Genomic DNA, 57,369 nt, shown 5'->3' on the forward strand with positions numbered 1-57,369 from the left:
ACTATATCCATTACTATAACAACGAGCGGATCAGTCTGAAATTAAAAGGCCTGAGTCCGGTAGAATACCGAACCCAGACCCCGATAGCCGCTTAACATGAACTGTCCAACTTTATGGGGTCAGTCCACTAGCCGGGCGTTTTGGGAGGAATTAATGCTGCTTTTTAGGCTGGTCTTTATGACCGATGTTCGAAAAGACGTTGAACACTTCACCTAAGCCGTAGATGGCGCCGAGGATGATGGCCATCACTACGGGTACCATGATCACGGCGAATACCAGACTTTTCAACAACTCTAACATGGTGTTCTCCTGACTCTGTGAAGGACGTATTCTAACCTGAAAAGTCAGAAAAACATCCCCTTTTGTGCGGTAGGCTTTGCGCTGTCAGGCAATTGGGTCACAATACGCTTTTTGCCAGGACACCGTCTTATGCAGGCCGAAATTCTCCTTACCCTTCGACTTCAGCAGAAGCTTTTCGCCGATCCGCGTCGTATCGCCCTGCTTAAACAGATAGAACAAACGGGCTCAATTAGCCAGGGCGCGAAGAATGCAGGCATCAGCTATAAGAGTGCCTGGGACGCCATCAACGAGATGAACACCCTGAGCGAGCAGACGCTGGTCGACCGCGCCACGGGTGGCAAGGGCGGCGGCGGCGCGATTCTCACGCGCTACGGCCAGCGCCTGATTCAGCTCTACGATCTGCTGGCGCAAATTCAGCAAAAAGCCTTTGATGTGCTGAGCGATGACGACGCCCTCCCCCTCGACAGCCTGCTGGCGGCCATCTCCCGCTTCTCATTGCAAACCAGCGCCCGCAACCAGTGGTTTGGCACGGTGACGGCGCGCGATCACGATCAGGTGCAGCAGCATGTCGATATTTTACTGGCCGACGGCACCACGCGCCTCAAAGTGGCGATTACCGCCCAGAGCGGCGAGCGACTGGGGCTGGACGAAGGCAAAGAGGTGCTGGTGCTGCTCAAAGCGCCGTGGGTGAATATCACGCTCGACGCGAATCAGGCCAAAGAGGCCGACAACCAGTTGCAGGGGGCGATCAGCCACATCGCGCGCGGCGAGGAGCAGTGCGAAGTGCTGATGACGCTGCCCGACGGGCAAGTGTTGTGCGCCACGGTTCCGTTGGCCGATGCAGAAGATTTAACGCAAGGCGCGCAAGTCACCGCATATTTCAACGCCGACCGGGTGATTATCGCCACGTTGTGCTAAGTGCGTTGACAAACAGAACGACAGTGGGTATCCCTGATGCATATCGCTGCAAAAAATGGGATAACTCATGTCATCATTGCAAATTTCGCAAGGCACGTTTCGTCTTAGCGACACCCGAACCCTCTCACTGCCCGACTTAACTTTACGCGCTGGCGAAAGCTGGGCGTTTGTCGGCACCAACGGCAGCGGCAAGTCTGCGCTGGCCCGCGCCCTGGCGGGCGAACTCACTCAGCTAAAGGGTGAACGTCAGTGCAGTTTTCAGCGCGTGACGCGCCTCTCCTTCGAACAGCTGCAAAAGCTGGTCAGCGACGAGTGGCAGCGCAATAACACCGACCTGCTCAGCCCTGGTGAAGAGGATACGGGCCGCACCACCGCGGAGATCATTCAGGACGAGAGAAAAGACGACGCCCGCTGTCGGGATCTGGCGGAGCTGTTCGGGATCACCGGCCTGCTGGACCGACGCTTCAAATACCTCTCCACCGGCGAAACGCGCAAAACCCTGCTGTGCCAGGCGCTGATGAACGAGCCGGACCTGCTGATCCTTGACGAGCCCTTCGACGGCCTGGACGTGCTCTCCCGCGCGCAGCTGGCCACCCTACTCGCCACGCTGAATCAGCAAGGTTATACCCTGGTGCTGGTGCTTAACCGCTTTGATGAAATCCCGGATTTTGTGCAGTACGCGGGCGTACTCGCGGACTGCTCACTGACCGAAACCGGCGAGAAAGACGCGCTGCTCCAGCAGGCGCTGATTGCCCAGCTGGCGCACAGCGAAAAGCTCGACGGGATTGCGCTTCCGGAACCCGATGCCCCTTCGGCGCGGCATTTGCTGGAGAGCCACCAGCCGCGCATCGAGCTGAAAAACGGTACCGTCTCCTATAACGACCGCCCGATCCTCAACCAGTTAAGCTGGACGGTAAATCCGGGCGAGCACTGGCAGATCACTGGCCCCAACGGCGCGGGGAAATCGACCCTGCTAAGCCTGATTACCGGCGATCATCCCCAGGGCTACAGCAACGATCTGACCCTGTTTGGCCGTCGTCGCGGCAGCGGGGAGACCATATGGGATATCAAAAAGCATATCGGCTACGTCAGCAGCAGCCTGCACCTCGATTACCGCGTCAGCACGACGGTGCGGAACGTCATTCTCTCGGGGTATTTTGATTCGATTGGCATTTATCAGGCGGTGTCCGACAAGCAACACAAACTGGCGCAGCAGTGGCTGGATATTCTGGGGATGGATAAACGCGTGGCGGATGCGCCGTTCCACAGCTTGTCGTGGGGGCAGCAGCGTCTGGCGCTGATCGTGCGCGCGCTGGTGAAACACCCAACTTTATTGATTCTGGACGAACCGCTGCAGGGGCTCGATCCCCTCAACCGCCAGCTGATTCGCCGCTTTGTCGACGTCTTAATTAGCGAAGGCGAAACCCAGCTGCTGTTCGTTTCACACCACGCAGAAGACGCCCCCACCTGCATCACCCACCGTCTGGAGTTTGTGCATGATGGCGAAGGTTATCGCTATGCGTTAAGCCGCATTGACTGAGCATCCTCTTAAAGGGGGCTGCGGTCCCCTTTTTCAGATAACTGGCAGCAATACATTGCTATCTCTTTGATTTACAATGCGCTGATTCGTTGTGAAATTGCCTGTGTGATTCAGTGTAACCGATTCCACTATTTTATCCCATGTCACACTTTTCGCGTCTCTGTTATGCTATGGTTATTACATACCATAAGCCTAATGGAGCGAAATATGCGAGTTCTGGTAACGGGTGGTAGCGGTTACATTGGAAGTCATACCTGTGTGCAACTACTGCAAAATGGCCACGATGTCATCATCCTCGACAACCTGTGCAACAGTAAGCGCAGCGTGCTGCCCGTCATTGAGCGTCTGGCCGGAAAACAGCCCACCTTTGTGGAAGGCGATATCCGCAACGAAGCGCTGATGACCGAAATCCTTCACGATCACGCCATCGATACGGTGATCCACTTCGCGGGCCTGAAAGCGGTCGGTGAATCTGTCGCGAAGCCTCTCGAATACTACGATAACAACGTTAACGGGACGCTGCGTCTGATCTCCGCGATGCGCGCCGCCAACGTGAAAAACTTCATCTTTAGCTCTTCCGCCACCGTGTACGGCGACCAGCCGAAAATCCCTTACGTCGAAAGCTTCCCGACCGGCACGCCGCAAAGCCCGTACGGCAAAAGCAAGCTGATGGTGGAGCAGATTCTGGCCGACCTGCAAAAAGCGCAGCCGGACTGGAGCATCGCCCTGCTGCGTTATTTCAACCCGGTGGGCGCGCATCCGTCAGGCGATATGGGTGAAGATCCGCAGGGCATTCCGAATAACCTGATGCCGTATATCGCGCAGGTGGCCGTGGGCCGTCGCGATTCGCTGGCGATTTTCGGCAACGACTACCCGACCGAAGATGGCACCGGCGTGCGCGACTACATCCACGTGATGGATCTGGCCGACGGTCACGTAGCCGCGATGCAGCAGTTGGCGAATAAACCCGGCGTGCATATCTATAACCTCGGCGCAGGCGTCGGCAGCAGCGTGCTGGACGTGGTCAACGCCTTCAGCAAAGCCTGTGGCAAACCGGTGGCGTACCACTTCGCCCCGCGCCGCGACGGCGATCTCCCCGCTTACTGGGCAGATGCCTCCAAAGCCGATAAAGAGCTGAACTGGCGTGTGACTCGCACGCTGGATGAAATGGCACAGGATACCTGGCACTGGCAGTCACGCCATCCCCAGGGCTATCCGGATTAAGGACCCGACATGACGCAATTCAACCCCGTCGATCATCCGCATCGGCGTTATAACCCGTTAACCGGGCAATGGATTTTGGTCTCTCCGCATCGCGCCAAACGCCCGTGGCAGGGCGCGCAAGAGACGCCAGCGAAACAGACGCTGCCTCAGCATGACCCGGACTGCTTCCTCTGTCCGGGCAACACCCGCGTCACCGGCGATAAAAACCCGGACTACAAAAGCACTTATGTGTTTACCAACGATTTCGCCGCGCTGATGACCGACACACCGGATGCCCCGGAAAGTGCCGATCCGCTGATGCGCTGCGAAAGCGCGCGCGGCACCAGCCGGGTGATCTGCTTCTCGCCGGATCACAGCAAAACGCTGCCGGAGCTGAGCCTGAGCGCGCTCACCGACGTGATCACCACCTGGCAAGCGCAGACCGCCGAGCTGGGTCAGGATTATCCGTGGGTACAAGTGTTCGAAAACAAAGGCGCGGCGATGGGGTGCTCCAACCCGCACCCGCACGGCCAGGTATGGGCGAACAGCTTCCTGCCGAATGAAGTCGAGCGCGAAGATCGTCTGCAAAAGGCCTATTACGACGAAAACCAGTCATCCCTGCTGGCGGATTACGTGCAGCGCGAGCTGGCAGACGGCAGTCGTACGGTCGTCGAAACTGAGCACTGGCTGGCCGTGGTACCGTACTGGGCGGCGTGGCCGTTCGAGACGCTGCTCCTGCCGAAAGCTCACGTTCTGCGTATCACCGATTTGAGCGATGCCCAGCGTGACGATCTGGCCCTGGCGCTGAAAAAACTGACCAGCCGCTATGACAATCTGTTCCAGTGCTCTTTCCCCTATTCCATGGGCTGGCACGGCGCGCCGTTCAACGGCGAAGAGAATCAGCACTGGCAGTTACATGCCCATTTTTATCCGCCGCTACTGCGTTCGGCGACGGTGCGTAAATTTATGGTGGGCTACGAGATGCTGGCAGAAACCCAGCGCGATCTGACGGCAGAACAGGCGGCAGAACGTCTGCGCGCCGTCAGCGATGTCCATTACCGCGAATCAGGAGTCTAATAAATGAGTCTGAAAGATAAAACACAATCCCTGTTTGCTGAAAAATTCGGCTACCCTGCCACCCACGCGATTCAGGCTCCAGGCCGCGTCAATCTGATTGGTGAGCACACCGATTACAACGACGGTTTCGTCCTGCCTTGCGCGATCGACTATCAGACCGTGATCAGCTGCGCCAAACGCGATGACCGTAAGGTGCGCGTGATCGCCGCCGATTACGATAATCAGATTGACGAGTTTTCCCTCGATGCGCCGATTGTCGCCCACGACACTCAGCAGTGGTCGAACTATGTGCGCGGGGTGGTCAAACATCTGCAGAAGCGCAACAAAAACTTCGGCGGCGCGGATCTGGTGATCACCGGCAACGTTCCGCAGGGCGCGGGCCTGAGCTCTTCCGCCTCGCTGGAAGTGGCGGTCGGCACCGTGTTCCAGCAGCTTTATCATCTGCCGCTGGACGGCGCGCAAATCGCGCTGAACGGCCAGGAAGCGGAGAACCAGTTCGTCGGCTGTAACTGCGGGATTATGGATCAGCTGATTTCTGCGCTCGGCAAAAAAGAGCACGCCCTGCTGATCGACTGCCGCACGCTCGGCACCAAAGCCGTTTCCCTGCCGAAAGGCGCGGCGGTGGTCATTATCAACAGTAATTTCAAACGCACCCTGGTCGGCAGCGAGTACAACACCCGCCGCGAACAGTGCGAAACCGGTGCGCGCTTCTTCCAGCAGCCTAAGCTGCGCGACGTCACCCTGAATGAATTCAATAAAGTGGCGCACGAGCTGGACCCGATTGTCGCGAAACGCGTCCGTCACGTTCTGACCGAAAACGCCCGCACCGTCGAAGCGGCCTCTGCGCTGGAGAAAGGCGATCTGAAACGCATGGGCGAGCTGATGGCTGAGTCCCACGCCTCCATGCGCGATGATTTCGAGATCACCGTGCCGCAGATCGATACCCTGGTGGAAATCGTGAAAGCGACCATCGGTGAGAAAGGCGGCGTGCGCATGACCGGCGGCGGCTTCGGTGGCTGCATCGTGGCGCTGATCCCGGAAGAGCTGGTCCCCGCCGTTCAGGATGCCGTTGCCAAAGAGTACGAAGCCAAAACGGGCATCAAAGAAACCTTCTATGTCTGCAAAGCAACCCAAGGAGCCGGACAGTGCTAAACGAAACGCCAACCCTCGCCCCTGATGGTCTGTCGTATCGCCTGCTGACCCTGCGCAACAGCGCGGGCATGGTGGTCACGCTGATGGACTGGGGCGCAACTCTGCTTTCCGCCCGCGTGCCAATGCCGGACGGCAGCGTGCGCGAAACCCTGCTCGGCTGCGCATCGCCGGAACAGTATGTTAATCAGGCGGCTTATCTGGGCGCCTCCGTCGGGCGCTATGCGAACCGTATCGCCAAAAGTCGCTTCACGGTTGATGGCAAAGAGTATGCCCTCGCTCCAAGCCAGGGCGAAAACCAGCTGCACGGCGGCCCGGACGGGTTCGACAAACGTCGCTGGCGCATCGTGCAGCAGAACGACTGCGAAGTGCTGTTCGCGCTGGAATCCGCCGACGGCGATCAGGGCTTCCCTGGCAATCTGTCCGCGACCGCCCTCTTCCGTCTGACGGACGATAACCGTATCAGCATCGAATATCGTGCGACGGTCGACCAGCCGTGCCCGGTCAATATGACCAACCATGCCTACTTCAACCTCGACGGCGATCAGTCGGACGTGCGCAACCATAAGCTGCAAATTCTCGCCGACGCCTATCTGCCGGTCGATGAGATGGGTATTCCGTTTGAAGGGCTGAAGGCCGTGGCGGGTACCAGCTTTGACTTCCGCAGTGCGAAAACCGTCGCCCAGGATTTCCTCAGCGACGATCATCAGCGCAGGGTGAAAGGCTACGATCACGCGTTTCTGCTGCAGGCCAAAGGCGATGTGGCTCAGCCCGCCGCGCAGGTATGGTCCGCCGACGAAAAGCTGCAGATGACGGTGTACACCACCGCGCCTGCGCTGCAGTTCTACTCCGGGAACTATCTCGGTGGAACACCAGCTCGTGAGGAAGGTGATTACAGCGACTGGCAGGGAATGGCGCTGGAGAGCGAGTTTCTGCCGGACAGTCCGAACCATGCCGAGTGGCCACAGCCGGACTGCGTGCTGCGTCCGGGGCAGGAGTATGTGAGCGTGACGGAATATCAGTTTACTGCGCGCTGACACCATGTCGGGTGGCGCTTCGCTTACCCGACCTACGGATCCTCCGGAAAACTACATCACGGCCCTCGTCCTGAGGGCTTTTTTTTGTCCGCATCGCTGAAAATAGCGCCAATCGCAGACAAAATCATAACCCGCAATTCACAAGCATCTTACACTGAGACACTATTTTCGCTATGGTTAGGGTTAAGCGTTGCCGCCTGAGCGATCACGGCAATATAATGAGAATTGTTATCATTCAAAATGCTTAAGGAGTGCAATATGGCTGTAACTAAGCTGGTTCTGGTGCGCCATGGCGAAAGCCAGTGGAACAACGAAAACCGCTTCACCGGTTGGTATGATGTTGATCTGTCTGAGAAAGGCGTGAGCGAAGCTAAAGCGGCAGGTAAACTGCTGAAAGATGAAGGCTTCAGCTTCGATTTTGCTTATACCTCTGTGCTGAAACGTGCCATCCACACCCTGTGGAACGTGCTGGATGAACTGGACCAGGCCTGGCTGCCGGTTGAGAAATCCTGGAAACTGAACGAGCGTCACTACGGTGCGCTGCAGGGTCTGAACAAAGCCGAAACCGCTGAAAAATACGGTGACGAGCAGGTTAAGCAGTGGCGTCGTGGTTTTGCGGTGACTCCACCAGAGCTGACCAAAGATGATGAGCGCTACCCGGGCCACGACCCGCGTTACGCGAAACTGACTGATGCTGAGCTGCCACAGACTGAAAGCCTGGCGCTGACCATCGATCGCGTTGTGCCTTACTGGAACGACACCATTCTGCCACGCATCAAAAGCGGTGAGCGCGTGATCGTTGCGGCTCACGGTAACTCCCTGCGTGCGCTGGTGAAATACCTGGATAAGATGGGCGAAGACGAAATCCTCGAACTGAACATCCCAACCGGCGTGCCGCTGGTGTATGAGTTCGACGAAAACTTCAACCCAATCAAACGTTACTATCTGGGTAACGCTGACGAAATCGCAGCGAAAGCGGCAGCGGTAGCGAACCAGGGTAAAGCGAAGTAATTTTTCGCCTGATATAAAAAAAGCGTGGAGCCTTCCACGCTTTTTTATTGGGTCGGAAAGGGTCAGGCGCGACGCGCTTTCACCGCCTTCGCCAGCTGACGCAGGATCGCGTCGGTATCTTCCCAGCCGATACAGGCATCGGTAACGCTCTTACCGTAGACCAGCGGCTCGCCGCTCTCCAGACTCTGGTTACCTTCCACCAGATGGCTTTCAATCATCACGCCGATCACCGCTTTTTCGCCGTTTGCCAGCTGCTGACACACGTCCGCGCCCACTTCCATCTGCTTTTTGAACTGCTTGCTGGAGTTGGCATGGCTGAAATCGATCATCACGTTCGGTGACAGACCCGCTTTTTCGAGGCCCGATTTCACTTCCGCGACGTGTTTTGCGCTGTAGTTCGGCTCTTTGCCGCCACGCAGGATGATATGGCAGTCGCCATTTCCGCTGGTATTCACGATGGCCGAGTGCCCCCACTTGGTGACCGACAGGAAACAGTGCGGCGCACCGGCAGCGTTAATTGCATCGATCGCCACTTTCATGGTGCCGTCGGTCCCGTTTTTGAACCCGACCGGACATGAGAGGCCCGACGCCAGCTCGCGGTGAACCTGAGATTCCGTAGTACGTGCGCCAATCGCGCCCCAGCTCATCAGATCGGCCAGGTACTGCGGAGTGATCATATCGAGAAACTCGCCCGCCGCCGGTAATCCGCTGTCGTTAATTTCCAGCAGCAGCTTGCGCGCAATACGCAGGCCGTCGTTGATCTGGAAGCTGTTATCCATATGTGGATCGTTTATCAGCCCTTTCCAGCCCACGGTGGTGCGCGGTTTTTCGAAATAGACGCGCATCACAATCTCCAGCTCGCCCTGCAGCTCTTCGCGCAGAGTCAGCAGGCGCGCCGCGTACTCTTTCGCCGCGGCAGGGTCATGAATGGAGCAAGGGCCAATCACCACCAGCAGACGATCGTCGTTGCCTTTCAGGATCTTGTGGATCGCTTTGCGGGCATGAGAAACCGTGTTAGCGGCGTTTTCAGTGGCGGGGAATTTTTCAAGGAGCGCTACAGGAGGTAATAACTCATTGATCTCTTTGATGCGTAAATCGTCGTTCTGATAATTCATCTTCGTTCCGGCTCTGACATATTTTTAGTAAGGAATGCAATCCTTTCAATCTAACTTGTCAGCCTGGAAGTGTAAACGGGCTTTTACACTTCGCACGGATAATTCCTGGAATTAGGCTAAAAAACGCGACAAAGTAGCGAATAACGAGATCTGCCCTAAACTTTTTAAATGTAACCACTCTGTTTGTGCATTTAAACGTGATTCCATCCTGACATAAGTTCGGATTCTGGAATCTTTGACCACTGAGCGAATACTTTCGCGCATGCACTGTTGGAAGAAGTTATCCAGCATATAACGACCAGAACAGGAGCAGCATGATGAAAATGACTAAACTGGCAACCCTTTTCCTGACCGCAACCCTCACCATGGCAAGCGGGGCCGCGCTGGCTGCGGACTCAGCAAGTTCCGACAATAATGGCCAGGCTAACGCCGCCGCGGCAGCAGGCCAGGTAGCACCGGATGCGAAACAGAACGTCGCTCCGAATAATGTGGATAACAGCAACATCAATACCGGCAGCGGGACCAGCGGCGGAACCATGCTGCACCCGAACGGGACGGATTCCGGTACCATGAATCATGATGGTATGACCAAGGATGAGATCCACAAAAACTCGATGTGTAAAGACGGCAAATGCCCGGATATCAACAAGAAAGTTGAAACCGGTGACGGTATGAATAACGACGTCAATACCAAAACCGACGGCACGACCCAGTAATTCGAGCCCGATCGGATAAATGAAGGAGAGCGAAAGCTCTCCTTTCTTTTTTGTGCAAAATACTAAAAAATCTACACTTAGTATGATTACTCATCAGGATAGAGTTCATGGCGCACACGCATTCTCATTCGCAGGCTTCAGGGGACGAAAACGCTAAACGTTTGATGCTGGCTTTCGGCGTCACCGCCACGTTTATGGTTATCGAGGTTATTGGCGGACTGGTTTCCGGCTCGCTGGCGTTGCTGGCGGATGCGGGGCATATGCTCACTGACGCCGCCGCGCTGCTGTTTGCGCTGATCGCGGTACAGTTTTCCCGTCGCCCACCTAACGCGCGCCACACCTTTGGCTGGCTGCGTCTCACTACCCTCGCCGCTTTCGTCAACGCGATCGCCCTGGTGGTGATCACCATATTGATTGTCTGGGAAGCCATCCAGCGTTTCCGCGATCCGCAGCCGGTTGCTGGGATGACAATGATGGTGATTGCGGTGGCCGGGCTGCTGGCCAACGTCCTCGCATTCTGGATTTTGCATCGCGGCAGTTCGGAGAAAAACCTCAACGTCCGCGCAGCAGCTCTGCATGTGCTGGGCGATCTGCTGGGCTCTGTGGGTGCTATCGTGGCAGCGCTGGTGATTATCTCTACCGGCTGGACGCCGATCGACCCGATTCTGTCGGTGCTGGTCTCGTGCCTGGTGCTGCGCAGCGCGTGGGGATTGTTACGGGAGAGCGTGAACGAATTGCTGGAGGGTGCGCCCGTGTCGCTGGATATTCCGGCGCTGAAACGCAAGATGTGCCGGGATATTCCGGAAGTGCGCGACGTGCACCATGTTCATGTCTGGCTGGTCGGTGAGAAACCGGTGATGACCCTGCATGTGCAGGTGGTCCCTCCGCACGATCACGACGCGTTGCTGGGACGTATCCAGCACTTCCTGGAGCATCAGTACGAGATTTCGCACGTCACGATCCAGATGGAGTATCAGGCCTGTAGCGGGCCGGACTGCCATCTCAACGAGACGCAGCCCGACCATTCACACCATCACCACCATTAACTGGACAGCGCGTGGGAGCCACGCTGACGCGCGCTGTTAATCCACATCCGGCTGCCGTTCAGGGCAATAAAGGTGAGCAGCAGGTATTCGAGCGACATGGCGTAAACGCCCTGCAGCGCGAAGATCACCACGCTTATCACGTTGATGATGACCCACAGCAGCCAGTTCTCGACGTATTTACGCGTCATCAGGATCATCGCTGCGATCGACAGCACCATCATGCAGGAATCCCAGAACGGGAAAGCATCGGGCTGAAGCTCGGGCATCGTGACGTTCAGGCCGAGGCTCGACATCACTGACACCGCGACGCGGGTCAGGAAACCAAACACCGGGTTGATGTAGACCGTCATCAGGCCGATGGCGACCACGCAGGCGGCGAGCCAGGCGATGGCTTTCGGTAGCGGCAGCCAGCGGATTTGGAGCTCCGCTTCCTGCGCGCTGTTTTGCCTCGACCAGGCGTACCAGCCGTAGATGTTCGCGGCGAAGAAAAACAGCTGCAGCAACAGGCTGGCGTAGAGCTGGATCTGGAAAAAAATAATCGCGAACAGCGTGACGTTAATCAGGCCAAATGCGTAGTTACTGATCTTCTCCAGACTCGCCAGCCAGATGCAGAGCAGTCCAGCGAGCGTGCCGATAGCTTCAATCCATGACAGGTCGTAGCCGCCCGCCCCGATCGGTATGTGAACCAGGATGTTCTGCGTGCTAAAAAAATCCATCTTTTCCCCAGAGCGTAGTGATACGCGTTATCTCATCTCAGGAGCGTAGTGTAGCCGCAAAATCGAGCATGCGGTTAAGCGGAATTAACGCGCCGTCACGCAACGCAGCGTCGACGTGGATCTCATGGGCCGCTCCGCCTGTCTCCAGCCCCTCAGCAATCGCCTTGAGGCCATTCATCGCCATCCACGGACAGTGGGCGCAGCTGCGGCACGTCGCGCCTTCCCCGGCGGTCGGTGCTTCGAACAACTCTTTGTCCGGCACCGCCTGCTGCATTTTGTAGAAGATGCCACGGTCGGTGGCGACAATCAGCTTCTGATTCGGCAGCGTTTTCGCGGCATTGATGAGCTGGCTGGTGGAGCCGACGGCATCGGCCATGTCCACCACCGACTGGGGTGATTCCGGATGTACCAGAATGGCAGCGTCAGGGTATAAGGCCTTCATGCGCGCCAGCGCCTGGGTTTTGAATTCGTCGTGCACGATGCACGCGCCCTGCCAGCACAAGACATCCGCGCCGGTTTGCTTCTGCACGTAGTTGCCGAGGTGTTTATCCGGTGCCCAGATAATTTTCTGTCCGAGGCTATCCAGATGCTCAATGAGTTCGACGGCGATACTGGAGGTGACCACCCAGTCCGCACGCGCTTTGACCGCGGCGGAGGTGTTGGCATACACCACAACCGTGCGGTCTGGATGGGCATCGCAAAACGCGCTGAATTCGTCGATCGGACAGCCTAAATCCAGAGAGCATTCCGCATTGAGCGTAGGCATTAGAATGGTTTTTTCCGGGCTGAGGATTTTGGCCGTCTCGCCCATGAAGCGTACGCCCGCGACGAGCAGCGTCGAGGCAGGATGCTTCGCCCCGAAGCGGGCCATCTCCAGGGAGTCCGAGATACAACCGCCCGTCTCTTCCGCCAGCTGCTGGATTTCAGGATCGGTGTAGTAATGCGCGACCATCACCGCATCTCGCTCCTTCAACAGGCGCTTGATTTTTTCACGGTAGAACTGTTTTTCGTCCAGATCTAATGGCACGGGCTTAGGCGGGAAAGGATAGATTGCGGCTTCAGGATCAAACATCACGCTCATCATAGCTTCTCGTTTTACTGGCTTAACAATAATGTCTCTCTTTTGCGTTCTGAACGAAAGATACGACAATTGTGTTTTGTATACTAAACAAGATAGCGCGTTGGGCGGAAAAAGTCACAATATTTGGATAGCAAAAAGGCGCCTTTAGGGCGCCTTTTTACACTGAGATTTAACATCAAGTCACAATGCTAAAATTGGTGGGTCGTGCAGGATTCGAACCTGCGACCAATTGATTAAAAGTCAACTGCTCTACCAACTGAGCTAACGACCCCTTTCGGGACGGGCAAATTGTATTCAGGCTGGTGGGTCGTGCAGGATTCGAACCTGCGACCAATTGATTAAAAGTCAACTGCTCTACCAACTGAGCTAACGACCCGCTCGGATGCTGCCTGAATTCTGTAGTATTGGTGGGGCGTGCAGGATTCGAACCTGCGACCAATTGATTAAAAGTCAACTGCTCTACCAACTGAGCTAACGCCCCGAATGGTGGGTGATGACGGGCTCGAACCGCCGACCCCCTCCGTGTAAAGGAGGTGCTCTACCAACTGAGCTAATCACCCAACGCATACTACCGGGTACTACAGGAAAATCTTAAGTGGTGGGTCGTGCAGGATGACTCGGCTTCGCCTCGCCCTTCGGGCCGTTGCTGAAGCAACGTTATCCTTCACGTCTACCATCTTACTGCTTTGTTAATTGGTGGGTCGTGCAGGATTCGAACCTGCGACCAATTGATTAAAAGTCAACTGCTCTACCAACTGAGCTAACGACCCACTTTTTTCGCGGCTTTCGGGCTGTTCGATATCCCTTGGCAACGGCGGCATATATTACTGATTTAAGAATTCAGCGCAACAAAAATTTCGACGAAGATCACTTAACTGCTTACGAATCAGGCGGCACGACCAGAAATAACGCGATTTCTGGTCATGCGACACTCAACCCATCGATCCAAGACGTTTTTGCGCTTGTTTCGCACCTTCGGTGCCTGGGTACTTGGTGACCACCTGCTGATAAACGGCCTTCGCTTTCGCGCTGTCGCCTTTATCCTGCATGATGACGCCGACCTTAAACATGGCATCAGGGGCTTTAGGTGATTTTGGGTAGTTTTTTACCACTGAGGCAAAATAAAACGCCGCATCATCCTTTTTACCCTTGTTGTAATTCAACTGACCGAGCCAATAGTTCGCATTTGGCTGATACGTTGAATCAGGATACTTTTTCACGAAGTTCTGAAACGCCGCGATAGCATCGTCCTGACGCGATTTATCCTGCACCAGGGCAATCGCTGCGTTGTAGTCAGTATTCGCGTCACCGCTCTGTACAGGCGCGCCTGTGGAGGCTGACGCATCAGCTGCAGGAGCCGGAGTGGCTGTCGCCGCCCCACTCTGATCGCCCGCCGCGGGTTGCGCCGCTGCGCCACCGTTGCTCATGCCGTCGATCTGCAACAGGATCTGCTTCTGACGCTCGACAACCTGGTTCAACTGATACTGACTTTCCTGGATCTGACCACGGAGAGAATCAATATCGTTTTGGTTATCGGAGAGCTGCTGCTGGAGTTGGGTTAAAAGCTGACTGTGAGCATTAGAAATACGCTCGAGTTGAGTGACGCGGTCTTCGACCGAGCCGGAGCCGACACTACTGATTGGTGCCTGAGCAAAAGCGGCCCAGGGGGCCGCTATTCCAACCAGTAACGACAGACTCAATAGTTGATGTCTGAAGTTACTGCTCATGCAATTCTCTTAGTAAACCAGTACGGCACGACGGTTTTTGGAGTAAGCCGCTTCGTCATGACCCAGTACTGCAGGTTTTTCTTTACCGTAAGAAACGATGGAGATCTGGTCAGCAGAAACGCCTTTACCCTGCAGGTACATCTTAACGGCGTTCGCACGACGCTCACCCAGGGAGATGTTGTACTCAGGAGTACCACGTTCGTCCGCATGACCTTCTACGGTGACTTTGTAAGATGGGTTGCTACGCAGGAAGTTTGCGTGCGCATCCAGCATCGCAGCGAAGTCAGAACGGATGTCATACTTGTCCAGATCGAAGTAAACAATGTTGTTCTGCTGCAGCTGCTGCATCTGAAGACGCGCTTGCTCTTCAGAAGACATATTGCCGTTACCGTTAGCGTCCATACCAGTGCCGGCACCCATCATGCCTTCGCCGCTCTGGTCGTTGCTTGCATTCTTGTTGGAAGAACACGCCGCGATTGCCATTACAGGCAGAGCGATCATCAGCCCCTTCAGCACTTTGTTCAGTTGCATTTCTAAGATTCCTTTAGTAATCAATTAATTATTATTTACAGATACGGCGACCAGGCAGGTGATTTTACCTGTCCATCAGTTGCCGGAATACGCGCTTTGAAACGCCCATCTGTAGAAACCAGATTCAGCACAGATCCCATCCCCTGAGAAGAGCTGTAGATTACCATCGTGCCGTTAGGTGCCAGACTTGGCGTTTCATCCAGGAACGTTGACGATAAAACTTGCACGCCACCCGTTACCAGATCTTGTTTGGCAATGTGCTGCTGCCCACCGTTGGAGCTGACCATTACCATTAATTTACCGTCGCTGCTCACGTCCGCATCCTGGTTCTGAGAGCCTTCCCAGGTAATACGCTGTGGAGCACCGCCGTTTACATTCACTTTATACACCTGAGGACGACCCGCCTGGTCAGACGTGAACGCGAGGTTCTGGCTGTCCGGGAACCAGGTTGGCTCAGTGTTGTTGCTACGACCATCCGTCACCTGGCGGATCTGGCCTGAGCCGATATCCATCACGTAGAGGTTCAGGCTGCCGGTTTTAGACAGAGCAAATGCCAGTTTAGAACCATCCGGTGAGAACGCTGGTGCACCGTTGTGACGCGGGAACGAAGCCACCTGACGCACAGCGCCGTTAGCAAGCGTCTGGATAACCAGGGCTGAACGACCGCTTTCGAAGGTCACGTAAGCCAGTTTAGAACCATCCGGAGACCAGGCCGGAGACATCAGCGGCTGTGGTGAACGGTGAACGGTGAACTGGTTGTAACCGTCGTAGTCAGAGACGCGCAGTTCATACGGGAACTGGCCGCCGTTGGTCTGCACCACATACGCGATACGGGTACGGAAAGCGCCTTTAATACCGGTCAGCTTCTCGAACACTTCATCACTTGCAGTGTGACCTGCGTAGCGAAGCCACTGCTTGTTCACTTTATACGAGTTCTGCGCCAGAACCGTACCCGGAGCGCCGCCAGTATCCACCAGCTGGTACGCCACTGTGTAGCCACCGTCCGGATTCGGAGTCACCTGGCCCACGACCACGGCATCAATACCCAGTGCGGACCAGGCAGCAGGTTGAACTTCCTGAGCGGTACCCGGCTGCTGTGGCAGACGAGAACGATCTAATGGATTGAATTTGCCGCTGTTACGCAAGTCAGCCGCAACAATGCCGCCAACGTCTTCAGGTGCAGCGCCAGGGCCTGCCCACTGGAACGGAACAACGCCAATCGGACGCGCGGAGTCCACCCCTTGGGTGATCTCAATGCGTACCTCTGCGTGCAGCAAAGCTGCCCACAGCATAAAGAAACCTACTGCAACACGTAATGCCTGCTTCATCATATCTCCCTTACCCGGGTAACCTTACCCGCGATAATTTAGCAGAATGTTAACAAACTCAAATAGACAAAACTACCAGAACCCTGTGACTAAACCTGGTCTATTTTTCCCCGTTTGCACGGAGAAATTGTGACTTAAGGTTTAAAGTCCAGCGGCGCATTTTTAAAGACTTCATAGACGGCTTGCGAAGGTGGTTTTGGCATCTTCGCCTGACGCGCCGCTGCCAGCGCAGCAGTACACAGGGCCGGATCGCCACCTTCGGACTGAATATCAAGTAACATGCCATCCGGTGCCAGTTTTATCCGCAGCGTACACGTTTTACCGGCATAAGATGAAGCATCATAAAATCGACTTTCAATCGCCGATTTAATCTGCGAGGCATAGCCATTGATTTCAGCGCCTGAAGCGCCGTTATTCTTAGTGTTACCACTTCCTGCTGGCGATGCATTGCTTCCTTTCGCCCCACCGCCCGATTTCGGCGCATTCTTACCTGAACTCAGGTCACCGAAAAGATCGTCAACATCGGATGCCGAAGCTTTCTCCGCTGCAGCTTTTTTCGCTGCGGCAGCTTTGGCGGCTGCGGCTTTATCGGCAGCAGCTTTCTTATCTGCAGCAGCCTTTTCAGCGGCAGCGGCTTTTTTGTCCGCTGCGGCCTTCTCAGCAGCAGCGGCTTTTTCAGCGGCAGCCTTCTCTGCTGCAGCCGCTTTCTTCGCAGCATCGGCAGCGGCTTTCTTCTCCGCTTCCTGAGCGGCTTTCTTCGCGGCCTCAGCTTCTGCTTTTTTCTGTGCGTCAGCAGCTGCTTTCTTCGCTGCTTCTGCTTGTGCTTTTTTCTCTGCGTCGGCGGCGGCTTTCTTCGCCGCATCGGCGGCTTGTTTCGCCTGAGCATCTGCTTTTGCCTTGGCATCGGCTGCAGCTTTAGCGGCCGCCTCTTCTGCCTGCTTCTGCTGCTCTTGCGCTTTTTGCGCGGCGGCTTCAGCCTGTTTCTGTTCGGCAGCCTGCTCTTTCGCCGCTTCTTGCGCCTGCAAACGTTCTTTCTCGAGCTGCTTCAAACGCTCTTGCTCCGCGGCCTGCTTTTCACGCAGTTCCTCGGCTTGCTGTTGCGCCTGTTTATCACGCTGCTCTTCTGCACGTTTTGCACTCGCCTGCTGCTGTTGCTGACGATTATAGTTTTGCACTACCGCGCCTGGGTCCACCATGACGGCGTCGATGGAAGAGCCCCCACCACCGCCGGCTGACGCGTCAATATGCTCATCGAACGAACTCCAGATCAGCACTGCAAAAAGAATCACATGCAGCACCGCGGAGATAATGATCGCTCGCTTAAGCTTGTCGTTTTGTTCGGTTGCCTTTGACACTATCGGTTCCCAAAAACTGTGCAGATGATTAGATCGGTTGCGTCATCAAGCCTACCGACTTAACACCCGCGCTATGTAGCAAGTTCAGCGCTTTAATAATTTCATCGTAAGGCACATCTTTGGCGCCACCGATTAAGAAGACCGTTTTCGGATTTGACTCCAGGCGGCGCTGCGCTTCGGCAATAACCTGCTCTGGCGGCAGCTGATCCATACGATCTTTCTCGACCACAACGCTGTATTGCCCCACGCCGGAAACCTCAATAATGACCGGTGGATCATCATTGCTGCTCACCGCCTGTGATTCTGTCGCATCCGGCAGATCAACTTCCACGCTCTGGGTGATAATCGGTGCTGTCGCCATAAAGATCAGCAGCAGCACCAGCAATACGTCCAGCAGCGGTACGATATTGATTTCGGACTTAAGTTCGCGACGATTTCGTCCACGCGCTCTGGCCATGGTTTACCCCTTGTTACTCTCGGTGCTGGTAAACGCCTGACGGTGCAGAATCGCCGTGAACTCTTCCATGAAGTTGTCGTAGTTCAGTTCCAGTTTGTTCACGCGCTGGTTCAGTCGGTTATAGGCCATAACCGCCGGAATAGCAGCGAACAGACCGATTGCGGTCGCGATCAGTGCTTCTGCGATACCCGGAGCAACCATTTGCAGCGTAGCCTGTTTCACCGCACCCAGTGCGATAAAGGCATGCATGATCCCCCACACGGTACCAAACAGACCGATATACGGGCTGATAGAACCTACCGTGCCAAGGAACGGAATGTGCGTTTCAAGGGATTCCAGTTCACGGTTCATCGAGATGCGCATGGCACGCGATGCCCCTTCAACGACCGCCTCAGGTGCATGATTATTAGCACGATGCAAGCGAGCGAACTCTTTGAAACCGCTATAGAAAATTTGTTCGGAGCCTGAGAGGTTGTCACGACGCCCCTGGCTTTCCTGATACAAACGAGAAAGCTCAATACCAGACCAGAACTTGTCTTCAAAGGCTTCGGCTTCACGACCAGCAGCGTTAAGAATACGGGTTCTCTGGATGATGATGGCCCAGGATGCGATTGAAAAACCAATCAAAATCAACATGATAAGTTTAACCAGAAGGCTAGCCTTCAGGAACAAATCAAGGATATTCATGTCAGTCACTGCTTAAACTCCGCGACAATAGACTTAGGAAGCGCACGAGGCTTCATGATGAGTGGATCAACACAAACAATCAGAACTTCTGCTTCGTTCAGTACTGTGTTCTCTGCGTTGACGATCCGCTGCGTGAAGACCAGTGAGGTTCCACGCATTGATGTTATTTCCGTTTGGACTTCGAGCATATCGTCGAGTCTGGCGGGCGCAAAATACTCCAGCGTCATCTTGCGTACCACGAAGGCAACTCGTTCAGCCAACAAAACCTGCTGACTGAAGTGATGATGGCGCAGCATCTCAGTGCGTGCCCGTTCATAAAAAGCAACGTAGCTGGCGTGGTAGACCACACCCCCGGCATCGGTATCTTCGTAATAGACCCTGACCGGCCATCGAAACAGCGTTGTATTCACTTTACATCCCGGTAATGCAACAAAAGTTTAGAGCTTTTAAACTTCGCTACTATACGCGCGGGAATGATGGTTTGGAATGGGGGAAAGTAAACGGAGAGTAAATTTTTATGGGCTCGGGTAAGCCCATAAGATTAACGGACAGTTCTTATTCAGCTAAAGAAAAAAACAAGTCCTGCGAGAAGCACTAAATCAGCGACCAGCGGGCAGAAAATACCTTGCCAGTGAACGGCTTTCGGGCGAAAGCCCACACCGTGAATGACGCCCGCGCAAACTGCCCACATGATCAAGAAACCATGCCAGATTTCCAGTTCGCTGGTCTTCGCCGCAAAGCGCGACGGGTCCCAGAAAATGCAGCCTGCCAGCAAGAGTGCCATCACTAAGGAAAGCGCCCGTAACGGGCGCTTGTCCATTACCGCATAGATATACTTAATCATTCAGGCTGCCTCTTCGTTGGCTGCGTCTGCTCACCCCAGTCACTGACTAATGTCAGCTCCTGGGGATTCTCAGACTTGCCGCCTCGATGCAGCCCGAATGCTGTCGTATATCGCTTTACGATAACATTCATCATCAGTGCTTTTCTTCACCGGTTTTGGTCGCTTCGATATGTTCGAGCGCCAGCGCGGTAATGACACCAAATGCACAGGCAAGAAGCGTCCCTAAAATCCATGCGAAATACCACATATTCAGCTCCTTACTTAGTACAGGGAATGAGTGTTGCTTTCGATGTCTTCTTTCGTGATACGACCGAACATCTTCCAGTAACACCAGGTGGTGTAGAGCAGGATGATCGGTACGAACACGCAAGCAACATACGTCATCAGGTTAAGCGTCAACTGGCTCGACGTCGCATCCCACATGGTCAGGCTGGCATTCATCATGGTGCTGGAAGGCATCACGAACGGGAACATTGCAATGCCCGCGGTCAGAATGATGCATGCCAGAGTCAGTGAGGAGAAGACGAATGCCCACGCCCCTTTTTCCAGACGAGATGTCAACACGGTCAGCAGCGGCAGCAACACACCCAGAGCCGGGATAGCCCACAGCGCAGGGGTATTGTTGAAGTTCACCAGCCATGCACCTGCCTGACGCGCGACTTCTTTAGTCAGCGGGTTAGAGGGCGCAGTGTGGTTGATAGCCGACGTCACGACATAGCCGTCAATACCGTAAACCACCCACACACCGGCCAGCGCGAAGCAGACCAGCGTCACCAGCGCGGCAACCTGAGCGGTCGCGCGGGAACGCAGGTGCAGTTCACCCACCGTACGCATCTGCAGATAGGTTGCCCCCTGAGTGATGATCATCGCGACGCTCACCACACCTGCCAGAAGACCAAACGGGTTCAGCAGCTGGAAGAAGTTACCGGTGTAGTACAGACGCATGTATTCATCGAGGTGGAACGGAACGCCCTGCAACAGATTGCCGAACGCCACGCCGATCACCAGCGGTGGCACAAAGCTACCGATGAAGATGCCCCAGTCCCACATGTTGCGCCAGCGGGTGTCTTCGATTTTGGAGCGGTAATCAAAACCGACCGGACGGAAGAACAAAGATGCCAGCACCAGAATCATCGCCACATAGAAGCCGGAGAACGCAGCCGCGTAGACCATCGGCCAGGCGGCAAACAGTGCGCCGCCCGCGGTGATCAGCCACACCTGGTTACCGTCCCAGTGCGGGGCGATGGAGTTGATCATGATTCGACGCTCGGTGTCATTACGACCGAGGAAACGGGTGAGCATGCCCACCCCCATGTCGAAACCGTCAGTGACCGCAAAACCAATCAGTAAGATACCGACCAGCAGCCACCAGATAAAACGCAATACTTCATAATCGATCATTTGACGACTCCTGTCTTAGCGTGCCGGCTGAGTAGTCACAGTGGACTGCTCGTAGTGATAGCGACCGGTTTTCAGGCTGCTCGGGCCGAGGCGTGCGAACTTGAACATCAGGAACAGTTCAGCCACCAGGAACAGGGTGTACAGACCGCAAATCAGCAGCATGGAGAAAATCAGATCCCCTGCAGTCAGCGACGAGTTAGCCACTGCCGTTGGCAGCACCTCACCGATCGCCCATGGCTGACGGCCATACTCCGCTACAAACCAGCCGGATTCGATCGCAATCCATGGCAATGGAATACCGTACATCGCGGTACGCAGCAGCCATTTTTTCTGGCCGATACGGTTACGAATCACGGACCAGAAGGACGCCGCGATAATCAGCAGCATCAGGATGCCGCAACCGACCATGATACGGAACGCGAAGTACAGCGGAGCCACGCGAGGAATAGAGTCTTTGGTCGCCATCTGAATCTGTGCTTCAGTCGCGTCAGAGACGTTCGGCGTGTAGCGTTTAAGCAGCAAACCGTAACCCAGGTCTTTCTTCACGTCATTGAACTGATCGCGAACAGCCTGATCGGTTGAGCCTGAACGCAGCTGTTCCAGCAGCGCATAAGCTTTCATACCGTTACGGATACGCCCTTCGTGCTGCACCATCAGATCTTTCAGGCCAGTGACCTGCTTATCAACAGAACGGGTGGCGATGATACCCAGCGCGTAAGGGATTTGAATGGCGAAGCGGTTTTCCTGCGCATCCTGGTCAGGAATACCAAACAGAGTAAACGCTGCCGGAGCCGGCTGAGTTTCCCATTCCGCTTCGATAGCCGCCAGTTTGGTTTTCTGCACGTCGCCCATTTCGTAACCGGATTCATCACCCAGAACAATAACAGACAGGATGGCTGCCATACCGAAGCTTGCTGCGATAGCAAAGGAGCGTTTGGCGAAAGCGAAGTCGCGACCGCGCAGCATATAGTAGGAGCTGATGCCCAGCACGAACATCGCGCCGCAGACATAACCCGAGGCCACGGTGTGAACGAATTTCACCTGAGCAACCGGGTTCAGGACCAGCTCGGCAAAGCTGACCATCTCCATACGCATGGTTTCGAAGTTGAAATCAGACGCGATAGGGTTCTGCATCCAGCCGTTAGCGACCAGGATCCACAGTGCGGACAGGTTGGAGCCTAAGGCCACCAGCCAGGTCACGGCCATGTGCTGAACTTTACCCAGACGGTCCCAACCGAAGAAGAACAGACCTACAAAGGTGGATTCGAGGAAGAAGGCCATCAGACCTTCAATGGCCAGCGGCGCACCGAAGATATCCCCAACGTAGTGAGAATAGTAAGACCAGTTAGTCCCAAACTGGAACTCCATGGTCAGGCCGGTCGCCACGCCCAGTGCAAAGTTGATACCAAACAACTTGCCCCAGAACTTGGTCATATCTTTATAAATCTGTTTGCCGGAAAGGACGTAGACCGTTTCCATGATGGCCAGCAGGAACGCCATACCGAGCGTTAGTGGCACAAATAGGAAGTGGTACATCGCGGTCAAGGCAAACTGTAAGCGCGACAGTTCGACTATATCTAACATCATGACTCCTTGCTCATCGCATGAAGACTCCGAGAGTGAATCCCTTCGAAAGGGTTCACACACATGCCCCAATACAAAGTTATCTGTTTCCCTTCTTCGTGACTTATTCTTCAAAAGAGGAAAAAGCCATGACGAAAGGTTACAAATACGTTAAGAAAAAACTCTAATTGATCCCGCAAATATAATACGCTGCAAAGCCCTTACAATAAACAGGTTTTTATTGAAGGAGATTTACGTTTTACGACGGTGATCAATATATAGCGAATTTACCACTTTTCAGCCAGTTTGATCGCCGACAATTTAGCGCCTTTTAGGGTGCATTTCCAAGCATTAAACATTGATTTAAATCAAAAACGCCTGAATCTGTTAAAGGTGTTTAAATGCATTAGCCATAGTAAATGCAATGTTAATGAGATGTAGATTTGATCGAAGCAATGGTTAGCAAATGCGGAATGGGATATAAACAACAGTGATTTTTTTTAACGTTGCTTGTCGTCTCGCTTTATAAAGCTGACAAACATTTAAGGATAGCGGCTTAGACTTCTTTTTCCATTACGGCAATAGCCCAGGCAAAAATAACATTTATTTCACCCAACGCCAGCTTTCAATTAACACCATCGCGCAACTATAACGTTAACGAAATGATCATCGAAACGTCTTAGCCGGTCCGTTCGTGTAAATTTTAGTCAGGCTGGGTACTGCTGAGGGATGACATGTGCAGACTCATGCCGAAAGAAGTGCCGATGTTCATCGCGCTTCCTGCCCGGCAACCGCCGCCGGGCAGATTTTGCTGCTGCTTAGAGCGTAAACGTCATACCGATGCGGTAGCGCGACTCAGCAATGCACCCTTCCCCTTCGTAGAAACCCTGTTTGTCGAGATAATCATATTCTACATACGGGCTAAACCAGCTGTTCCATTTATAACGCAGCGTAACGGCATTTTCCGTTGACCAGGATTTGTCATTCTTATATTTATAATCATCATTAACATGTTTATATATCGTTCCCTGCCAGAGCACACTCCACTTAGGATTGATTTTATAGCCCAGATACAAGTCCAGACGGTTAACGCTATCCCGATGAGACTCTCCGGCGCTATTCGTGGTTTCATAGGTGTTATAATCATAGCGATAACGTAAACTCGTACTTAAATCCTGAGTGATTTTATAATTCAGCCGGAGATAAGGGCGTATTTGCGTTCCGTTACTGCTCCAGTGATAAATGCCACCGGGCTGGAAACTCCATTTATCCGATAACGGAATCGTGTAATTAGATTCTATTTCATTGTAATCGGTTTTGCTGTCACCCAATGAATGAGCACCGTCAGATTTATCCCCCCCATTGGCTCCCCGGCCATTACTCTTATTGTTTTTATTATCGGTTTCAATACTGGCCCACCAGCCCGTTTTCCAGCTTTCGCTCACCTTGTACCGCGATTCATACGAGTGACTGCCTGCCCTGTAGCCGCCCCGTACGTCAAACGTCAGCGCCTGACAAACCACCGGGCATGCGCTAACACAAGCCAGTAATGTCCATAGCCATTTCTTTTGCATAATTCATCCCTTTTATATTTTATTAACCGTATTGCCGTATTGAACTCGGTGTTGACAACAGGAAGGCATCATATTCATTACTAAAAACAGATCACCTGCATATTTTTAAAAATAAGATCAATCCCACACTTTTTATTGAAATAGCGTTTCGTTTTTATATTTATAAAAAATAGATCATTTGCGCAAATGATTTAATAAAACTAATTCATGCCGCCTATATGTTTTTTAAATAATTTATTATCTATTCTGTTTTTAAATTTGTGACCCTCATCAATTATGACCATCAAATTTTTCCATACGATAAATTGAAATTACATTTCATTTTTACAACAACGAAATTTCAACCAACTCATGGAAGCGATAATGAAGATAAAGAAACTCCGCTGGTACATTATTTCCCTGGTCATGCTGGGGACAATAATCAACTACCTGGCACGCAGTACCCTCGGCGTGGCGGCCCCAGAAATGATGAAAACCCTGAACTTGTCCAGCGAGCAGTACTCCTGGATCGTCTCCGTCTTTCCCTTCACCTACGCCATAGGCGGGATCGCCTGCGGCTTCATCATTGATAAATTTGGCCTGCGCATCAGCTTTGCCGTGCTGGCGGCGCTGTGGTCGTTATGCAACATGCTGACGGCGCTATTCAGCAGCTGGCTGCCGATAGCCTGCCTGCGTGGCGGCCTCGGTTTGACCGAAGCAGCATTTAACCCGGCGGGGATGAAAGTCACCGCCGAGTGGTTCCCGGCGAAAGAGCGCGGGCTGGCCTGCGGGATCTACAGTCTCGGCACTTCCCTCGGAGCGATGCTCGCGCCTCCGCTGGTGGTCTGGGCGATCCTCAACTACAACTGGGAGATGTCGTTTGTGGTCACCGGCGGGATGGGGATTCTGTGGAGTATTTTGTGGCTGGTGTGCTATCGATCGCCGGAAAGCCACCCGGCGCTGCTCAAAGCGGAGTATGACGAAGTTCAGGCGGACAACAGTCTGGTCGTGACGACGGAGAAAGCGACTCTCAGCTCGATGATCAAAGATAAAAACCTGTGGGCCATTTCACTCCCGCGCTTTATGGCCGACCCGGCGTGGGGAACCCTGCACTACTGGATGCCGCTGTATCTGGTCACCGTGCGTCTTATGAATCTGAGTGAAATCGCGATGTTTGCCTGGCTGCCGTTCCTGACGGCGGACCTGGGCTGTCTGGCTGCCGGATACATCTCGAAGTTTCTCAACAATCGCGGCGTACACATTATCAACGCCAAACGCATCACCTTTACCTTCGCGGCACTGCTGATGGTGTCCATGGCCGCAGTCGGCTACGTCGAAAACGTCTATGCTGCCATTGCGCTGTTTTGTATCGCCGGCTTTGCCCATCAGTGTCTGTCGATTACCGTGATCAGCATGTCGTCTGACCTTTTCCCGAAGCAAAAAGTCGCCACCGCTACCGGCTTTGCCGCTTTTACCGGCAGCATGGGCAACTTTGCGTTTAGTCTGTTCCTCGGCGCGATGGTCGCGGTGGTTGGCTACAACGCGTTCTTTATTGGCCTGGGCGTTTTCGATCTGATTGGTGCCGCATTCCTGTGGCTACTCATCAAAAATCCTGCCGCGGCATTGAAACCTGTGGTCGCGTGAATAGCATTATTAAGAGGGAGATTAAAATGAAAATTCTGACACTGTGTTTCACCGGCCTGCTGTGTGCAGCCCCCCTGTATGCTCAGTCTGCTGCGGATCCCTGCCTGACTTATGACTGCCAGCAGATGCTGGAGATCAAAACGAAGATCGCCCAGAATGACGCCGCCTACACGCCAGCCATTCAGGCGCTGATGAAAAAAGCCGATGCGGCCCTACAGCATCCGCCGTACAGCGTAACGCAGAAAAAGCTGGTACCCGCCTCCGGCAACAAACACGATTACTACAGTTTTGGCCCTTACTGGTGGCCAAACCCGGACACCAAAGACCACCTCCCCTACGTCCGCGACGACGGTCATATCAATCCGTCCTCCAAAACCGATGATACGGACAGCGAGAGGATGGCCCATTTCTCTGATGACATCCGCGCGTTAGCCCTGGCGGCGTTCTACAGCGGCGACCCTAAGTATGCGCAAAAGGCGAATACTCAGCTGCAAACCTGGTTCTTGCACAAAGAAACCCGGATGAACCCGAACCTCAACTATGCCCAGGCCATTCCGGGCATCGTGAACGGACGGGGAATTGGCATTATCGACACCCGCGTGCTGATTGATGTCGCCGACAGCATTGTGCTGTTACACAACGCGAAAACTCTTTCGGATCAGGATTTCAAACGCTACCAGCGCTGGTACGCTGACTACACTCGCTGGCTGAAAACCAGTCAGAACGGGCATGAAGAAGCGAACTGGTACAACAATCATGGAGCCTGGTACGACACCCAGGTCACCGCGTTCTCGCTGTTCACCGGAGATAAAAAACAGGCCACAGAGCAGATTGAGATCTTTAAGCATCGTCATCTGATCTCGCAGATCAACAGCAAGGGCGAACTTTCTGCAGAGCTTGAGCGCACCCGCTCCTTCCATTACTCCAGTTTCGCCCTCGCCGCCTATGGCCGAATGGGGCGTTACGGAGAGCAGACCGGCAATGACGTGTGGAATTTCGGGCTCGACAGCCGCACCACCAAAAGCGCGTTTGTCTTCATCAGCGGGCAAATTGGCAAACCGGCCAGCAGCTGGCCTTACAAAGAGTTGAAATACACCCCGGAGGAAGCCACCGGTCCGATGCTGGCTGCGGCGCGAGCCTATAAAGATGCCACCTTTACGCAGAGCGTCGCCGTTTTAAGCAAAGAGAATGCCGATAATATCAACTTCTTAATGCCCGGCTCTCCGCTGGTAAAATAATCGGGTACAGGTGCAGAGTGAAACAATTTACCGCAGAACAACTTGCCGCCGCCCGTCAAAACGTCACCCCGGCGATCCTCGCCGGGCTGATTGAGGGCAACCGCGACATCATCAACAGCGACACGCTGGTGCCCGAAACCGGCTGCGCCACCTGGAACCACTACTTTTTCTGCCCGCAACACAGCGTGCGTCTGCAGTGGAACCGGCACTCCCCCAATAAACATCGCTGCCCCGTGGACGGGGCCGTTTTTACCGGAGAACCCTACTACGGTGCCTGGTGGCGTTGGCTCAACGGGCTAAATGCGAAAGCAACCTATGAACTGAGCCTGCTGTGGCTGCTCACCGGCGAGACGCGCTACCGGGATAAAGTCATCGATATTCTGATGCAGTATGCGAAGTACTATCCCGATTATCAGGAGCACGGCGGTATTCCCTACAATGGCCCCGGCAAAGCCAACGCCCAGACGCTGTGCGAAGCGAATTGTCATGCCGATTTCGCTCGCGGTTTTGATCTGATTCGTTGCGAACTGACGGCCCAACAGGACGAATACATCGCCACCCGTCTGCTGCGCTGCGGGGCAGAGTTTTTAATGCAGCACCGCAGCAATCAGATCCACAATCATGAAGTGAAGATCAGCGCCACCGTCGGCATCATCGGCACCGTGCTGGAAGAGAATGCTTATCTGGAGTTTGCCGTTAACAGCCCTTACGGCCTGCGCTATCAGCTGGAGCACGCCCTGCTGCCGGGCGGATTATGGTTTGAAGGCTCGCTGCACTATCACTACTACGCCCTGGAAGCCTTTTTCGCCTTTGAGAAACTGGCGAAAAACAGCGCGTTTAGCCTGCTGGATCAGCCGTTCTATCCGCAGATGCTCAGCCTGCCGATGGAATTCCTGCTCCCGGATATGACGCTGCCGAAAGTGAATGATTGTGTGAACGGCCAGGAGCGGCTCGGGCATGCGGATATCTATGAATTCGCGTATTTTTATTATGGCGAAGAGGCGTACGGGCAGTTGCTCTCCTGTCTCTATCGCACCACGCCGCGCAATCATATCGACGCGCTGTTTTACGGCCAACCGCTGCCTGCTGACGCCCTGCAAGCTCCGACCGCCAGCGAGCACCATCCCGGCGCAGGTTTTACCCTGATCCGAAACGCGCCCGGACGGGCGGTGTGTATCAAACACGGTCCTTACGGCGGGGAACACGATCATTACGATCGTCTGAACCTGATCGTTTTCAACCGGGGTAAAGCGCTATTTCCCGATCTCGGCACCACGGGCTACGGTGCGCCGCTGCACTACGGCTACTACAAAAACTCTTTTTCACACAATACATTATGCCTGAACGGGCTGAACCAGCCGCCCGCCGTCCCGCGCGTAATTCGGTATGAGGAGACACCTGCTGTTACGTGCCTGATTACCGAAGTGGACTGGCGATCCCCCGCCGCCCTGCCCGACAGTAAAACGCGCGTAGAGTGGGATGAGGACGCTTACCGCGATGTCGTTTTCCGCCGCAGCGTGCAGGTCACGGAGAATCTGCTTATCGACCGTTGGGATGTCGAGAACCCGCACGTCCAGTGCGTGGATGCGATCTATCTGATTCGCGGTGAATCCCAGCCGGATACGCCGCAAACCGGGATCAGCCTGTGTTATCCCTACGTCCACCAGGCCACGCAAATGCCGCTGAACGGTCAGACTAACTTACGCTATCAGGCTGATAAACCCGTCACGATCAGCTGTTTTTCGCTCAGCAACGCGCACATCATTCAGGCCAAAGGGCCGGACAATCCCTCGACGTCTGAACTGGATTACCTGATTTTGCGCAGCCACGACACGCGGGTTTGCTGGGTGTTTGTGACGGATTTAAGCGGCGAAGGTGAAGTGAGTATCGAGGCGTGCGAAGGGGAAATCATCGTGACGGATAAAAGATTACAGCAGGAATACCAGGCATAAAAAAGGCCGCTTTTCAGCGGCCAACCATGTCGAAACGGACATTTATTATGTCAAAGCTCCCCTCACGGGGAGCAGAGAGGATTTACTTAATGATAGCACTCAGTGCTTCGCCGATATCGGCCAGGCTACGAACGGTTTTGACACCTGCGGCTTCCAGCGCTGCGAATTTCTCATCCGCTGTGCCTTTACCACCGGCAATGATGGCGCCCGCGTGGCCCATACGTTTGCCTTTTGGCGCAGTCACACCGGCGATGTAACCGACAACCGGTTTGGTGACGTGATCTTTGATGTACGCAGCAGCTTCTTCTTCTGCGCTACCGCCGATTTCACCGATCATCACGATCGCTTCAGTCTGCGGATCTTCCTGGAACAGTTTCAGGATATCGATGAAGTTAGAGCCAGGGATTGGGTCACCGCCGATGCCCACGCAGGTGGACTGGCCGAAACCGTAGTCGGTGGTCTGCTTAACCGCTTCATAAGTCAGGGTACCAGAGCGGGAGACGATGCCCACTTTGCCTGGCTTGTGAATGTGGCCTGGCATGATGCCGATTTTGCATTCGCCTGGGGTGATCACGCCCGGGCAGTTTGGCCCGATCATGCGCACGCCCGCTTCGTCCAGCTTCACTTTTACCGTCAGCATATCCAGCGTCGGGATGCCTTCGGTAATGGTGATGATCAGTTTGATGCCTGCATCGATCGCTTCCAGAATGGAATCTTTGCAGAACGGGGCCGGAACGTAGATCACGGTCGCGGTGGCGCCGGTCGCTTCTACGGCTTCGCGCACGGTGTTGAACACCGGCAGGCCCAGGTGCGTGGTGCCGCCTTTACCTGGCGTCACGCCGCCAACCATCTGCGTACCGTAAGCAATCGCTTGTTCGGAGTGGAAAGTCCCCTGGCTACCGGTGAAGCCCTGGCAGATAACTTTAGTGTTCTTATCAATCAAAACGGACATTATTTCCCCTCCACTGCGGCAACAACCTGCTGAGCTGCATCCGTCAGACTTTTCGCTGCAATAATATTCAGGCCACTGTCAGCCAGTTTTTTCGCGCCGAGTTCAGCGTTGTTCCCTTCCAGACGAACCACAACCGGGACGTTCACGCCCACTTCTTCTACCGCACCGATGATGCCGTCAGCGATCAGGTCGCAACGCACGATGCCGCCGAAGATGTTAACCAGAACGGCTTTCACATTGTCGTCAGAGAGGATGATTTTGAACGCTTCGGTTACGCGCTCTTTAGTTGCGCCGCCGCCCACGTCGAGGAAGTTTGCCGGCTCGCCGCCGTGCAGTTTAACGATGTCCATGGTGCCCATTGCCAGGCCCGCACCGTTAACCATGCAGCCGATGTTGCCATCGAGTGCGACGTAGTTCAGTTCCCACTGTGCCGCCTGCGCTTCACGCGGATCTTCCTGAGACTGATCGCGCATTTCGCGCAGATCGGACTGGCGGAACAAGGCGTTGCCGTCAGCGCCCAGTTTGCCGTCGAGGCAGATCAGGTCGCCCTGAGTGGTGATGACCAGCGGGTTGATTTCGATCAGCGCCAGATCGCGCTCAAGGAAAATGGTCGCCAGGCCCATGAAAATCTTGGTGAACTGTTGAACCAGTTTACCTTCAAGACCCAGTTTGAATGCCAGCTCGCGACCCTGGTAAGGCATTGGGCCTGCCAGCGGATCGATAGCCACTTTGTGGATCAGGTGCGGGGTCTCTTCCGCCACTTTTTCGATTTCCACGCCGCCTTCAGTAGATGCCATGAACACCACGCGACGGGAGCTACGGTCGACAACCGCGCCGAGGTACAACTCTTTTGCGATGTCGGTCGCGGCTTCCACCAGGATTTGGTTAACCGGCTGGCCGTTCGCGTCTGTCTGGTAGGTCACCAGGCGTTTACCCAGCCAGTGTTCAGCAAAGGCGCGGATCTCTTCTTTGCTCTTCACAACCTTCACACCGCCCGCTTTACCGCGGCCACCAGCGTGAACCTGACACTTAACTACCCAAGGGCCGGAACCAATTTTAGATGCGGCTTCTTCAGCTTCACGTGGGGTAGTACAGGCATAACCCACCGGAGCCGGTAAGCCATACCGGGCAAACAGCTGTTTGGCCTGATATTCATGTAAGTTCATGTGTTCTATCCATCCTTCAGGTAATCGTTATCATAAAGCCTGTAGAGCAGTGCGATTTTGTGCGCCGGGTGGCGCTTCGCTTACCCGGCCTACAGGGCAGGTGAATCTATGGTAGGCCCGGCAAACGCAGTGCCGCCGGGCGCTACTTACTACTACACGTCCAGCAGCAGACGCGTTGGATCTTCCAGCAGCTCTTTAATCGCCACCAGATAACCCACTGATTCACGACCATCAATCAGACGGTGATCGTAAGAGAGCGCCAGGTACATCATCGGCAGGATCTCCACTTTACCGTCAACCGCCATTGGGCGGTCTTTGATGGCATGCATACCCAGAATCGCGCTCTGCGGCGGGTTGATGATTGGGGTAGACATCAGGGAACCGAATACACCACCGTTGGTGATGGTGAAGTTACCGCCGGTCAGGTCTTCAACGGTCAGCTTACCGTCGCGGCCTTTCAGCGCCAGCTCTTTGATTTTCTTCTCGATATCCGCCATGCCCAGGGTATCAACGTCACGCAGAACCGGGGTCACCAGGCCGCGCGGCGTGGAGACCGCCATGCTGACGTCGAAGTAGTTGTGGTACACCACATCTTCGCCATCGATAGAGGCATTCACTTCCGGATAACGTTTCAGCGCTTCAACCACCGCTTTCACGTAGAAGGACATAAAGCCCAGACGGATACCGTGACGTTTTTCAAAGGCGTCACCGTACTGCTTACGCAGGTCCATGATTGGCTTCATGTTGACTTCGTTGAAGGTGGTCAGCATCGCGGTGGAGTTTTTCGCTTCCAGCAGACGCTCAGCCACACGCTTACGCAGGCGAGTCATCGGCACGCGTTTTTCACTGCGTGCGCCAAGCGCAGGCTGTGCTGCAGCAGGCGCTGCCGCCGCCGGTGCTTTGGCTTCTTCTTTAGCCGGCGCTTTCGCCAGATGTTTTTCCACATCTTCACGGGTCAGACGACCGCCGACACCGGTGCCTTTGATGGCGCTGGCTTCGAGATTGTGTTCACCCAGCAGGCGACGGATCGCCGGGCTGAGTGCATCATTCGTTTGTTCTTCCAGAGATGCCTGCTGACGCTGAGCCGGAGTGGACTCTTTGCTTTCAGACTTGGCGCTGGACTCTTTACCCGCGCTGTTGCCTTCACGCAGGCGGCCGAGGATCTGACGAGAAGTCACGGTGGTGCCTTCGTCTTCCAGCACTGCATCCAGAATGCCATCCGCCGATGCCGGTACTTCCAGTACCACTTTGTCAGTTTCGATTTCTACCAGCACTTCATCGCGCTTAACGCTATCGCCCGGTTTTTTATGCCAGGTCGCAACCGTTGCGTCAGCGACGGATTCAGGCAGGTCGGGAACAAGAATATCTACGCTACTCATTTTGTATCCTTAAATTATTCGACGTTCAGCGCGTCATTCACCAGATCTTGCTGTTGCTTCTGGTGAACGGACATATACCCTACCGCCGGAGAGGCGGAGGCCGGGCGACCTGCGTAACGCAGGGCGGACCCAAATGGAATCACATCACGGAAATGATGCTGGCTGCAGTACCATGCGCCCTGGTTGAGCGGCTCTTCCTGGCACCAGACAAAATCATGCACGTGTGCGTACGGTTTCAACGCTTCCTGCACCGACTGATGCGGGAACGGATAAAGCTGCTCGATACGCACGATGGCGACATCTTTCTGATCTTTCTTGCGGCGCTGTTCCAGCAGGTCGAAATAAACCTTACCAGAACACATCACCACGCGCTTCACGCCTTGCGGATCGAGGTCATCAATCTCGCCAATCGCGGGCTGGAAGGTACCGTTCGCCAGCTCATCGAGGCTGGACACCGCCAGCGGATGACGCAGCAGGGATTTCGGCGACATCACCACCAGCGGACGACGCATACCGCGCAGCGCCTGACGACGCAGCATGTGGTAAACCTGAGCCGGCGTAGATGGCACGCAAACCTGCATGTTCTGCTCAGCGCAGAGCTGCAGATAACGTTCCAGACGCGCGGAGGAGTGCTCCGGACCCTGCCCTTCGTAGCCGTGCGGCAGGAGCATCACCAGGCCACACATACGGCCCCATTTCTGCTCGCCGGAGCTGATGAACTGGTCGATCACCACCTGCGCACCGTTGGCGAAGTCACCGAACTGCGCTTCCCAGATGGTCAGGGTGCGAGGTTCTGCGGTGGCATAGCCGTATTCGAACGCCAGAACGGCTTCTTCAGACAGCACGGAGTCCCAGACCTTGAACTGGCCCTGACCGTTATGCACGTGCTGCAGCGGAGTGTAAGTGGAACCGTTGGTCTGGTTGTGAATCACCGCGTGACGGTGGAAGAAGGTCCCACGGCCTGCATCTTCACCGGACAGACGCACCGGAATGCCTTCGTCAACCAGCGTTGCGTAGGCCAGATTCTCTGCGCCGCCCCAGTCGAACAGCTTCTCACCGGACGCCATGGACTGACGGTCGGAGTAGATTTTCTGCACGCGGGATTGCATCTCGATGGCTTCTGGTACGGTGCTGATGCGTTTCGCCAGCTCCTGCAGACGCTTCATCTCGACCTTGTTCGGGTAGCTCTCATCCCACTCGTGGTTGAGGTACGGCGACCAGGTAAAGGAGTGCATGTTCATCGGACGCAGCTCTTTCACCACGCACTCGCCGGCATCCAGCGCGTCGCGGTAAAGGTTAACCAGCTCGGTGGCATCTTCGAGGGTCGCGATTTTGTCCGCTTCCAGTTTGTCGGCGTAGATTTTACGCGGCGTTGGATGCTTTTTGATTTTCTGGTACATCAGCGGCTGGGTTGCACTCGGCTCGTCCGCTTCGTTATGGCCGTGACGGCGATAGCAGAACAGGTCGATGAACACATCGCGTTTGAAGGTGTTACGGAAGTCCAGCGCCAGACGGGTGACGAAAGCGACCGCTTCCGGGTCATCCGCGTTCACGTGGAAGATCGGCGCCTGCACCATTTTACCGATGTCAGTACAGTACGGCGTGGAGCGCGCATCCAGTGGGTTAGAGGTCGTGAAGCCCACCTGGTTGTTAATCACGATGCGAACGGTACCGCCCACTTCGTAACCACGCGCTTTGGACATGTTCAGGGTCTCCTGAACGACGCCCTGCCCGGTCACCGCCGCATCACCGTGAATGGTGATTGGCAGCACTTTATTGCTGCTTGGCTCGTCCAGTCTGTCCAGACGTGCGCGCACGGAACCGATAACCACTGGGCTGACGATCTCCAGGTGCGACGGGTTAAACGCCAGCGCCAGGTGGACAAGGCCACCGTTGGTTTCGATATCTGATGAGAAGCCCATGTGGTACTTCACGTCACCGGTACCGAGGTGTTCTTTATGTTTGCCCGCGAATTCGTCGAACAGGTCCTGCGGTTTTTTACCCAGCACGTTAACCAGTACGTTCAGACGACCACGGTGCGCCATACCCAGCACCACTTCACGGGTGCCGCTGTTGCCCGCATGACGGATCAGCTCTTTCAGCATTGGCACTAAGGCGTCGCCGCCTTCGAGGGAGAAGCGTTTTGCACCCGGGAATTTCGCACCGAGGTAACGCTCCAGACCTTCTGCTGCGGTCAGTTCGCTCAGGAAGCGTTTTTTCTCTTCAACGCTAAAGCTGGCGTGGCCGGTTACCGATTCGATGCGCTGCTGGATCCAGCGTTTTTCGTCGGTGGAGGTGATGTGCATGTACTCGGCGCCGATGGAGCCGCAGTAAGTTTGTTTGAGCGCCTCAAGCAGCTCTCCCAGCTTCATCGTGTCTTTGCCGCTGGCAAAGGAGCCGACGTTAAAGCTTTCCTGGAAATCTGCCTCGGTCAGATCGTGATACGCCGGATCAAGATCCGCCACACGTTCTTGTTTCCACAGTCCCAGCGGATCGAGGTTCGCATGCTGGTGACCACGGAAGCGATAAGCATTGATGAGCTGCAGGACTTTAACCTGCTTCACATTGGTGTCAGGGTCAGAGATCGAGGAAGAGTAACGTGAGGCATCCTTCGCCAGACGACGGAAATAATCACGTGTTTTGGAATGGAATTGATCCGGTTTGACCCCAGTGCCAGGTAACTGCTGGAACATGGAACGCCAGTTAGCGTCCACTGAGTCAGGATCGGTTAAGAAGTCTTCATAGAGCTGTTCGATCCAGCTTTGGTTTGCACCAGAGAGGAAAGAAGAGTCCAGCCAGGCTTTCATTGCGCCGTTCTGCATCGTGATCCCTTAAGCATTTTTATGCTTATTTCGCCGTAGAAACTACCACGCACACCTCGTGTACGTGCCGGGGTTCACCTGCGAGCTCTTATGTTGTCTTGGGCTCGCGAAGGAACCTTTAAAAACTGTCTGCACTTCAGGGCAGTTTTTAGAGGTTTCCTACAATTTATCTTTGCCCGGTGGCGCTCCGCTTACCGGGCCTACTTTACGTAGGCCGGATAAGCGAAGCGCCATCCGGCGGTGTTACTTAGGCACTGCGCTGCAACAGCATCGACTTAATATGGCCGATGGCGCGCGTCGGGTTCAGCCCCTTAGGACATACACTGACGCAGTTCATGATGCTATGGCAGCGGAATACGCTGAAAGCATCACTCAACCCTTCGAGACGGCTGTCGGTTTCGGTATCGCGGCTGTCAATCAGGAAGCGATACGCAGCCAGCAGACCGGCCGGGCCGATAAACTTGTCCGGGTTCCACCAGAACGACGGGCAAGAGGTCGAACAGCATGCACAGAGAATACACTCATACAGACCATCAAGTTTTTCACGCTGCTCTGGCGACTGTAAATGCTCGCGAGCGGGTGGATTTTGCCCATTATTCAACAAGTAAGGCTTAATCTTCTCATATTGTGCATAGAATTGCCCCATGTCCACCACCAAATCGCGAACGACCGGCAGGCCAGGCAGAGGACGGATCACAATTTTCTGCCCCGCACGCTGCAACGCCGAAATCGGGGTGATACAGGCCAGGCCATTTTTACCGTTCATGTTCACGCCGTCGGAGCCACAAACCCCTTCACGGCAGGAGCGACGGAACGACAGTGTCGGGTCTTTTTCTTTCAGCTGCATTAACGCATCAAGCAGCATCATGTCGCGACCTTCTTCCGCTTCCAGGGTGTAATCCTGCATATGCGGAGCGTCATCAACATCCGGGTTATAACGGTAAACTGAGAATTCGAGTTTCATTATCCTGTCTCCGCATTAATAGGTACGAATCTTCGGCGGGAACGCCGGACGCAGTTTCGGCTCCATATTGACGCTACGACGCGTCATGGATTCCGACTCTGGCAGATACAGGGAATGGCACAGCCAGTTTTCATCGTCACGATCCGGGAAGTCGAAGCGGCTATGGGCGCCACGGCTTTCGGTACGGAAGTTTGCGGAGACGGCCGTTGCATAGGCGGTTTCCATCAGGTTATCCAGCTCCAGGCACTCGACGCGCTGGGTGTTGAACTCGCTGGAAGTATCGTCCAGACGGGCGTTTTTGAGGCGCTCGCGGATCGCTTTCAGCTGCTCAAGCCCTTTGGCCATCGCATCGCCTTCGCGGAAGACCGAGAAGTTGTGCTGCATACACTCTTGCAGCGCTTTGCGGATTTCCACCGGATCTTCGCCGTCGCGGTTGCCGTTCCAGCGGTTAAGACGCTCAAGGGAAGCTTCAATGTTCGCTTCAGTCGCATCGCGCAGATCGCCCTGCTCGGCGATAGATTCCTGCAGATGCAGGCCAACCGCACGACCAAACACCACCAGGTCGAGCAGCGAGTTGCCGCCCAGACGGTTCGCACCGTGGACCGATACGCAGGCGATTTCGCCGACGGCGAACAGGCCAGGAATCACCACGTCTTCGCCCTGCTCGTTCACGGTCAGCGCCTGACCGGTCACTTTGGTCGGAATACCGCCCATCATGTAGTGGCAGGTTGGGATAACCGGAATTGGCTCTTTTACCGGATCAACGTGCGCGAAGGTGCGCGACAGCTCCAGGATGCCCGGCAGACGGGATTCCAGAACGTCTTTACCCAGGTGATCCAGTTTCAGTTTCGCGTGCGGGCCCCACGGACCATCGCAGCCGCGACCTTCACGGATTTCGATCATGATGGAACGCGCCACCACGTCACGACCTGCCAGGTCTTTCGCATTCGGGGCATAACGCTCCATGAAGCGCTCGCCGTGTTTGTTCAGCAGGTAACCACCTTCACCACGGCAGCCTTCTGTCACCAGAACGCCAGCACCGGCGATGCCGGTCGGGTGGAACTGCCACATTTCCATATCCTGCACAGGCACGCCCGCGCGGATCGCCATACCTACGCCGTCGCCGGTGTTGATGTGGGCGTTGGTGGTGGACTGGTAAATACGGCCTGCGCCGCCGGTCGCCAGCACGGTCGCGCGGGCTTTGAAGTAAACCACTTCACCGGTTTCGATGCACAGAGCGGTACACCCGACCACTGCGCCATCTTCATTTTTCACCAGATCCAGTGCATACCACTCGGAGAAAATAGTGGTGTGGTTTTTCAGGTTCTGCTGATACAGGGTGTGCAGCAATGCGTGACCGGTACGGTCAGCCGCTGCCGCAGTACGTGCCGCCTGCTCACCGCCGAAGTTTTTCGACTGGCCGCCAAACGGACGCTGATAAATGGTGCCATCTTCCAGACGGGAGAACGGCAGGCCCATGTGATCCAGCTCCAGAATCGCTTCCGGGCCGGTCTTACACATATATTCGATGGCGTCCTGGTCACCGATATAATCGGAGCCTTTCACCGTGTCATACATATGCCATTCCCAGTTATCTTCATGGGTATTACCGAGCGCCACGGTGATACCACCCTGGGCTGATACGGTATGGGAACGGGTCGGGAAAACTTTAGAGAGCAGCGCACAGGTCTGGCCGCTCTGGGAAATTTGCAGCGCCGCGCGCATACCTGCGCCACCGGCACCAATCACAACAGCATCAAATTCTCTGACTGGCAGTTTCATCACACACCCCACACCACAACAAATCCATAAATAACGTAAACCACCAGAGCGACAACGATCACCAGCTGCAACGGCAGGCGAATCGCGAGAGGTTTAACGTAATCGGTCAACACCTGCCACATGCCAATCCAGGCATGAATAAGGATGGAGAACAGAGCCAGCAGGGTGAACACTTTGGTGAAGGCAGATCCGAAGAACCCGCTCCAGATCTCCCACGTCAGTTCGCCGCTGGTCGCGAAGAAACCGATCATGTAGATGATGTAAAGCGTGAGGACGATGGCGGTAGCGCGGACCAGAATGAAGTCATGTACGCCGTTGCGTCCTAATGCGGAGGCGTTGCTTACCATACGAGGACTCCTGCAAGAATTGAGAGCACGACTGTAATCACAAAGGAAATATTGGCAGAGCGTTTCCCTGCTTCAAAAGTCTCTTCCAGATAGCCAAAGTCCATCATCAGATGGCGAACGCCAACCACAACGTGGTATGCCAGCGCGGTGAGAATGCCCCACATGATAAATTTCACGAAGAAGCTGCTCATAATGGCAGAGGCCTGGAGGAATCCTTCAGGAGAAGAGAGGCTGGTCCCCAGTAACCACAGCAGAATACCCACTGCCACGAACGTAATCACACCGGAGACACGGTGGAGAATGGACGCTATTGCCGTTACGGGGAATCGGATCGTTTTGAGATCCAGATTGACAGGTCTTTGTTTTTTCACATTTCTTATCATGAATAACGCCCACATGCTGTTCTTATTGTTTCCTTCCTCCGGTCTGCGTGCGGGTCAAGCAGCGTCCTTTCTATAACTACGCGTCATGGTAAACATTGCTTCCAAATGCTAAAACGACACGTTACAACGCTGGGTGGCTCGGGATTGCAGGGTGTTCCGGAGACCTGGCGGCAGTATAGGTCGTTCACAAAACCATTACAATTAACCTACATACAGTTTGTCGGGTTTTATGCGGAACAGTGATCAGAGTCACGATAACAACATTATTTTAAATTTTAATCATCGCATTTGACAAAGATTAAACATTATTGTTACAAACAACAGCAGAAAAGGCATATAATGCGCAAAAGTTATGAGGTCTCTCTTTCACCTGAGATTTAGTTATGTAACAGTGTGATGGTATTGACCGAAGTTATCAGGACAGTTATTAGTGATATACAGGTTTGAATAATTCGGACTGCGAAGACACTGATTTGCTGTTGTTTCTCTGATTTTTCATTCGTTTACCTGCAAGGCGCCATAGCTCTGTACCCTGGTTTCTCCTCGCGAGCTGAGCGGCAAGCCAAATAACAAACTGGTAACGATGTGATAAACAGCTGAAAGCGAATCCGTTTTAAACACGCAGGCATTCGAGCTAGATCAAGGCGGCAAGCCAGAGAATCCCTGGGAGCATAGATAACTATGTGACCTGGGTTCGAGGGCGCAGCCAACGCAGAGCTAGCTTGAAGGACTAAGTGTTTCGTGGTCTTAAGCATAAGGCGCTAAGGAGACCGTAAATGGCTGATACAAAGGCAAAGCTCACCCTAAACGGTGACACTGCTATTGAACTGGATGTGCTAAAAGGCACGCTCGGTCAGGATGTTATTGATATCCGTACTCTGGGTTCTAAAGGGGTATTTACCTTTGACCCTGGCTTCACCTCCACCGCATCTTGCGAATCCAAAATCACCTATATCGACGGTGACGAAGGTATCCTGCTCCACCGCGGTTTCCCCATCGATCAGTTAGCCACCGAATCCAACTATCTGGAAGTGTGCTACATCCTGCTGAACGGCGAAAAACCGACGCAGGAACAGTACGATGAGTTCAGAACCACCGTCACCCGCCACACCATGATTCATGAGCAGATTACCCGTCTGTTCCATGCATTCCGTCGTGATTCGCATCCGATGGCCGTGATGTGTGGGATTACCGGTGCGCTGGCGGCGTTCTACCACGACTCCCTGGACGTGAATAACCCACGCCATCGCGATATCGCGGCATTCCGTCTGCTGTCCAAAATGCCAACCATGGCGGCGATGTGTTACAAATATTCCATCGGTCAGCCATTTGTTTACCCGCGTAACGACCTCTCCTATTCAGGCAACTTCCTGAACATGATGTTCTCCACACCGTGCGAAACCTACGAGGTGAACCCGGTGCTTGAGCGCGCAATGGACCGTATTTTGATCCTGCACGCTGATCACGAACAGAACGCATCGACCTCTACCGTCCGTACCGCAGGCTCTTCAGGCGCCAACCCGTTCGCCTGTATCGCTGCCGGTATCGCCTCCCTGTGGGGACCGGCGCACGGTGGCGCCAACGAAGCGGCACTGAAGATGCTGGAAGAGATCAGCTCCGTTGAGCACATTCCTGAGTTCGTGCGTCGTGCGAAAGACAAAAACGACTCCTTCCGCCTGATGGGCTTCGGTCACCGTGTTTACAAAAACTATGACCCGCGCGCGACCGTCATGCGTGAAACCTGCCACGAAGTGCTGAAAGAGCTGGGTACTAAAGATGATCTGCTGGAAGTGGCGATGGAGCTGGAACATATCGCGCTGAACGACCCGTACTTCATCGAGAAGAAACTGTACCCGAACGTCGATTTCTACTCTGGCATTATTCTGAAAGCGATGGGCATTCCGTCTTCCATGTTCACCGTGATCTTCGCGATGGCGCGTACCGTCGGCTGGATTGCCCACTGGAACGAAATGCACAGCGAAGGCATGAAAATCGCGCGTCCGCGTCAGCTGTATACCGGCTACGACCAGCGTGATTTTAAGTCTGATGTGAAGAAGAAGTAAGAATCAGCCCGGTCATGTACCGGGCTCATGTTCGAATGTAGGCCGGGTAAGGCGCAGCCGCCACCCGGCTTTTTTTATTCCTGCGCAGGAATTGCCGGGCGGCACTGCGTTTGCCCGGCCTACGGTAATAACTCAGCCGTATATATCTTTTGTAGGCCGGGTAAGGCGCAGCCGCCACCCGGCTTTTTTATTTCCGCGCAGGCATTGCCGGGCGGCACTGCGTTTGCCCGGCCTACGGTAGTAACCCAGCCGTGTATATCCTTTGTAGGCCGGGTAAGGCGCAGCCGCCACCCGGCTTTTTTACTTCTGGCACTGCGGGCACCAATAAAATGGCCGCGACGACAACATCGTTCGCTCAATCGCCCCGCCACATCGCTCGCACGGCTTCCCTTCGCGATGAAACACCTTAAAACGGAACAACGCCCCGTGATGTTTATTCTCATCGACCACGCCGCGCGTGTTGTAGGAAAGACGAGGAATCTCCAGCAGCGCGTGAGACAAAGCATCAAGCTGAACCTCATTGAGCTCGGACGCCTTACGTTGTCCTGCCAGACCCACTTCCCACAGAATTTCGACGCGCAAATAGTTGCCTAACCCGGCGAGAAACGCCTGTTCGAGCAGCAGCCCGGAAAACTGGCGATTGCGAAACGCGGGCGACAGCAGCCGGGCTTTCACCTCGTCTGCCGTCAGACGCAAATCCAGCACATCCGGCCCCACCCGCTGCAGGAACGGGTGAGTGAGCAGTTGCTCCGGCGTTAACATCTCAATATCCGAGGCGCTGTAGAGCAAAATGGCCTTCTCCGCCGTCTGCAATCTGACGCGTAACACCCGGTTGGTTTGTAACTGCTCACCCACATTAATCACCCGCCAGACGCCATAAAGCTGATTGTGGCTATATAACGTCAGGTTATGGGTGAAATGTGTCAGCAGGGCTTTGCCGCGCGTCTCGATATGGGTCACGCTTTGCCCGATAAGCTGAGCTTCATAGGGTTTTAACTGAGGGAAAGCAAACCACGCATCGGTGAGTGGTTTGCCCTTTATCGCCGCCTCCAGGCTATCCGCCGCGCGGCGGATCTCCGGACCTTCTGGCATCTTTGCTCCTTTGTTAGTGCGTCGCGCCGCCTACGATTTTGACGTCATCCGTCTGGCGCAGCGCCACTTCAATTGCCACGATGAGCGCCGCTTTCACCGTTTGCGCCGCCATGCTCGGTGCGCCCGGATGGGCTGCGGCCTGTTCCGGCAGGTAAGGGATATGGATAAACCCGCCCTTCACCTCAGCGCTGTCGCTGATTTTATGCAGCAATCCGTACATCACGTGGTTGCAGACGAAGGTTCCCGCCGTCTGAGAAACAGACGCCGGAATACCGCTTTCGCGCATCGCCGCCACCGTCGCCTTGATCGGAAGCCGGGTAAACCACGCCGCCGGACCGCCCGGCACAATGGGCACATCAATCGGCTGCTGGCCGCGATTATCCGGGATCCGCGCATCGTCCACGTTGATGGCAACGCGCTCGACGGTCACATCCACGCGCCCGCCCGCCTGTCCGACGGCAATCACCACCGCCGGATTAAGTTCATCGATCGCCGCGTTCAGCACGCTTAAGGATTCGCCAAACACGCAGGGAAGCTGGCGCGTCACCACGCGACAGCGGTCGATAATACTTCCCTCAAGCTGGCTGACCACTTCCCACGAAGGGTTAACGGTCTCGCCGCCAAAGGGCTCAAAACCGGTGACTAATACATAACGCATCGTCTCTCCTTACAGGAACATCAGGAAATACAGCAGGAACACGTTGGCAATCAACAGCAACACGCCGGTCGGCACCTGCGCTTTGATCACCGCATTTTTATCCGGCAGCTCGAGCAGCGCGGCGGGCACGATGTTAAAGTTCGCCGCCATCGGCGTCATCAACGTGCCACAGTAGCCGGAGAACATACCGATCGCCGCCATTACCGCCGGGTTACCGCCGTGCTGCAGCACCAGAATCGGAATACCGATCCCCGCCGTCACAATCGGGAACGCCGCGAATGCATTGCCCATCACCATGGTGAGCAGCGCCATGCCGATGGCATACACCGCCACGGCGATAAAGCGGCTGTCCACCGCCAGATAGGTTTTCGTCAGCCAGGAGATGCCGTCGCCCACGCCCGCGGCGGTAAACAGCAGGCCCAGGGTGGCGAGAATTTGCGGCAGGATAAACGCCCAGCCGATGGAGTCCAGCAGACGGCGCGCTTCCTGAAGAGGCTGATGCACTTTTTCGTGCGTCATTTTGACCGCCATCGCCAGGCCAATCAGCGACCCGACGGTCATGGAGAAGAGCGTGACCAGCGTCGAGTGATTCCCCGGCCCAAACAGACCGTCCTGCAGCCCTGGCACATGGTTAAACATCAGCACGCCCACCACCGTCACCACCGGAATGGCGAGCGCCGGGTAAAACAGTCGGTTGCCGAGCCGCTTCGCACTGGCCTCCCGCTCTTCGGGTTTACGCTGGTGATAGCTGCCGAGCTTCACGCCGCCAAAACCGGCGATCAGGGCCAGGCCGACAACGGCCACGCCGACGGCAATGTGTACCGTGCGCTTATCGCCCACCAGCTGATAGGTCCAGTCACCGAGGAGAAAAATCAGGCCGTAGACGCCCCAGAACAGGCCGGTAGTGATGCGTCTGGGGTTGGCTTTATCGCGGAACGACATCACCGCGACGATCAGCAGGACCAGCCCTGCCAGCCAGTAGAGATAACTTTGCTGGAAATTCATGACGCATCTCCCTGCGAGTGAGCGGTTTTCGCCAGCTCGCGCTCAAGATGCTTGTCCAGCCGCCACAGGCGGGTGGCGTGAATGATAAAGGCACAGATCGCCGTCGGAATGCCCCACAGGGCGATGTGCAGCGGCTCGGTCTGAATCCCGCCAGACTCCAGCATAAAGTTATGCATAAAGATGATCGCCCCGAAGGCAACGAAGATATCTTCGCCGAAGAACAGCCCGACGTTGTCCGTCGCCGCCGACATCGCCCGCAGGCGATAGCGCACCGCGCCCGGCAGCTCGCCATATTTTTTCTCCGCCGCACCCTCTGCCATCGGCGCCAGCAGCGGTCGCACCATCTGCGGATGCCCGCCGAGACTGGTCAGGCCCATTGCTGCCGTGGCCTCGCGCACGAAGAGATAGACAATCAGCAAGCGCCCTGCCGTCGCGCTGTGGATTTTAGCGATCCACGCCTGGGCGCGCTCTTTCAGACCATGCCGTTCGAGCAAGCCGATAACGGCTAAAGGAATCAGAAGGATATAGGGAAGGTTACGGGTATTGAGGAACCCTTCGCCCAGCTTTTCAAGGATGGTGGCGATGGGCATATGCGCCGCCACGCCGGTGACAATCCCGGCGACTATGACCACCAGCACCGGATTAAAACGTAAGATAAACCCGACCACGATCACCGCAATACCGATGAGTGGCCAGAGCGATAGCGTCTCTGCCATTTTTTCTTCCTGTCGTTGTTTAGTGTTATGTTGTGTTTGCTTTTGTGCGTTATGCACTGATTTTTATATTATTTAACTCAAATTCTTTGCGCAAGCGACGAGCAAATTCCAGGGCGTGTTCCCCGTCGCCGTGCAGGCAAACGGTCTGCGCATGCACGGTGGCCCATTCGCCTGTAATGCTTTTCACCTGGCCGCGCTGCACCATCTCCAGAGTTTGCGCCAGCGCCTGCTCTTCATCGGCAATCAGCGCCCCCGGCTCGCTGCGCGGAACCAGACTGCCGTCGGCGCGATAGCCGCGATCGGCAAACACCTCTTCGCGGGTCGCGAGCCCGTAACGCTCTCCGGCGCGGATCAGTTCGCTTCCCGCCAGCCCGACCAGAATCAAACCGCTGTCGACGTCATGCACCGCGCGAGCAATCGCGTCAGCCAGCTGTGCATCTTTTGCCGCCTGGTTGTAGAGCATCCCGTGGGGTTTGACGTGACGCAGTTGCCCCCCTTCGGCGCGGACAATCGCCGCCAGCGCACCAATCTGGTACAGCATCTGGGCGTAAACCGTCTCCGGCGGCAGGTTCATGGCCGTGCGCCCGAAGTTCTCCCGGTCGGGAAAGCTCGGATGTGCGCCAATCGCCACGCCGTTTTTTAACGCCTCGCGCACGCTCTCGCGCATGGTCTGCGCATCCCCGGCGTGAAATCCGCAGGCGATATTCGCCGACGATACCAGCGTCAGTAACTCGGCGTCGCTCCCGCAGCCTTCGCCCAGATCCGCATTTAAATCAACGACGATCATTCAACCTCCATGCCAGTTGTTCGATGAACTGCTTCTGCACGCGCCGCGCCTCGAGCGCCTCTTCCAGCGTACAGGCCACAAAATGGATCGGCTGCCCGAGCGGGATTTGCGCCAGATGGTACATGTCCGCCTCAATGATGCAGGCGATACGCGGATAGCCGCCGGTGGTCTGGGCATCATTCATCAGGATAATCGGCTGACCGTTGCCCGGCACCTGGATCACCCCCGGCAGCAGGCCATGTGAGACCAGTTCGCGATCCGTGGTACGAGCCAGCTGCTGGCCCTGCAGTCGGTAACCCATGCGGTTACTCTGCGGGCTGAGCTGCCACGGCAGACGCCAGAAGGCATCCTGCGAGGCCTGATCAAACTCGTGATACTCCGGCCCCGGCAGGGCGCGGATCCGGTTGCTCCACAGCAGCTGTTTCACGCCCTGCGCTTCAGCAAATTCACGCGACGGCTCGCCCAGCGGCAGGTTGTCGCCATCCTTCAGCAGTCGCCCTTCGAAGCCGCCAATACCGGTTTTGAGATCGGTGCTGTAAGAGTTCATCACCTGGGGGACATCAATTCCACCGCTGACCGCGAGATAGCTGCGCATACCGTGCTGCGGGCGGTGGAGCGTCAGACGCTGCCCGGCTTTCACCTGCAAGCGCCAGCCGGTCCAGACCGCCGCGCCGTCCAGCGTGGCGTCACAGCCTGCGCCCGTCAGGGCAAACCAGCCGTCGCGGGCAAATTCAAAACTACACTGCCCGAGGGTTATCTCCAGCGCCGCGGCATTGGCGTCGTTGCCCACCAGCAGGTTGGCAATCTGTAGCGCCGGTTTGTCCAGCGCGCCGCAGTAGCTGATCCCGGACTGACGTAAACCGGTGCGACCGCCGTCCTGCACCGAGGTGTATAACCCCGCGCGAATGACCTTCAACATACCCCCTCCTTCTGCGGCACAAACCGCACGGTATCGCCCGGTCGCAACAGCACCGGCTCTTCGCGGTGAGCATCAAACAGCGCCAGCGGAGTCAGGCCGATAAGCTGCCAGCCGCCCGGTGAGGCGAGTGGATAGATACCGGTTTGCTGCCCGCCGATACCCACAGATCCCGCCGGAACCTGCAGGCGCGGCTCGCCGCGACGCGGGGTGTGAAGCTGCTCCGGCAGCCCGCCCAGATAGGGAAAACCGGGCTGGAAACCGAGGAACCACACCACGTAGTCCACCGAGGCGTGCAGTTCAACGACCTGTTTTTCCGAAAGCCCGGCGTGGCGCGCGACCTCGCCCAGATCCGGCCCCGCCTTTTTGCCGTACACCACCGGGATCTCGATAAAGCGCGACTCCGGCTCCAGCGCCTCGCTCTCTTCCCACCAGCGTTGTAAGCGCTCGATGGCGTCCAGCGCCACCGACTGCGGATTGCGCAGTACCACGGTAATGTTGTTCATCCCCGGAATGGCTTCCACCACTTCCGGGATTTCGGCCAGCCGCTGAGTTAAGCGCCAGATTCGTTTTTGCGTGGTGATCGTGACCGGAGGTTCCAGCTCCAGCACCACCGCCGTTTCGCCTAATAAATAACAACGCGCTCGCTGCACTTACGCACCTCTCATCAGGCAGGATTAGGGATATCAATAAAGGTCACATCGAGATCGGTATTTTCCGTCAGCCACTCGCTCAGGGCGCGAATGCCACCGCGCTCGGTGGCATGGTGCCCCGCTGCGTAAAAATGCAAACCCTGCTCGCGGGCAGAGTGAATGGTCTGCTCGGAGACTTCACCGGTAATAAAGGCGTCGACGCCGAAGCGCGCGGCACTGTCGATAAAGCCCTGACCGCCGCCGGTACACCACGCCACGCGTTTCACGAGATCCGGGCCGGTGTCACCGCTCCACAGCGGACGACGGCCCAGACGCGCCTCAATCCAGGAAGCAAGTTCCAGGCCAGGAACCGGCATAGAGAGCTCGCCCCACGGCACCAGCGGTTCGATTTCGCCCATCACGGTGATGCCGAGAAGCTGAGCGAGCTGGACGTTGTTACCCAGCTCCGCGTGCGCATCCAGAGGCAAGTGCCAGCCATACAGGTTGATGTCATTCGCCAGCAGGGTTTTCAGGCGGTTACGCTTCATGCCGCGAATGATCGGCGCTTCGTTTTTCCAGAAATAACCGTGATGCACGATCACCGCATCTGCCTGCAGACGCACTGCTTCATCCAGCAAGGCCTGGCTTGCCGTGACGCCGGTGACAATCTTTTGCACCGTTTCACGCCCTTCCACCTGCAGGCCGTTTGGACCGTAGTCGCTGAAGCTGGCGCTGTTCAGCTTTTCATTGATTAAGGTTTCCAGTTCGCTGTTTTTCATCATCACTCTCTTACGCTTTGCGGGCGGCTTCATAGGCCGCCAGTGTGGCGACTCGCGCCTGTTTATGGTCAACAATCGGGCGCGGATAATCGAGCGTTTCGCCCGTTTTATCCGCCCACGCCCAGGGTTCATGAATCGATTTACCCGGCACATCGGTCAACTCCGGCAGCCACTGGCGGATAAACTCGCCGGTCGCGTCAAATCGTTGGCCCTGAGTTGTCGGGTTAAATATCCGAAAATAAGGTGCGGCGTCGGTTCCGGTCGAGGCCGCCCACTGCCAGCCGCCGTTGTTAGCCGCCAGATCGCCGTCGATCAGCTGCGAAATAAAATATCGCTCCCCGGCGCGCCAGTCGATCAGCAGGTCTTTGACCAGGAAGCTGGCGACGATCATTCGCAGGCGGTTGTGCATCCACCCCGTTTCGTTGAGCTGGCGCATCGCCGCATCGACAATCGGATAGCCCGTCTGACCGTTTTGCCACGCCTGTAATTGCTTGTCATCCTGCTGCCACTGCACCTTATCCGTCCAGCGGATGAAGGGGCGATGTTTACATAAATCAGGATGATAGGTCATCAGATGACGATAAAATTCTCGCCAGATCAGCTCGTTAAGCCACACCGCACCTGCGCCGCCGTCCAGCGCCTGCGGCTGTTCCGCCAGCAGGCGATGCAAACACTGGCGCGGGGAAAGCACGCCCAGCGCCAGGCACGCCGATAAACGGCTGGTGCCTTCGACGGCGGGGAAATCGCGCTGTTCTTCATACTCCGCGGCGTGGTCTTTGCAGAACTGGCGCAGCTGCGCAATCGCGGCTTTTTCGGTCGCGGGGAAGTGGTCCGGGTTGAAATCGGCCTGGGGATAATCGAAGTTGAGATCATCTGAAACGCTCAGCGCCGCTCCGCGGCTCGCAGGGGCGGCGACGCACTCCGGCAGGCCCTCTTTCAGGCGTTTCAGATACGCGTTTTTGAACGGCGTAAAGACTTTATACATCTCGTGACTGCCGGTCATGACGCTGCCGGGCGGCAACATCACGCTGTCGTCAAAGCCCTGACAGACGACCGTATCCAGCCGTTTTTCCAGCTCCCGGTCGCGCTGCTGTTCGTTGAATTCGTACTGGTAGTTGTAAAAAAGATGGGTGACGTCATGCTCGTCGCAGACTTGCTGAACTTTTTCGCTCTGCGCGGCAAAGTCGTTCACCTCGGCATAAATCAGCGGAATGCCCTTCTGTGCCAGGCCTTGCTGCAGCTCATTGAGATGCGCGCGCAGATACGCCGCCTGTCGCGGCGCCATGCCGTGCGCACGCCACTGTTCGGGCGTGGCGATAAACAGGGCCAGCACGCGGGCGTGTTGCGACCGGCAAGCCGCAGCGAGCGCGATGTTGTCATGAAGGCGCAGATCCGCGCGAAACCAGACCAGATGCGTGGTCATAACACTCCTGAATAATTGTCCATAACCTAAGCGTAGCGTTTCTGACCGCAGGCCGAAACCGCGTCGTCACTCCCTTAAACGGCGAGATGACGAACTCTATAATGTTTAAGTTATGTTACAGGAGCAAGTGTAACCTTCGCTCAGATAGCGTGAGGTAAACTACAGACACAAAAAAACCGCCACATCTCTGTGGCGGCTCGACATTGCTGTGTGAGTCTTTGCTTTATCTTAGTAAAAATCGCAGGTCGCTTTTTCGGCCTGGTCCATCCATACCGGTTTCTCGCTGGTTTTCGCCCAGACGCGGTGCAGATAGCTGTAAAAACGGGCACGGTCTTTCCAGAATAACATCACTGGCAGCGCCACAATCCCGGCCACTACGGCGAAGGTGCGACGTAAAAAGACAACATGTGCTGGAAACTCTTTATACAGGTCCATGATTTTCTCCCCTATAGCTTGGCCGGAAACGTTATCCGGAAAATTCAAAAGTGGTTATCTGGCTAAAATAGTACCGCTTTGTTTGTAATTTTACTACTCATCCGACCACTTATTTTCGTCCGTTTAGTGAATATTTACATTCCGCCTGTAATTAAGTTACATAAAAGTTAACAAGATACTTACCATTAGTTAAATTAGGGTCTTGCCATTTTTATACTTTTTTTACACCCACCCCACTGATTTTTGCGAAATCTTTGCGCCATAAATCCTACCTTTTGCACAACGACAAAAGTCACCCGGAGGTGAATTGTGAGTGCAGGTCTGATTGCTGGCATCGTGCTGGTGTTCCTGTTGTTGGGCTATCTGATTTATGCCCTGATTAATGCGGAGGCCTTCTGATGGTGGCCCAGGCATTTTTACTGATCGCCAGCTTCCTGCTGGTGCTTTTCGTGCTTGCAAGACCGCTAGGAAGCTGGCTGGCGCGGATGATTAACGGCGGCGCGCTGCCGGTAGTCGGCGGCGTCGAAAACGGGGTATGGCGCATACTGGGCGTGAATACCGAGGAGATGAACTGGCGTCAGTATCTGACGGCGATTTTACTGCTGAACATCGTCGGGCTGGCGTTTCTGTTCGCGATGCTGATGCTGCAGGGCATCCTGCCGCTGAACCCGCAGCAGCTGCCGGGCCTGTCATGGCATCTGGCGCTTAATACCGCGGTGAGTTTCGTCAGCAACACCAACTGGCAGTCCTATGCCGGGGAAACCACCCTGAGCTATTTCAGCCAGATGGTCGGGTTAACGGTGCAGAACTTCCTCTCTGCCGCCAGCGGTATCGCGGTGATCTTCGCCCTGACCCGCGCCTTTGCCCGTCAAAAAATCAACACGCTCGGCAACGCGTGGGTCGATCTCACACGCATCACCCTGTGGGTGCTGCTGCCGATTTCTCTGCTGATTGCCCTGTTCTTTATCCAGCAAGGGACGTTGCAGAATCTCCTGCCCTACTCGTCTTACACTTCGCTTGAAGGAGTGAAACAGATGCTGCCGATGGGTCCGGTGGCGTCGCAAGAGGCGATCAAAATGCTCGGGACCAACGGCGGCGGCTTCTTTAACGCCAACTCCTCGCATCCGTTCGAAAACCCGACTGCGCTGACCAATTTCGTGCAAATGCTGGCGATCTTCCTGATCCCCGCCGCGCTCTGTTTTGCGTTTGGCGATGTGGTGAGCGATCGCCGTCAGGGCCGCACGTTGCTGTGGGCGATGTCGATTATCTTCGTGGTCTGCGCGGCGCTGGTGATGTGGGCGGAATGGCACGGTAACAGCCACTTCCTGCAGCTGGGCGCTGACAGCAGCATCAATATGGAAGGCAAAGAGAGCCGCTTCGGCATTCTCGCCAGCAGCCTGTATGCCGTCGTCACAACGGCAGCCTCCTGCGGGGCGGTGAACGCGATGCACGACTCCTTCACTGCGCTGGGTGGGATGATCCCCCTGTGGCTGATGCAGATTGGCGAAGTGGTCTTCGGCGGCGTCGGGTCTGGTCTGTACGGCATGCTGCTGTTCGTTCTGCTGGCGGTGTTTATTGCCGGGCTGATGATTGGCCGCACGCCGGAGTATCTGGGCAAGAAAATCGACGTCCGTGAAATGAAGCTGACAGCCCTCGCTATCCTGGTCACACCGGCTCTCGTGCTGATCGGCACCGCGCTGGCGCTGATGACCGAAGCCGGGCGCAGCGGCATTTTCAACCCTGGCATCCACGGCTTTAGCGAAGTGCTGTACGCCGTCTCGTCTGCCGCTAACAACAACGGCAGCGCCTTTGCCGGGTTAAGCGCCAACTCACCGTTCTGGAACTGCCTGCTGGCGTTCTGCATGTTCTTCGGCCGCTTTGGGGTCATCGTGCCGGTGCTGGCTATCGCCGGGTCGCTGGTGAGCAAAAAGATCCAGCCGACGTCGACCGGGACATTGCCAACCCACGGCGCGCTGTTTATTGGCCTGCTGATTGGCACCATCCTGCTGGTCGGTGCCCTGACCTTTATCCCCGCCCTCGCTTTAGGCCCGGTCGCGGAACATCTTTCTTTACGCTAACAGAGCGGAGATATCAGTCATGAGTCGTAAACAACTGGCCCTCTTAGAACCGACCTTGGTTCGCCAGGCGTTGATGGATGCGGTAAAAAAACTCAGCCCGCGCGTGCAGTGGCACAACCCGGTGATGTTTATCGTCTGGATTGGCAGCGTGATCACCACTGTGCTGGCCGTCGCCATGAGCACCGGACACCTGACGGGCGATGCCCTCTTTACCGGTGCCATCAGCCTGTGGCTGTGGTTTACCGTGCTGTTCGCCAACTTTGCCGAAGCGCTGGCGGAAGGCCGCAGCAAGGCACAGGCCAACAGTCTGAAAGGGGTCAAAAAGACCGCCTTTGCCCGCAAACTGCGTGAGCCGAAATACGGCGCACAGATGGATCACGTCCCGGCCGATGAGCTGCGCAAAGGCGACGTGGTGCTGGTGGAAGCCGGTGACATCATCCCCTGCGACGGGGAGGTGATCGAAGGCGGCGCATCGGTGGACGAAAGCGCTATTACCGGGGAGTCCGCCCCGGTGATCCGCGAGTCCGGCGGTGACTTTGCCTCGGTCACGGGCGGGACGCGCATTCTCTCCGACTGGCTGGTGATCCAGTGCAGCGTTAACCCCGGCGAAACTTTCCTCGACCGGATGATCGCCATGGTCGAAGGCGCGCAGCGTCGTAAAACGCCGAACGAAATCGCGCTGACCATTCTGCTGGTGGCCCTGACCATCGTCTTCCTGCTGGCGACCGCCACCCTGTGGCCGTTCTCGGCCTACGGCGGCACGGCGGTGAGCGTCACGGTGCTGGTGGCTCTGCTGGTCTGCCTGATCCCGACGACCATCGGCGGCCTGCTGTCGGCGATTGGCGTGGCCGGGATGAGCCGGATGCTCGGCGCGAACGTCATCGCCACCAGCGGTCGTGCGGTCGAAGCGGCGGGCGACGTGGATGTGTTGCTGCTGGATAAAACCGGGACCATTACGCTGGGCAACCGTCAGGCGTCGGATTTCCTGCCTGCGCCTGGCGTGGATGAGAAAACCCTGGCCGACGCGGCGCAGCTCTCGTCGCTGGCCGATGAAACACCGGAAGGCCGCAGCATCGTGATTCTGGCGAAACAGCGCTTTAACCTGCGTCAGCGCGACGTGCAAAGCCTGCATGCCACCTTTGTGCCCTTCACGGCGCAGACGCGGATGAGCGGGATTAACATCCAGGACCGCATGATCCGTAAAGGCTCGGTGGACGCCATTCGTCGCCACATCGAGGCCAACAACGGTCACTTCCCGCCGCAGGTCGATCAGCTGGTGGAAAGCGTGGCGCGCCAGGGGGCTACGCCGCTGGTGGTCGCCGAAGGGGCGAACGTACTCGGCGTAATTGCCCTGAAAGATATCGTCAAAGGCGGCATCAAAGAGCGTTTTGCCCAGCTGCGTAAGATGGGGATCAAAACGGTGATGATCACCGGGGATAACCGCCTGACCGCCGCGGCCATCGCCGCTGAAGCCGGTGTGGATGATTTCCTCTCGGAAGCGACGCCGGAAGCGAAACTGGCGCTGATCCGTCAATACCAGGCCGAAGGCCGTCTGGTGGCGATGACCGGCGACGGCACCAACGACGCCCCGGCGCTGGCCCAGGCCGACGTGGCGGTGGCGATGAACTCAGGAACCCAGGCCGCAAAAGAAGCGGGCAACATGGTCGATCTGGACTCTAACCCGACCAAGCTAATCGAAGTGGTGCACATCGGGAAACAGATGCTGATGACCCGCGGATCGCTCACCACTTTCAGTATCGCCAACGACGTGGCGAAATACTTCGCCATTATTCCGGCGGCGTTTGCGGCCACCTATCCGCAGCTTAACGCTCTGAACGTGATGCACCTGCACTCGCCCGCGTCGGCGATCCTCAGCGCCGTGATTTTCAACGCCCTGATTATCGTCTTCCTGATCCCGCTGGCGCTGAAAGGGGTGAGCTATAAACCGCTGACCGCTGCCGCCATGCTGCGCCGCAACCTGTGGATTTACGGTCTTGGCGGATTGGTGGTGCCTTTTATCGGGATCAAACTTATCGACCTGTTACTGACCCTGTTCGGGCTGGTTTAAGAGAGAAATCAAATGACTATGTTACGTCCCGCTATACTTCTGTTTATTCTGCTCTCCCTGATGACCGGCGGGCTTTACCCGCTGGTCACCACCGCGCTGGGCCAGTGGTGGTTTAAGGATCAGGCCAACGGTTCGCTGATTCTGCAAAACGGCGAGAGTCGCGGTTCGCGCCTGATTGGGCAGAATTTTAGCGACGCGGGCTACTTTCAGGGGCGTCCTTCCGCCACCGCCGAAAGCCCGTATAATCCGATGGCATCGGGGGGCAGCAATCTGGCCGGAAGCAATCCTGAGCTGGATAAAGCCGTGAGCGAACGCATCAGCGCCCTGCGCGCCGCCAATCCGCAGGCGAATCCGACGGTGCCGGTTGAGCTGGTCACCGCTTCCGCCAGCGGCCTGGATTACAGCCTGACGCCCGCGGCCGTGGCGTGGCAAATTCCGCGCGTCGCTACCGCACGCGGGCTGACTACCGACCAGGTGAGCAAACTGGTCGCCGAGCACACGCAAAAACCGCTGGTGAGTTTTATCGGGATGCCGGTCATAAACATTGTTGAGCTGAATATGGCGCTGGACGCGCTAAGGAAAAACTAAATGACCGACGAGCCCCTGCGTCCGAATCCGGACAAGCTGCTTGAACAGACCGTTGAAGCGCACCGCGGCAAACTCAAAGTGTTTTTCGGCGCCTGTGCGGGCGTCGGAAAAACCTACGCCATGCTGACGGAAGCGCAGCGTTTACGGGCCCAGGGGCTGGATATTCTGATAGGGGTGGTCGAAACCCACGGGCGCAAAGAGACGGCGGCGCTGCTGGAGGGGCTGGCGACACAGCCCGCCCGCCGCATCAATCATCGCAGCCGCCTGGTCACCGAGTTTGATCTCGACGCCGCCCTCGCCCGCCGCCCGGCGTTGATTCTGATGGACGAACTGGCGCACAGCAATGCGCCAGGCTCGCGCCACCCCAAGCGCTGGCAGGATGTCGAAGAGCTGCTGGAAGCGGGCATCGACGTCTTTACCACCGTTAACGTCCAGCATCTGGAAAGCCTGAACGACGTCGTCAGCGGCGTGACCGGAATTCAGGTGCGCGAAACCGTCCCCGATCCCTTTTTTGATTCCGCCGATGAGGTGGTGCTGGTCGATCTGCCCCCGGACGATCTGCGCCAGCGCCTGCACGAAGGTAAAGTCTATATCGCCGGTCAGGCCGAACGCGCCATCGAACATTTCTTCCGCAAAGGAAACCTGATCGCCCTGCGCGAGCTGGCCCTGCGCCGCACCGCCGACCGGGTGGACGATCAGATGCGCGCCTGGCGTGACCGTCAGGGGCAGGATCGCGTCTGGCATACCCGCGATTCGATTTTGCTGTGCATCGGGCATAACAGCGGCAACGAAAAACTGGTCCGCACCGCCGCGCGGCTGGCGGCAAAATTCGGCAGCGCCTGGCATGCGGTTTATGTGGAAACGCCGCACCTGCACGCCCTGCCAGAGAATCAGCGGCGCGCGATCCTCAGCGCCCTGCGCCTTGCCCAGGAGCTGGGGGCGGAAACCGCCACCCTCTCCGATCCGGCCGAAGATAAAGCGATTCTGCGCTACGCCCGGGAGCACAATCTTGGCAAAATCGTCATCGGCCGCCGTCAGAACCGCCGCTGGTTTAGCCGGGAATCTTTTGCCGACAAACTGGCGAAACGCGCGCCGGATCTGGATTTAGTGATTGTCGCCCTCGATGAAAAACCGGCTCCCCTGCCCGGTCGCACGCCGGACGCGCGCACCTTTGGCGATAAATGGCGCATCCAGCTCAGAGGCTGTCTGGTCGCGACGGTGCTCTGCGCTCTGATCACTATTGTCGCCAGCCAGTGGCTGATTGCCTTTGACGCCGCCAACCTGGTGATGATCTACCTGCTCGGCGTGGTGGTCGTAGCGCTGCTATACGGACGCTGGCCGTCGGTGCTCGCCACGGTGATTAACGTCGCCAGCTTTGACCTCTTTTTCATCGCCCCGCGCGGGACGCTGGCCGTGTCAGATGTGCAGTACATTCTGACGTTTGCCGTGATGCTTACCGTCGGGCTGGTGATTGGGAATCTCACCGCCGGGGTGCGCTATCAGGCGCGTATCGCCCGCTATCGTGAACAGCGCACGCGTCATCTGTATGAGATGTCGAAATCGCTGGCGGTTGGGCGCACACCGCTGGATATCGTCCAGACCAGCGAGCAGTTTATTCGCTCCACCTTCCAGGCGAGCAGCCTGATTTTGCTTCCGGATGAGCACGGCAAACTGCGCCCCTTGACCTCCGCCAACGGCATGACGCCGTGGGATGAAGCCATCGCCCGCTGGAGTTTCGATAAAGGTCTGCCTGCCGGTGCCGGAACCGACACCCTCCCCGGCGTGCCTTATCTGATTCTGCCCCTGCGTAGCGCCGACAAAACGCTCGGGCTGGTGATTGTCGAGCCGTCGAATCTGCGCCAGCTGATGATCCCGGAACAGCAGCGTCTGCTCGAGACCTTCACCCTGCTGGTCGCCAGCGCTCTGGAGCGTCTGGCGTTGACCACCAGCGAAGAGCAGGCGCGGCTCGCGAGCGAACGCGAAAGCATTCGAAACTCCCTGCTGGCGGCATTGTCCCACGATCTGCGCACCCCGCTGACGGTGCTGTTTGGTCAGTCGGAGATCCTGACCCTGGATCTGGCGGCGGAGAACTCCCCGCACGCCCCGCAGGCCAGCGAAATCCGCCAGCACGTCCTGAACACCACCCGGCTGGTGAATAATTTGCTCGACATGGCGCGCATTCAGTCCGGCGGATTTAACCTGAAAAAAGAGTGGCTGACGCTGGAAGAGGTGGTCGGCAGCGCGTTGAAAATGCTGGAACCGGGGCTGGGTGGACGTCATATCACCCTCAATATGCCGGAGCCGCTTACGCTTATTCATGTCGACGGGCCACTGTTTGAGCGGGTGCTGATTAACCTCCTGGAGAACGCGGCGAAATATGCGGGAGCAAAAGCGGAAATTGGCTTAACGGCGGGCGTCGCCCATCAGGCGCTGCGTCTGGAGGTGTGGGACGACGGGCCGGGCATTCCGGCGGGTCAGGAAGCGGCGATATTTGAAAAGTTTGCGCGCGGGAATAAGGAGTCGGCAATCCCCGGCGTCGGGCTGGGGCTGGCGATATGCCAGGCGATTGTCGACGTGCACGGCGGGAGCATCACCGCCCACAACCGCCCGGAAGGTGGGGCCTGTTTTTGTGTTACACTTCCGCTGGATGCCCCGCCAGAACTTGATGAATTACCAGAGGATTTGTGATTAACGTCCTGATTGTTGAAGATGAACTCGCCATTAGCCGTTTCCTGCGCGCCGCGCTGGAGGGAGATGGCTTGCGCGTGTACGACGCCGGGACATTACAGCGCGGCCTGATCGAAGCGGCCACCCGCAAACCCGATCTGGTGATCCTCGATTTAGGCCTGCCGGACGGCGACGGTCTCGATTTTATCCGCGAAGTGCGCCAGTGGAGCCAGATGCCGATCATCGTGCTCTCGGCGCGCGCCGAAGAAACGGACAAGATTGCGGCGCTGGACGCCGGCGCCGATGACTATCTCAGCAAACCCTTTGGGATTGGCGAACTTCAGGCGCGGCTGCGCGTGGCGCTGCGCCGCCACAGCGCCACGACCCCGTCCGATCCGGTGTATACCTTTTCCGATATTCAGGTCGATCTGCCGGCGCGCCGCATTTTGCGCGGCACGGAAGAGATCCACCTCACCCC

54 protein-coding genes and 5 tRNA genes (1 of these 59 only partly in view) are annotated in these 57,369 nt (G+C 56.1%); 20 read left to right on the plus strand and 39 right to left on the minus strand.

Annotated features, from left to right (window positions below; genetic code table 11):
• Window positions 1-95 (plus strand): IS3 family transposase (locus tag QQF33_RS21630; RefSeq protein ID WP_271121941.1); only part of this gene is annotated, 95 nt, incomplete at its 5' end.
• A 55-nt stretch (window positions 96-150) separates the two neighbouring features.
• Here the strand turns inward: QQF33_RS21630 and QQF33_RS21635 are convergent.
• Complete coding sequence (locus tag QQF33_RS21635; protein WP_072241805.1) at window positions 151-300, minus strand: AcrZ family multidrug efflux pump-associated protein; 150 nt, start codon at window positions 298-300, stop codon at window positions 151-153.
• 129 nt (window positions 301-429) lie between these two features.
• On the opposite strand from QQF33_RS21635, the gene modE reads away from it, so the two are divergent.
• From modE to gpmA, 7 genes are all read left to right on the plus strand, one after another.
• On the plus strand, window positions 430-1,218 hold the full coding sequence (gene modE / locus QQF33_RS21640) for a molybdenum-dependent transcriptional regulator (RefSeq protein WP_285149048.1): 789 nt from the start codon (window positions 430-432) through the stop codon (window positions 1,216-1,218).
• A gap of 67 nt (window positions 1,219-1,285) precedes the next feature.
• Entirely contained in the window at window positions 1,286-2,758 is a 1,473-nt protein-coding gene (modF, locus tag QQF33_RS21645) for a molybdate ABC transporter ATP-binding protein ModF (protein WP_285158582.1), read from the plus strand.
• 207 nt (window positions 2,759-2,965) lie between these two features.
• On the plus strand, window positions 2,966-3,982 hold the full coding sequence (galE, locus tag QQF33_RS21650; protein WP_285146580.1) for a UDP-glucose 4-epimerase GalE: 1,017 nt from the start codon (window positions 2,966-2,968) through the stop codon (window positions 3,980-3,982).
• Between the two features lie 9 nt (window positions 3,983-3,991).
• Window positions 3,992-5,038 carry a galactose-1-phosphate uridylyltransferase gene (gene galT, locus QQF33_RS21655; protein WP_282492225.1) on the plus strand — a complete coding sequence of 349 codons (1,047 nt, stop codon included), beginning with the start codon at window positions 3,992-3,994 and terminating at the stop codon, window positions 5,036-5,038.
• A gap of 3 nt (window positions 5,039-5,041) precedes the next feature.
• Entirely contained in the window at window positions 5,042-6,190 is a 1,149-nt protein-coding gene (gene galK, locus QQF33_RS21660) for a galactokinase (protein ID WP_285149046.1), read from the plus strand.
• Window positions 6,184-7,224, plus strand: coding sequence for a galactose-1-epimerase (gene galM, locus QQF33_RS21665; protein ID WP_285158583.1), 1,041 nt, complete (start codon window positions 6,184-6,186; stop codon window positions 7,222-7,224). Before galK ends, galM begins: the two co-directional genes overlap by 7 nt.
• Before the next feature lie 258 nt (window positions 7,225-7,482).
• Complete coding sequence (gpmA, locus tag QQF33_RS21670; RefSeq protein ID WP_102105244.1) at window positions 7,483-8,235, plus strand: 2,3-diphosphoglycerate-dependent phosphoglycerate mutase; 753 nt, start codon at window positions 7,483-7,485, stop codon at window positions 8,233-8,235.
• Between the two features lie 62 nt (window positions 8,236-8,297).
• Here the strand turns inward: gpmA and aroG are convergent, their stop codons facing one another.
• Window positions 8,298-9,350, minus strand: coding sequence for a 3-deoxy-7-phosphoheptulonate synthase AroG (gene aroG, locus QQF33_RS21675; protein ID WP_282492222.1), 1,053 nt, complete (start codon window positions 9,348-9,350; stop codon window positions 8,298-8,300).
• Between the two features lie 317 nt (window positions 9,351-9,667).
• Here aroG and QQF33_RS21680 point away from each other — a divergent pair, with 317 nt between their 5' ends.
• Both QQF33_RS21680 and zitB read left to right on the plus strand, forming a co-directional pair.
• On the plus strand, window positions 9,668-10,066 hold the full coding sequence (locus QQF33_RS21680; RefSeq protein WP_282492526.1) for a YbgS-like family protein: 399 nt from the start codon (window positions 9,668-9,670) through the stop codon (window positions 10,064-10,066).
• A 107-nt stretch (window positions 10,067-10,173) separates the two neighbouring features.
• Entirely contained in the window at window positions 10,174-11,112 is a 939-nt protein-coding gene (zitB, locus tag QQF33_RS21685) for a CDF family zinc transporter ZitB (protein WP_282492221.1), read from the plus strand.
• Here zitB and pnuC read toward each other — a convergent pair.
• The 19 genes from pnuC to QQF33_RS21780 form a co-directional block, all read right to left on the minus strand.
• On the minus strand, window positions 11,109-11,828 hold the full coding sequence (gene pnuC, locus QQF33_RS21690) for a nicotinamide riboside transporter PnuC (RefSeq protein ID WP_282492220.1): 720 nt from the start codon (window positions 11,826-11,828) through the stop codon (window positions 11,109-11,111). The two genes, zitB and pnuC, sit on opposite strands and share 4 nt — an antisense overlap.
• 37 nt (window positions 11,829-11,865) lie before the next feature.
• Window positions 11,866-12,909, minus strand: coding sequence for a quinolinate synthase NadA (gene nadA / locus QQF33_RS21695; RefSeq protein WP_285158594.1), 1,044 nt, complete (start codon window positions 12,907-12,909; stop codon window positions 11,866-11,868).
• Window positions 12,910-13,104: 195 nt separating this feature from the next.
• Window positions 13,105-13,180 (minus strand) — tRNA-Lys (locus QQF33_RS21700).
• A 29-nt stretch (window positions 13,181-13,209) separates the two neighbouring features.
• Window positions 13,210-13,285: transfer RNA gene (locus QQF33_RS21705), tRNA-Lys, on the minus strand.
• Between the two features lie 29 nt (window positions 13,286-13,314).
• A tRNA-Lys gene (locus QQF33_RS21710) sits at window positions 13,315-13,390 on the minus strand.
• A 3-nt stretch (window positions 13,391-13,393) separates the two neighbouring features.
• Window positions 13,394-13,469: transfer RNA gene (locus tag QQF33_RS21715), tRNA-Val, on the minus strand.
• Window positions 13,470-13,603: 134 nt separating this feature from the next.
• Window positions 13,604-13,679 (minus strand) — tRNA-Lys (locus QQF33_RS21720).
• A gap of 162 nt (window positions 13,680-13,841) precedes the next feature.
• Window positions 13,842-14,636 carry a cell division protein CpoB gene (gene cpoB / locus QQF33_RS21725; RefSeq protein ID WP_282494091.1) on the minus strand — a complete coding sequence of 265 codons (795 nt, stop codon included), beginning with the start codon at window positions 14,634-14,636 and terminating at the stop codon, window positions 13,842-13,844.
• Between the two features lie 9 nt (window positions 14,637-14,645).
• Complete coding sequence (gene pal, locus QQF33_RS21730; protein ID WP_003858578.1) at window positions 14,646-15,167, minus strand: peptidoglycan-associated lipoprotein Pal; 522 nt, start codon at window positions 15,165-15,167, stop codon at window positions 14,646-14,648.
• Between the two features lie 35 nt (window positions 15,168-15,202).
• Entirely contained in the window at window positions 15,203-16,495 is a 1,293-nt protein-coding gene (tolB, locus tag QQF33_RS21735; protein WP_285158584.1) for a Tol-Pal system beta propeller repeat protein TolB, read from the minus strand.
• A 134-nt stretch (window positions 16,496-16,629) separates the two neighbouring features.
• Window positions 16,630-17,850: a cell envelope integrity protein TolA gene (gene tolA / locus QQF33_RS21740; protein WP_285158585.1), complete on the minus strand. Its 1,221-nt coding sequence runs from the start codon at window positions 17,848-17,850 to the stop codon at window positions 16,630-16,632.
• A gap of 28 nt (window positions 17,851-17,878) precedes the next feature.
• A complete protein-coding gene (gene tolR, locus QQF33_RS21745) occupies window positions 17,879-18,307 on the minus strand; it encodes a colicin uptake protein TolR (RefSeq protein ID WP_095281284.1) in 429 nt (142 codons plus the stop codon).
• Window positions 18,308-18,310: 3 nt separating this feature from the next.
• Entirely contained in the window at window positions 18,311-19,003 is a 693-nt protein-coding gene (gene tolQ, locus QQF33_RS21750) for a Tol-Pal system protein TolQ (protein ID WP_100777167.1), read from the minus strand.
• Window positions 19,000-19,404 carry a tol-pal system-associated acyl-CoA thioesterase gene (gene ybgC, locus QQF33_RS21755; RefSeq protein WP_032617092.1) on the minus strand — a complete coding sequence of 135 codons (405 nt, stop codon included), beginning with the start codon at window positions 19,402-19,404 and terminating at the stop codon, window positions 19,000-19,002. The genes tolQ and ybgC overlap by 4 nt, the downstream gene beginning before the upstream one ends.
• A gap of 149 nt (window positions 19,405-19,553) precedes the next feature.
• Window positions 19,554-19,838: a cyd operon protein YbgE gene (gene ybgE / locus QQF33_RS21760; protein ID WP_390888486.1), complete on the minus strand. Its 285-nt coding sequence runs from the start codon at window positions 19,836-19,838 to the stop codon at window positions 19,554-19,556.
• A gap of 133 nt (window positions 19,839-19,971) precedes the next feature.
• Window positions 19,972-20,085 carry a cytochrome bd-I oxidase subunit CydX gene (cydX, locus tag QQF33_RS21765; protein ID WP_095281280.1) on the minus strand — a complete coding sequence of 38 codons (114 nt, stop codon included), beginning with the start codon at window positions 20,083-20,085 and terminating at the stop codon, window positions 19,972-19,974.
• A 14-nt stretch (window positions 20,086-20,099) separates the two neighbouring features.
• Window positions 20,100-21,239 (minus strand): cytochrome d ubiquinol oxidase subunit II, encoded by a 1,140-nt coding sequence (gene cydB, locus QQF33_RS21770; RefSeq protein WP_282494094.1) that lies wholly within the window; start codon window positions 21,237-21,239, stop codon window positions 20,100-20,102.
• Window positions 21,240-21,254: 15 nt separating this feature from the next.
• Entirely contained in the window at window positions 21,255-22,823 is a 1,569-nt protein-coding gene (cydA, locus tag QQF33_RS21775; RefSeq protein WP_095281278.1) for a cytochrome ubiquinol oxidase subunit I, read from the minus strand.
• A 797-nt stretch (window positions 22,824-23,620) separates the two neighbouring features.
• On the minus strand, window positions 23,621-24,376 hold the full coding sequence (locus tag QQF33_RS21780; protein WP_285158586.1) for an oligogalacturonate-specific porin KdgM family protein: 756 nt from the start codon (window positions 24,374-24,376) through the stop codon (window positions 23,621-23,623).
• Window positions 24,377-24,739: 363 nt separating this feature from the next.
• Between QQF33_RS21780 and QQF33_RS21785 the strand changes: the two genes are divergently transcribed.
• Genes QQF33_RS21785 through QQF33_RS21795 form a run of 3 tightly spaced genes read left to right on the plus strand, consistent with a single transcriptional unit; the run spans window position 24,740 to window position 29,189 of the window.
• The gene (locus tag QQF33_RS21785) at window positions 24,740-25,999 is read left to right on the plus strand and encodes an MFS transporter (RefSeq protein WP_285158587.1); all 1,260 of its coding nucleotides are present in this window, start codon (window positions 24,740-24,742) and stop codon (window positions 25,997-25,999) included.
• A 26-nt stretch (window positions 26,000-26,025) separates the two neighbouring features.
• Window positions 26,026-27,237 carry an alginate lyase family protein gene (locus QQF33_RS21790; protein WP_285158588.1) on the plus strand — a complete coding sequence of 404 codons (1,212 nt, stop codon included), beginning with the start codon at window positions 26,026-26,028 and terminating at the stop codon, window positions 27,235-27,237.
• 17 nt (window positions 27,238-27,254) lie between these two features.
• Window positions 27,255-29,189 carry a heparinase II/III domain-containing protein gene (locus QQF33_RS21795; RefSeq protein ID WP_285158589.1) on the plus strand — a complete coding sequence of 645 codons (1,935 nt, stop codon included), beginning with the start codon at window positions 27,255-27,257 and terminating at the stop codon, window positions 29,187-29,189.
• Between the two features lie 82 nt (window positions 29,190-29,271).
• On the opposite strand, the gene sucD is transcribed toward QQF33_RS21795, so the two are convergent.
• From sucD to sdhC, 8 genes are all read right to left on the minus strand, one after another.
• Window positions 29,272-30,141 carry a succinate--CoA ligase subunit alpha gene (sucD, locus tag QQF33_RS21800; RefSeq protein ID WP_095281274.1) on the minus strand — a complete coding sequence of 290 codons (870 nt, stop codon included), beginning with the start codon at window positions 30,139-30,141 and terminating at the stop codon, window positions 29,272-29,274.
• Window positions 30,141-31,307 carry an ADP-forming succinate--CoA ligase subunit beta gene (gene sucC / locus QQF33_RS21805; protein WP_059355295.1) on the minus strand — a complete coding sequence of 389 codons (1,167 nt, stop codon included), beginning with the start codon at window positions 31,305-31,307 and terminating at the stop codon, window positions 30,141-30,143. Before sucC ends, sucD begins: the two co-directional genes overlap by 1 nt.
• 152 nt (window positions 31,308-31,459) lie before the next feature.
• Window positions 31,460-32,686, minus strand: coding sequence for a 2-oxoglutarate dehydrogenase complex dihydrolipoyllysine-residue succinyltransferase (odhB, locus tag QQF33_RS21810; RefSeq protein WP_103948364.1), 1,227 nt, complete (start codon window positions 32,684-32,686; stop codon window positions 31,460-31,462).
• Between the two features lie 14 nt (window positions 32,687-32,700).
• Window positions 32,701-35,508, minus strand: a complete 2,808-nt coding sequence (gene sucA, locus QQF33_RS21815; RefSeq protein WP_282494099.1) for a 2-oxoglutarate dehydrogenase E1 component — start codon at window positions 35,506-35,508, stop codon at window positions 32,701-32,703.
• Between the two features lie 247 nt (window positions 35,509-35,755).
• A complete protein-coding gene (locus QQF33_RS21820; protein ID WP_103948365.1) occupies window positions 35,756-36,472 on the minus strand; it encodes a succinate dehydrogenase iron-sulfur subunit in 717 nt (238 codons plus the stop codon).
• A gap of 15 nt (window positions 36,473-36,487) precedes the next feature.
• Window positions 36,488-38,254, minus strand: coding sequence for a succinate dehydrogenase flavoprotein subunit (gene sdhA, locus QQF33_RS21825; protein WP_282494100.1), 1,767 nt, complete (start codon window positions 38,252-38,254; stop codon window positions 36,488-36,490).
• Window positions 38,254-38,601 carry a succinate dehydrogenase membrane anchor subunit gene (gene sdhD, locus QQF33_RS21830; RefSeq protein ID WP_285158590.1) on the minus strand — a complete coding sequence of 116 codons (348 nt, stop codon included), beginning with the start codon at window positions 38,599-38,601 and terminating at the stop codon, window positions 38,254-38,256. Before sdhD ends, sdhA begins: the two co-directional genes overlap by 1 nt.
• A complete protein-coding gene (gene sdhC / locus QQF33_RS21835) occupies window positions 38,595-38,999 on the minus strand; it encodes a succinate dehydrogenase cytochrome b556 subunit (RefSeq protein WP_282494102.1) in 405 nt (134 codons plus the stop codon). The genes sdhD and sdhC overlap by 7 nt, the downstream gene beginning before the upstream one ends.
• A 761-nt stretch (window positions 39,000-39,760) precedes the next feature.
• On the opposite strand from sdhC, the gene QQF33_RS21840 reads away from it, so the two are divergent.
• Window positions 39,761-41,047, plus strand: a complete 1,287-nt coding sequence (locus tag QQF33_RS21840; RefSeq protein ID WP_282494103.1) for a citrate synthase — start codon at window positions 39,761-39,763, stop codon at window positions 41,045-41,047.
• Window positions 41,048-41,347: 300 nt separating this feature from the next.
• Here QQF33_RS21840 and nei read toward each other — a convergent pair whose 3' ends face one another.
• The 10 genes from nei to QQF33_RS21890 all read right to left on the minus strand — a co-directional run bounded on the left by nei (window position 41,348) and on the right by QQF33_RS21890 (window position 49,490).
• A complete protein-coding gene (gene nei / locus QQF33_RS21845) occupies window positions 41,348-42,139 on the minus strand; it encodes an endonuclease VIII (RefSeq protein ID WP_285158591.1) in 792 nt (263 codons plus the stop codon).
• A gap of 13 nt (window positions 42,140-42,152) precedes the next feature.
• Window positions 42,153-42,797: a pyroglutamyl-peptidase I gene (gene pcp, locus QQF33_RS21850; protein ID WP_282494105.1), complete on the minus strand. Its 645-nt coding sequence runs from the start codon at window positions 42,795-42,797 to the stop codon at window positions 42,153-42,155.
• 9 nt (window positions 42,798-42,806) lie between these two features.
• On the minus strand, window positions 42,807-43,802 hold the full coding sequence (locus QQF33_RS21855; protein WP_285158592.1) for a DUF979 domain-containing protein: 996 nt from the start codon (window positions 43,800-43,802) through the stop codon (window positions 42,807-42,809).
• Window positions 43,799-44,518, minus strand: coding sequence for a DUF969 domain-containing protein (locus tag QQF33_RS21860; RefSeq protein WP_282494107.1), 720 nt, complete (start codon window positions 44,516-44,518; stop codon window positions 43,799-43,801). Before QQF33_RS21860 ends, QQF33_RS21855 begins: the two co-directional genes overlap by 4 nt.
• Window positions 44,519-44,567: 49 nt before the next feature.
• Entirely contained in the window at window positions 44,568-45,302 is a 735-nt protein-coding gene (gene pxpA / locus QQF33_RS21865; protein WP_285149224.1) for a 5-oxoprolinase subunit PxpA, read from the minus strand.
• A complete protein-coding gene (pxpC, locus tag QQF33_RS21870) occupies window positions 45,292-46,224 on the minus strand; it encodes a 5-oxoprolinase subunit PxpC (RefSeq protein ID WP_285149034.1) in 933 nt (310 codons plus the stop codon). The genes pxpA and pxpC overlap by 11 nt, the downstream gene beginning before the upstream one ends.
• Window positions 46,218-46,874 carry a 5-oxoprolinase subunit PxpB gene (gene pxpB / locus QQF33_RS21875; protein WP_285149033.1) on the minus strand — a complete coding sequence of 219 codons (657 nt, stop codon included), beginning with the start codon at window positions 46,872-46,874 and terminating at the stop codon, window positions 46,218-46,220. Before pxpB ends, pxpC begins: the two co-directional genes overlap by 7 nt.
• Window positions 46,875-46,888: 14 nt before the next feature.
• Complete coding sequence (locus tag QQF33_RS21880; protein WP_285146754.1) at window positions 46,889-47,632, minus strand: type 2 GTP cyclohydrolase I; 744 nt, start codon at window positions 47,630-47,632, stop codon at window positions 46,889-46,891.
• Between the two features lie 10 nt (window positions 47,633-47,642).
• A complete protein-coding gene (gene phrB / locus QQF33_RS21885; RefSeq protein ID WP_285158593.1) occupies window positions 47,643-49,055 on the minus strand; it encodes a deoxyribodipyrimidine photo-lyase in 1,413 nt (470 codons plus the stop codon).
• Between the two features lie 228 nt (window positions 49,056-49,283).
• Window positions 49,284-49,490, minus strand: a complete 207-nt coding sequence (locus tag QQF33_RS21890; RefSeq protein ID WP_095281257.1) for a YbfA family protein — start codon at window positions 49,488-49,490, stop codon at window positions 49,284-49,286.
• A 309-nt stretch (window positions 49,491-49,799) separates the two neighbouring features.
• On the opposite strand from QQF33_RS21890, the gene kdpF reads away from it, so the two are divergent.
• The 6 genes in view from kdpF to kdpE are tightly spaced (at most 19 nt apart) and all read left to right on the plus strand, a layout consistent with a single transcriptional unit that may run on beyond the window.
• Window positions 49,800-49,889 (plus strand): K(+)-transporting ATPase subunit F, encoded by a 90-nt coding sequence (gene kdpF / locus QQF33_RS21895; RefSeq protein ID WP_003858638.1) that lies wholly within the window; start codon window positions 49,800-49,802, stop codon window positions 49,887-49,889.
• On the plus strand, window positions 49,889-51,568 hold the full coding sequence (kdpA, locus tag QQF33_RS21900) for a potassium-transporting ATPase subunit KdpA (protein WP_285149031.1): 1,680 nt from the start codon (window positions 49,889-49,891) through the stop codon (window positions 51,566-51,568). The genes kdpF and kdpA overlap by 1 nt, the downstream gene beginning before the upstream one ends.
• Window positions 51,569-51,587: 19 nt before the next feature.
• Window positions 51,588-53,636 carry a potassium-transporting ATPase subunit KdpB gene (kdpB, locus tag QQF33_RS21905; RefSeq protein WP_285149030.1) on the plus strand — a complete coding sequence of 683 codons (2,049 nt, stop codon included), beginning with the start codon at window positions 51,588-51,590 and terminating at the stop codon, window positions 53,634-53,636.
• A gap of 12 nt (window positions 53,637-53,648) precedes the next feature.
• Window positions 53,649-54,224, plus strand: a complete 576-nt coding sequence (kdpC, locus tag QQF33_RS21910) for a potassium-transporting ATPase subunit KdpC (protein ID WP_285149029.1) — start codon at window positions 53,649-53,651, stop codon at window positions 54,222-54,224.
• A complete protein-coding gene (gene kdpD, locus QQF33_RS21915; protein ID WP_285149028.1) occupies window positions 54,225-56,912 on the plus strand; it encodes a two-component system sensor histidine kinase KdpD in 2,688 nt (895 codons plus the stop codon).
• Window positions 56,909-57,369 carry the 5' portion of a two-component system response regulator KdpE gene (gene kdpE / locus QQF33_RS21920; RefSeq protein WP_282494117.1) on the plus strand. The gene runs 217 nt beyond the window's last position, so only the first 461 of its 678 coding nucleotides appear in the window; the start codon lies at window positions 56,909-56,911; the stop codon falls past the right edge of the window. Before kdpD ends, kdpE begins: the two co-directional genes overlap by 4 nt.

Source organism: Lelliottia wanjuensis (assembly GCF_030238365.1).
Taxonomy (GTDB): domain Bacteria; phylum Pseudomonadota; class Gammaproteobacteria; order Enterobacterales; family Enterobacteriaceae; genus Enterobacter; species Enterobacter wanjuensis.

What these genes read in the sequence shown, in the direction of transcription:
- QQF33_RS21635 (WP_072241805.1), bottom strand. Translation starts at nt 300, where the DNA reads ATGTTAGAGTTGTTGAAAAGTCTGGTATTCGCCGTGATCATGGTACCC.
- modE (WP_285149048.1), top strand. Translation starts at nt 430, where the DNA reads ATGCAGGCCGAAATTCTCCTTACCCTTCGACTTCAGCAGAAGCTTTTC.
- modF (WP_285158582.1), top strand. Translation starts at nt 1,286, where the DNA reads ATGTCATCATTGCAAATTTCGCAAGGCACGTTTCGTCTTAGCGACACC.
- galE (WP_285146580.1), top strand. Translation starts at nt 2,966, where the DNA reads ATGCGAGTTCTGGTAACGGGTGGTAGCGGTTACATTGGAAGTCATACC.
- galT (WP_282492225.1), top strand. Translation starts at nt 3,992, where the DNA reads ATGACGCAATTCAACCCCGTCGATCATCCGCATCGGCGTTATAACCCG.
- galK (WP_285149046.1), top strand. Translation starts at nt 5,042, where the DNA reads ATGAGTCTGAAAGATAAAACACAATCCCTGTTTGCTGAAAAATTCGGC.
- gpmA (WP_102105244.1), top strand. Translation starts at nt 7,483, where the DNA reads ATGGCTGTAACTAAGCTGGTTCTGGTGCGCCATGGCGAAAGCCAGTGG.
- aroG (WP_282492222.1), bottom strand. Translation starts at nt 9,350, where the DNA reads ATGAATTATCAGAACGACGATTTACGCATCAAAGAGATCAATGAGTTA.
- QQF33_RS21680 (WP_282492526.1), top strand. Translation starts at nt 9,668, where the DNA reads ATGAAAATGACTAAACTGGCAACCCTTTTCCTGACCGCAACCCTCACC.
- zitB (WP_282492221.1), top strand. Translation starts at nt 10,174, where the DNA reads ATGGCGCACACGCATTCTCATTCGCAGGCTTCAGGGGACGAAAACGCT.
- pnuC (WP_282492220.1), bottom strand. Translation starts at nt 11,828, where the DNA reads ATGGATTTTTTTAGCACGCAGAACATCCTGGTTCACATACCGATCGGG.
- nadA (WP_285158594.1), bottom strand. Translation starts at nt 12,909, where the DNA reads ATGAGCGTGATGTTTGATCCTGAAGCCGCAATCTATCCTTTCCCGCCT.
- cpoB (WP_282494091.1), bottom strand. Translation starts at nt 14,636, where the DNA reads ATGAGCAGTAACTTCAGACATCAACTATTGAGTCTGTCGTTACTGGTT.
- pal (WP_003858578.1), bottom strand. Translation starts at nt 15,167, where the DNA reads ATGCAACTGAACAAAGTGCTGAAGGGGCTGATGATCGCTCTGCCTGTA.
- tolB (WP_285158584.1), bottom strand. Translation starts at nt 16,495, where the DNA reads ATGAAGCAGGCATTACGTGTTGCAGTAGGTTTCTTTATGCTGTGGGCA.
- tolR (WP_095281284.1), bottom strand. Translation starts at nt 18,307, where the DNA reads ATGGCCAGAGCGCGTGGACGAAATCGTCGCGAACTTAAGTCCGAAATC.
- ybgE (WP_390888486.1), bottom strand. Translation starts at nt 19,838, where the DNA reads ATGATTAAGTATATCTATGCGGTAATGGACAAGCGCCCGTTACGGGCG.
- cydX (WP_095281280.1), bottom strand. Translation starts at nt 20,085, where the DNA reads ATGTGGTATTTCGCATGGATTTTAGGGACGCTTCTTGCCTGTGCATTT.
- cydB (WP_282494094.1), bottom strand. Translation starts at nt 21,239, where the DNA reads ATGATCGATTATGAAGTATTGCGTTTTATCTGGTGGCTGCTGGTCGGT.
- cydA (WP_095281278.1), bottom strand. Translation starts at nt 22,823, where the DNA reads ATGTTAGATATAGTCGAACTGTCGCGCTTACAGTTTGCCTTGACCGCG.
- QQF33_RS21780 (WP_285158586.1), bottom strand. Translation starts at nt 24,376, where the DNA reads ATGCAAAAGAAATGGCTATGGACATTACTGGCTTGTGTTAGCGCATGC.
- QQF33_RS21785 (WP_285158587.1), top strand. Translation starts at nt 24,740, where the DNA reads ATGAAGATAAAGAAACTCCGCTGGTACATTATTTCCCTGGTCATGCTG.
- QQF33_RS21790 (WP_285158588.1), top strand. Translation starts at nt 26,026, where the DNA reads ATGAAAATTCTGACACTGTGTTTCACCGGCCTGCTGTGTGCAGCCCCC.
- sucD (WP_095281274.1), bottom strand. Translation starts at nt 30,141, where the DNA reads ATGTCCGTTTTGATTGATAAGAACACTAAAGTTATCTGCCAGGGCTTC.
- sucC (WP_059355295.1), bottom strand. Translation starts at nt 31,307, where the DNA reads ATGAACTTACATGAATATCAGGCCAAACAGCTGTTTGCCCGGTATGGC.
- odhB (WP_103948364.1), bottom strand. Translation starts at nt 32,686, where the DNA reads ATGAGTAGCGTAGATATTCTTGTTCCCGACCTGCCTGAATCCGTCGCT.
- sucA (WP_282494099.1), bottom strand. Translation starts at nt 35,508, where the DNA reads ATGCAGAACGGCGCAATGAAAGCCTGGCTGGACTCTTCTTTCCTCTCT.
- QQF33_RS21820 (WP_103948365.1), bottom strand. Translation starts at nt 36,472, where the DNA reads ATGAAACTCGAATTCTCAGTTTACCGTTATAACCCGGATGTTGATGAC.
- sdhA (WP_282494100.1), bottom strand. Translation starts at nt 38,254, where the DNA reads ATGAAACTGCCAGTCAGAGAATTTGATGCTGTTGTGATTGGTGCCGGT.
- sdhD (WP_285158590.1), bottom strand. Translation starts at nt 38,601, where the DNA reads ATGGTAAGCAACGCCTCCGCATTAGGACGCAACGGCGTACATGACTTC.
- sdhC (WP_282494102.1), bottom strand. Translation starts at nt 38,999, where the DNA reads ATGTGGGCGTTATTCATGATAAGAAATGTGAAAAAACAAAGACCTGTC.
- QQF33_RS21840 (WP_282494103.1), top strand. Translation starts at nt 39,761, where the DNA reads ATGGCTGATACAAAGGCAAAGCTCACCCTAAACGGTGACACTGCTATT.
- nei (WP_285158591.1), bottom strand. Translation starts at nt 42,139, where the DNA reads ATGCCAGAAGGTCCGGAGATCCGCCGCGCGGCGGATAGCCTGGAGGCG.
- pcp (WP_282494105.1), bottom strand. Translation starts at nt 42,797, where the DNA reads ATGCGTTATGTATTAGTCACCGGTTTTGAGCCCTTTGGCGGCGAGACC.
- QQF33_RS21855 (WP_285158592.1), bottom strand. Translation starts at nt 43,802, where the DNA reads ATGAATTTCCAGCAAAGTTATCTCTACTGGCTGGCAGGGCTGGTCCTG.
- QQF33_RS21860 (WP_282494107.1), bottom strand. Translation starts at nt 44,518, where the DNA reads ATGGCAGAGACGCTATCGCTCTGGCCACTCATCGGTATTGCGGTGATC.
- pxpC (WP_285149034.1), bottom strand. Translation starts at nt 46,224, where the DNA reads ATGTTGAAGGTCATTCGCGCGGGGTTATACACCTCGGTGCAGGACGGC.
- QQF33_RS21880 (WP_285146754.1), bottom strand. Translation starts at nt 47,632, where the DNA reads ATGAAAAACAGCGAACTGGAAACCTTAATCAATGAAAAGCTGAACAGC.
- phrB (WP_285158593.1), bottom strand. Translation starts at nt 49,055, where the DNA reads ATGACCACGCATCTGGTCTGGTTTCGCGCGGATCTGCGCCTTCATGAC.
- QQF33_RS21890 (WP_095281257.1), bottom strand. Translation starts at nt 49,490, where the DNA reads ATGGACCTGTATAAAGAGTTTCCAGCACATGTTGTCTTTTTACGTCGC.
- kdpA (WP_285149031.1), top strand. Translation starts at nt 49,889, where the DNA reads ATGGTGGCCCAGGCATTTTTACTGATCGCCAGCTTCCTGCTGGTGCTT.
- kdpB (WP_285149030.1), top strand. Translation starts at nt 51,588, where the DNA reads ATGAGTCGTAAACAACTGGCCCTCTTAGAACCGACCTTGGTTCGCCAG.
- kdpC (WP_285149029.1), top strand. Translation starts at nt 53,649, where the DNA reads ATGACTATGTTACGTCCCGCTATACTTCTGTTTATTCTGCTCTCCCTG.
- kdpD (WP_285149028.1), top strand. Translation starts at nt 54,225, where the DNA reads ATGACCGACGAGCCCCTGCGTCCGAATCCGGACAAGCTGCTTGAACAG.